Annotated in this window: 47 protein-coding genes and 1 pseudogene; 15 read left to right on the forward strand and 33 right to left on the reverse strand. The window is 46.3% G+C overall.

Annotated features, from left to right (window positions below):
- The 4 genes from QUB63_RS21490 to QUB63_RS21505 form a co-directional block, all read left to right on the forward strand.
- Nucleotides 1–660: RNA-guided endonuclease InsQ/TnpB family protein (locus tag QUB63_RS21490; RefSeq protein ID WP_332947341.1), on the forward strand; the 660-nt coding region annotated here is incomplete at its 5' end.
- 32 nt (nucleotides 661–692) lie between these two features.
- Entirely contained in the window at nucleotides 693–1,721 is a 1,029-nt protein-coding gene (purM, locus tag QUB63_RS21495; RefSeq protein ID WP_332947342.1) for a phosphoribosylformylglycinamidine cyclo-ligase, read from the forward strand.
- A 628-nt stretch (nucleotides 1,722–2,349) separates the two neighbouring features.
- The gene (locus tag QUB63_RS21500; RefSeq protein WP_332947343.1) at nucleotides 2,350–3,813 is read left to right on the forward strand and encodes an ABC transporter substrate-binding protein/permease; all 1,464 of its coding nucleotides are present in this window, start codon (nucleotides 2,350–2,352) and stop codon (nucleotides 3,811–3,813) included.
- Nucleotides 3,779–4,528, forward strand: coding sequence for an amino acid ABC transporter ATP-binding protein (locus QUB63_RS21505; RefSeq protein ID WP_332947344.1), 750 nt, complete (start codon nucleotides 3,779–3,781; stop codon nucleotides 4,526–4,528). Before QUB63_RS21500 ends, QUB63_RS21505 begins: the two co-directional genes overlap by 35 nt.
- Before the next feature lie 221 nt (nucleotides 4,529–4,749).
- On the opposite strand, the gene QUB63_RS21510 is transcribed toward QUB63_RS21505, so the two are convergent.
- A complete protein-coding gene (locus QUB63_RS21510) occupies nucleotides 4,750–9,429 on the reverse strand; it encodes a DUF4347 domain-containing protein (RefSeq protein WP_332947345.1) in 4,680 nt (1,559 codons plus the stop codon).
- A gap of 342 nt (nucleotides 9,430–9,771) precedes the next feature.
- Nucleotides 9,772–10,818, reverse strand: coding sequence for a UPF0104 family protein (locus QUB63_RS21515; protein WP_332947346.1), 1,047 nt, complete (start codon nucleotides 10,816–10,818; stop codon nucleotides 9,772–9,774).
- 103 nt (nucleotides 10,819–10,921) lie between these two features.
- Between QUB63_RS21515 and QUB63_RS21520 the strand changes: the two genes are divergently transcribed.
- Nucleotides 10,922–12,958: a S8 family serine peptidase gene (locus QUB63_RS21520; protein ID WP_332947347.1), complete on the forward strand. Its 2,037-nt coding sequence runs from the start codon at nucleotides 10,922–10,924 to the stop codon at nucleotides 12,956–12,958.
- Nucleotides 12,959–13,179: 221 nt separating this feature from the next.
- On the opposite strand, the gene QUB63_RS21525 is transcribed toward QUB63_RS21520, so the two are convergent.
- The 13 genes and pseudogenes from QUB63_RS21525 to QUB63_RS21585 all read right to left on the reverse strand — a co-directional run bounded on the left by QUB63_RS21525 (nucleotide 13,180) and on the right by QUB63_RS21585 (nucleotide 25,733).
- The gene (locus QUB63_RS21525; protein ID WP_332947348.1) at nucleotides 13,180–13,659 is read right to left on the reverse strand and encodes a hypothetical protein; all 480 of its coding nucleotides are present in this window, start codon (nucleotides 13,657–13,659) and stop codon (nucleotides 13,180–13,182) included.
- A gap of 172 nt (nucleotides 13,660–13,831) precedes the next feature.
- Nucleotides 13,832–15,505 (reverse strand): glycosyltransferase family 39 protein, encoded by a 1,674-nt coding sequence (locus QUB63_RS21530; RefSeq protein ID WP_332947349.1) that lies wholly within the window; start codon nucleotides 15,503–15,505, stop codon nucleotides 13,832–13,834.
- A 134-nt stretch (nucleotides 15,506–15,639) separates the two neighbouring features.
- Nucleotides 15,640–18,615 carry an L-glutamate gamma-semialdehyde dehydrogenase gene (pruA, locus tag QUB63_RS21535; RefSeq protein WP_332947350.1) on the reverse strand — a complete coding sequence of 992 codons (2,976 nt, stop codon included), beginning with the start codon at nucleotides 18,613–18,615 and terminating at the stop codon, nucleotides 15,640–15,642.
- An 85-nt stretch (nucleotides 18,616–18,700) separates the two neighbouring features.
- A complete protein-coding gene (locus QUB63_RS21540; RefSeq protein WP_332947351.1) occupies nucleotides 18,701–19,636 on the reverse strand; it encodes a hypothetical protein in 936 nt (311 codons plus the stop codon).
- Between the two features lie 146 nt (nucleotides 19,637–19,782).
- A pseudogene (locus QUB63_RS21545) lies at nucleotides 19,783–20,127 on the reverse strand (DUF5615 family PIN-like protein).
- A gap of 4 nt (nucleotides 20,128–20,131) precedes the next feature.
- The gene (locus QUB63_RS21550; protein ID WP_332947353.1) at nucleotides 20,132–20,458 is read right to left on the reverse strand and encodes a DUF433 domain-containing protein; all 327 of its coding nucleotides are present in this window, start codon (nucleotides 20,456–20,458) and stop codon (nucleotides 20,132–20,134) included.
- Between the two features lie 233 nt (nucleotides 20,459–20,691).
- A complete protein-coding gene (locus tag QUB63_RS21555) occupies nucleotides 20,692–21,150 on the reverse strand; it encodes a type II toxin-antitoxin system VapC family toxin (RefSeq protein WP_293259020.1) in 459 nt (152 codons plus the stop codon).
- Nucleotides 21,147–21,416, reverse strand: coding sequence for a FitA-like ribbon-helix-helix domain-containing protein (locus QUB63_RS21560; RefSeq protein WP_293259022.1), 270 nt, complete (start codon nucleotides 21,414–21,416; stop codon nucleotides 21,147–21,149). Before QUB63_RS21560 ends, QUB63_RS21555 begins: the two co-directional genes overlap by 4 nt.
- Before the next feature lie 176 nt (nucleotides 21,417–21,592).
- Nucleotides 21,593–24,136 (reverse strand): protein-arginine deiminase family protein, encoded by a 2,544-nt coding sequence (locus QUB63_RS21565; RefSeq protein ID WP_332947354.1) that lies wholly within the window; start codon nucleotides 24,134–24,136, stop codon nucleotides 21,593–21,595.
- A gap of 114 nt (nucleotides 24,137–24,250) precedes the next feature.
- Entirely contained in the window at nucleotides 24,251–24,592 is a 342-nt protein-coding gene (locus QUB63_RS21570; RefSeq protein ID WP_332947355.1) for a DUF5615 family PIN-like protein, read from the reverse strand.
- A gap of 3 nt (nucleotides 24,593–24,595) precedes the next feature.
- The gene (locus QUB63_RS21575; protein ID WP_332947356.1) at nucleotides 24,596–24,922 is read right to left on the reverse strand and encodes a DUF433 domain-containing protein; all 327 of its coding nucleotides are present in this window, start codon (nucleotides 24,920–24,922) and stop codon (nucleotides 24,596–24,598) included.
- An 83-nt stretch (nucleotides 24,923–25,005) separates the two neighbouring features.
- The gene (locus tag QUB63_RS21580; protein WP_332947357.1) at nucleotides 25,006–25,353 is read right to left on the reverse strand and encodes a DUF433 domain-containing protein; all 348 of its coding nucleotides are present in this window, start codon (nucleotides 25,351–25,353) and stop codon (nucleotides 25,006–25,008) included.
- 53 nt (nucleotides 25,354–25,406) lie between these two features.
- Nucleotides 25,407–25,733, reverse strand: coding sequence for a DUF433 domain-containing protein (locus QUB63_RS21585; protein ID WP_332947358.1), 327 nt, complete (start codon nucleotides 25,731–25,733; stop codon nucleotides 25,407–25,409).
- A gap of 511 nt (nucleotides 25,734–26,244) precedes the next feature.
- On the opposite strand from QUB63_RS21585, the gene QUB63_RS21590 reads away from it, so the two are divergent.
- Nucleotides 26,245–27,474 carry a GUN4 domain-containing protein gene (locus QUB63_RS21590; RefSeq protein WP_332947359.1) on the forward strand — a complete coding sequence of 410 codons (1,230 nt, stop codon included), beginning with the start codon at nucleotides 26,245–26,247 and terminating at the stop codon, nucleotides 27,472–27,474.
- Nucleotides 27,475–27,693: 219 nt separating this feature from the next.
- On the opposite strand, the gene QUB63_RS21595 is transcribed toward QUB63_RS21590, so the two are convergent.
- On the reverse strand, nucleotides 27,694–28,308 hold the full coding sequence (locus tag QUB63_RS21595; protein ID WP_332947360.1) for a COP23 domain-containing protein: 615 nt from the start codon (nucleotides 28,306–28,308) through the stop codon (nucleotides 27,694–27,696).
- Nucleotides 28,309–28,502: 194 nt separating this feature from the next.
- Between QUB63_RS21595 and QUB63_RS21600 the strand changes: the two genes are divergently transcribed.
- Together QUB63_RS21600 and QUB63_RS21605 are read left to right on the forward strand one after the other, a co-directional pair.
- A complete protein-coding gene (locus QUB63_RS21600; protein WP_332947361.1) occupies nucleotides 28,503–28,844 on the forward strand; it encodes a DUF433 domain-containing protein in 342 nt (113 codons plus the stop codon).
- Nucleotides 28,844–29,206, forward strand: coding sequence for a DUF5615 family PIN-like protein (locus QUB63_RS21605; RefSeq protein ID WP_332947362.1), 363 nt, complete (start codon nucleotides 28,844–28,846; stop codon nucleotides 29,204–29,206). Before QUB63_RS21600 ends, QUB63_RS21605 begins: the two co-directional genes overlap by 1 nt.
- A 214-nt stretch (nucleotides 29,207–29,420) precedes the next feature.
- Here the strand turns inward: QUB63_RS21605 and QUB63_RS21610 are convergent, their stop codons facing one another.
- From QUB63_RS21610 to QUB63_RS21620, 3 genes are all read right to left on the reverse strand, one after another.
- The gene (locus QUB63_RS21610; protein ID WP_332947363.1) at nucleotides 29,421–30,830 is read right to left on the reverse strand and encodes an NAD(P)(+) transhydrogenase (Re/Si-specific) subunit beta; all 1,410 of its coding nucleotides are present in this window, start codon (nucleotides 30,828–30,830) and stop codon (nucleotides 29,421–29,423) included.
- A complete protein-coding gene (locus QUB63_RS21615; protein ID WP_006633295.1) occupies nucleotides 30,827–31,120 on the reverse strand; it encodes an NAD(P) transhydrogenase subunit alpha in 294 nt (97 codons plus the stop codon). Before QUB63_RS21615 ends, QUB63_RS21610 begins: the two co-directional genes overlap by 4 nt.
- Before the next feature lie 263 nt (nucleotides 31,121–31,383).
- Entirely contained in the window at nucleotides 31,384–32,532 is a 1,149-nt protein-coding gene (locus tag QUB63_RS21620) for a Re/Si-specific NAD(P)(+) transhydrogenase subunit alpha (protein WP_332947364.1), read from the reverse strand.
- Between the two features lie 540 nt (nucleotides 32,533–33,072).
- On the opposite strand from QUB63_RS21620, the gene QUB63_RS21625 reads away from it, so the two are divergent.
- The 3 genes from QUB63_RS21625 to QUB63_RS21635 all read left to right on the forward strand — a co-directional run bounded on the left by QUB63_RS21625 (nucleotide 33,073) and on the right by QUB63_RS21635 (nucleotide 37,012).
- Nucleotides 33,073–33,585: a DUF2808 domain-containing protein gene (locus tag QUB63_RS21625; protein ID WP_332947365.1), complete on the forward strand. Its 513-nt coding sequence runs from the start codon at nucleotides 33,073–33,075 to the stop codon at nucleotides 33,583–33,585.
- A 396-nt stretch (nucleotides 33,586–33,981) separates the two neighbouring features.
- Complete coding sequence (locus QUB63_RS21630; protein WP_332947366.1) at nucleotides 33,982–35,253, forward strand: MFS transporter; 1,272 nt, start codon at nucleotides 33,982–33,984, stop codon at nucleotides 35,251–35,253.
- A gap of 181 nt (nucleotides 35,254–35,434) precedes the next feature.
- On the forward strand, nucleotides 35,435–37,012 hold the full coding sequence (locus QUB63_RS21635; protein ID WP_332947367.1) for a DHA2 family efflux MFS transporter permease subunit: 1,578 nt from the start codon (nucleotides 35,435–35,437) through the stop codon (nucleotides 37,010–37,012).
- A gap of 158 nt (nucleotides 37,013–37,170) precedes the next feature.
- Here QUB63_RS21635 and QUB63_RS21640 read toward each other — a convergent pair whose 3' ends face one another.
- The 10 genes from QUB63_RS21640 to QUB63_RS21685 all read right to left on the reverse strand — a co-directional run bounded on the left by QUB63_RS21640 (nucleotide 37,171) and on the right by QUB63_RS21685 (nucleotide 45,097).
- The gene (locus QUB63_RS21640) at nucleotides 37,171–37,938 is read right to left on the reverse strand and encodes an ABC transporter ATP-binding protein (protein ID WP_332947368.1); all 768 of its coding nucleotides are present in this window, start codon (nucleotides 37,936–37,938) and stop codon (nucleotides 37,171–37,173) included.
- Nucleotides 37,939–38,174: 236 nt separating this feature from the next.
- Nucleotides 38,175–39,053: a glycine--tRNA ligase subunit alpha gene (gene glyQ / locus QUB63_RS21645; protein WP_332947369.1), complete on the reverse strand. Its 879-nt coding sequence runs from the start codon at nucleotides 39,051–39,053 to the stop codon at nucleotides 38,175–38,177.
- Between the two features lie 126 nt (nucleotides 39,054–39,179).
- Nucleotides 39,180–39,467 carry an NfeD family protein gene (locus QUB63_RS21650; RefSeq protein WP_332947370.1) on the reverse strand — a complete coding sequence of 96 codons (288 nt, stop codon included), beginning with the start codon at nucleotides 39,465–39,467 and terminating at the stop codon, nucleotides 39,180–39,182.
- A gap of 94 nt (nucleotides 39,468–39,561) precedes the next feature.
- On the reverse strand, nucleotides 39,562–39,849 hold the full coding sequence (locus tag QUB63_RS21655) for an NfeD family protein (RefSeq protein WP_332947371.1): 288 nt from the start codon (nucleotides 39,847–39,849) through the stop codon (nucleotides 39,562–39,564).
- A 331-nt stretch (nucleotides 39,850–40,180) separates the two neighbouring features.
- Nucleotides 40,181–40,474, reverse strand: a complete 294-nt coding sequence (locus QUB63_RS21660; protein ID WP_332947372.1) for a hypothetical protein — start codon at nucleotides 40,472–40,474, stop codon at nucleotides 40,181–40,183.
- Nucleotides 40,475–40,701: 227 nt separating this feature from the next.
- Complete coding sequence (locus QUB63_RS21665; RefSeq protein WP_332947373.1) at nucleotides 40,702–41,172, reverse strand: GNAT family N-acetyltransferase; 471 nt, start codon at nucleotides 41,170–41,172, stop codon at nucleotides 40,702–40,704.
- Entirely contained in the window at nucleotides 41,169–41,804 is a 636-nt protein-coding gene (locus QUB63_RS21670; RefSeq protein ID WP_332947374.1) for a type I restriction enzyme HsdR N-terminal domain-containing protein, read from the reverse strand. The genes QUB63_RS21665 and QUB63_RS21670 overlap by 4 nt, the downstream gene beginning before the upstream one ends.
- Before the next feature lie 43 nt (nucleotides 41,805–41,847).
- A complete protein-coding gene (locus tag QUB63_RS21675; protein WP_332947375.1) occupies nucleotides 41,848–42,897 on the reverse strand; it encodes a DUF1611 domain-containing protein in 1,050 nt (349 codons plus the stop codon).
- 237 nt (nucleotides 42,898–43,134) lie between these two features.
- On the reverse strand, nucleotides 43,135–43,986 hold the full coding sequence (locus QUB63_RS21680; protein ID WP_442921826.1) for a Uma2 family endonuclease: 852 nt from the start codon (nucleotides 43,984–43,986) through the stop codon (nucleotides 43,135–43,137).
- Between the two features lie 31 nt (nucleotides 43,987–44,017).
- Nucleotides 44,018–45,097 carry a mandelate racemase/muconate lactonizing enzyme family protein gene (locus QUB63_RS21685; RefSeq protein WP_332947376.1) on the reverse strand — a complete coding sequence of 360 codons (1,080 nt, stop codon included), beginning with the start codon at nucleotides 45,095–45,097 and terminating at the stop codon, nucleotides 44,018–44,020.
- A gap of 195 nt (nucleotides 45,098–45,292) precedes the next feature.
- Here QUB63_RS21685 and QUB63_RS21690 point away from each other — a divergent pair, with 195 nt between their 5' ends.
- On the forward strand, nucleotides 45,293–45,739 hold the full coding sequence (locus QUB63_RS21690; protein ID WP_332947377.1) for an NADAR family protein: 447 nt from the start codon (nucleotides 45,293–45,295) through the stop codon (nucleotides 45,737–45,739).
- 664 nt (nucleotides 45,740–46,403) lie between these two features.
- Here QUB63_RS21690 and QUB63_RS21695 read toward each other — a convergent pair.
- Together QUB63_RS21695 and QUB63_RS21700 are read right to left on the reverse strand one after the other, a co-directional pair.
- Complete coding sequence (locus QUB63_RS21695; protein ID WP_332947378.1) at nucleotides 46,404–47,108, reverse strand: hypothetical protein; 705 nt, start codon at nucleotides 47,106–47,108, stop codon at nucleotides 46,404–46,406.
- A 193-nt stretch (nucleotides 47,109–47,301) separates the two neighbouring features.
- Nucleotides 47,302–47,571 (reverse strand): hypothetical protein, encoded by a 270-nt coding sequence (locus QUB63_RS21700; RefSeq protein WP_332947379.1) that lies wholly within the window; start codon nucleotides 47,569–47,571, stop codon nucleotides 47,302–47,304.
- 315 nt (nucleotides 47,572–47,886) lie between these two features.
- Between QUB63_RS21700 and QUB63_RS21705 the strand changes: the two genes are divergently transcribed.
- From QUB63_RS21705 to QUB63_RS21715, 3 genes are all read left to right on the forward strand, one after another.
- Nucleotides 47,887–50,571 carry a tetratricopeptide repeat protein gene (locus QUB63_RS21705; protein WP_332947380.1) on the forward strand — a complete coding sequence of 895 codons (2,685 nt, stop codon included), beginning with the start codon at nucleotides 47,887–47,889 and terminating at the stop codon, nucleotides 50,569–50,571.
- 239 nt (nucleotides 50,572–50,810) lie between these two features.
- Nucleotides 50,811–51,464 (forward strand): Uma2 family endonuclease, encoded by a 654-nt coding sequence (locus QUB63_RS21710; RefSeq protein WP_332947381.1) that lies wholly within the window; start codon nucleotides 50,811–50,813, stop codon nucleotides 51,462–51,464.
- Nucleotides 51,465–51,854: 390 nt separating this feature from the next.
- On the forward strand, nucleotides 51,855–53,303 hold the full coding sequence (locus QUB63_RS21715; RefSeq protein ID WP_332947490.1) for a 16S rRNA (cytosine(967)-C(5))-methyltransferase: 1,449 nt from the start codon (nucleotides 51,855–51,857) through the stop codon (nucleotides 53,301–53,303).
- A 100-nt stretch (nucleotides 53,304–53,403) separates the two neighbouring features.
- Here the strand turns inward: QUB63_RS21715 and QUB63_RS21720 are convergent, their stop codons facing one another.
- Complete coding sequence (locus QUB63_RS21720; protein ID WP_332947382.1) at nucleotides 53,404–56,025, reverse strand: transglycosylase domain-containing protein; 2,622 nt, start codon at nucleotides 56,023–56,025, stop codon at nucleotides 53,404–53,406.
- 155 nt (nucleotides 56,026–56,180) lie between these two features.
- Complete coding sequence (gene chlG, locus QUB63_RS21725; RefSeq protein WP_332947383.1) at nucleotides 56,181–57,191, reverse strand: chlorophyll synthase ChlG; 1,011 nt, start codon at nucleotides 57,189–57,191, stop codon at nucleotides 56,181–56,183.
- Nucleotides 57,192–57,671 lie beyond the last annotated feature (480 nt).

Here is a 57,671-nt window from a genome sequence, read left to right on the forward strand (position 1 = left end):
TATACAGACTCTAATGGTGTTGCAGTTGAGAATCCGCGATTTCTGGGCAAGGGGGAGCGCAGATTGAAAAAAGCCCACAGACAAGTTTCAAAGCGTGTCAAGGGTTCTAAAAACAGGGATAAAGCCAGAGCGATTCTTGGAAAACGCCACCTCAAAATAAGTAGGCAACGTAAAGATTTTGCTGTGAAATTGGCAAGATGCGTCATCCAGTCCAACGACTGTGTAGTCTACGAAGATTTGAGGATAAAAAATATGGTGAAGAATCACTGTCTAGCTAAATCAATTAACGACGCATCTTGGTATATGTTCCGAGTGTGGCTGGAGTATTTCGGCAAAGTATTCGGAAGAATCACAGTTGCCGTGCCAGCCAATGGAACAAGTCAAGAATGCTGCTTCTGCTCCACTATTGTTAAGAAAAGTCTATCAACGCGAACCCACGCTTGTCAGTGTGGATGCGTGTTAGATCGTGACCATAATGCCGCTAGAAACATCCTAAGTCGGGGATTGAGTACGACGGGGCACGTCGGAACTTGGATCTTAGATCCGAACGCTTGTGGAGAATTGACCGCTACTGATGTTGAAGTAATTCTGTATCGGCAAGTCGATTCTGCGAATCAAGAATCCCCTCGGCTGTCTTCCAGGGGAGTGTCAACGGCATAAACTTAAAATTTAGAAATCGATTTGGCGGACTTATGGATTATCGAGCAGCAGGTGTGGATGTTGAGGCGGGCAGAGCTTTTGTCGAGCGCATCAAGAATACAGTCAAAAGCACCCACCGATCGGGTGTTTTGGGCGGATTCGGCGGATTTAGCGGGTTTTTTAGCGTCCCGGAAGGTTTAAAAGAGCCGGTGATGGTTTCGGGCACTGACGGCGTGGGGACTAAGTTGAAATTGGCCCGCGATCTCGATCGCCACGACACGGTAGGTATCGACTTGGTGGCGATGTGCGTCAACGACGTGCTGACATCCGGCGCCGAGCCCCTCTTTTTTCTCGATTATTTAGCCACGGGAAAGTTAAATTCCGAACAATTAGCTGCGGTGGTGACAGGAATTGCTGACGGTTGCAAACAAGCTGGCTGTGCTTTGCTCGGAGGGGAAACGGCAGAAATGCCCGGTTTTTACTCTTCGGGTGAGTACGATTTGGCGGGGTTTTGCGTGGGAATTGTCGAAAAGAGCAAATTGCTTGACGGTTCGCAGGTACGGGTGGGAGATGTGGCTGTGGGGCTGGCTAGTTCGGGAGTTCACAGCAACGGTTTTAGTTTGGTGAGAAAAATTGCGGGCGAGATCGGTTTTGATTGGCATTCCCAACCGGAAAAGTTGGGCGGTCAAACTTTAGGAGAAGTGCTGCTGACTCCGACTACAATTTATGTTAAACCCGTCCTCGAAGCAATTAAGAGCGGTTTAGAAATTCACGGCATGGCTCACATTACAGGCGGCGGTTTGCCGGAAAATTTGCCCCGCTGTTTGGGAGCAAATCAATCTGTGAAAATTAACACCAGTAGCTGGCCGAGTTTACCGATTTTTGACTGGATTGCTGAAGCTGGCTCTGTGGCGGCTGCCGATATGTTCAATACTTTTAATATGGGGATTGGGTTTGTGCTGTTGGTCGATCGCACATCAGTCGAACAGGCTGTTAAATTGTTTGAATCTCAGGGAATTGCTGCGTTCGCGATCGGCGAAGTTATTGACGGTAACGGGGAATTGGTAATGGGCGTCGATTAATTTTAGTTGAATGAATTAAAAAAAAACGCCTTTTTTTTTCTGGTCAATTGCTTGACTTTGACCGTTCAATAAAGTATTATTAGATAATGGAAGTGGTGGCAATTTTCAAATTCAAGTCACCACTCCCATTATCTAAAATATACCACAATAATTCGGGCCGAGTCAATAGGTAATACTTCTTTTTTAGGCCGGATTTTTTTAACAAGATTTTCATAAACCTATTTTTTTAATAATAGAGAACACCTTGGCAAAATTAGGTTGGTATTCGTGACTTTTTAGAATAAGAATGGTATAACATCTGTCTTGACAATGGTGACTTACAGCAGATTCCAGGTCGATCGAGTACACCTCAGAAACCCGGAGGGGGCAAGGCCCAACACCAGCCCCTAGACAAACCTGTTTTTTGTACTTGGTTTACCTGGAAAAAGCTTTCAGTTGACAGTTGACAGTTGACAGTTGACAGTTGACAGTTGAGAGCGACCTCTACCGGGCAGGAAGAGGATTGGAGTAATGAATAGTCGGATTTTAATTTCTCCCAAAAAAGGTTTTGGCTTTAAACCAATTCTTTCTGGTAATAATTGCGAATTTTGGCGTATTTGGTTTTCTAGGGATTTTTTTAATGCTGAATATGAAACGTTTAAAATGGCGATCGGTGCTGGCGGCGGCCCTGGCGATCGCCTTTTGCTTAATTGCGATCGCCAGCTACGCCCAAGCCAACAAAACTTTAACGCTGGCGACTTCCCCAGACTACCCGCCCTATGAATTTAAAGATACGGCTGTTAGCGGCAACGAAATCATCGGTTTTGACATCGATATTGCCAAATATATTACTAAAGAATTGGGCTACGAGCTGAAAGTAATTGGGATGGATTTTAACGGCTTAATTCCCGCTTTGCAGGCCAAAAGAGCCGATTTTGTGATGGCGGGAATGACTCCCACAGCAGAAAGGAAAAAAAATGTTGCTTTTTCTGACCTTTACTACGAAGCTCAAAATACAATTGTCGCCAATAAAGGCAGCAATTTGACCAAAGCTGAAGACTTAGCCGGGAAAAAAGTAGGCGTTCAACTCGGAAGCATTCAGCAGGAAGCTGTGAAAAAAATGGCAGGGGTGCAACTCGCTCCTCTGAATAGAATTCCTGATATCATTCAAGAAGTAAAAGCGAAGCGGATCGCGGCGGGAGTAATTGAGGATACGGTCGCTAAAGGTTATGCAGCAGCTAACCCGGACTTGGAATTTAACACAATTCCCAATACTGAAGAAAGCGGTTCGGCGATCGCCTTTCCAAAAAATTCTAGATTAGTTCCAGAATTCAACCGAGTTCTCCAGCAAATGAAAGCCAGCGGTCAAATTCAGGAACTAGCTACGAAGTGGTTTTCTCGACCGATCGCCACTGAACCGGCTCAAGCAAATGCGCCTGCGGTATCGCCAAAATTCGGGCTGGATTTTGGCAAAATAGTGCCGAATTTACCTTATATTTTGTCCGGGATTTGGGTAACGCTCACCTTTACCTTGCTGTCGGCATTTCTGGGATTTCTCTGGGGAATAGTGCTGTCTCTGTTTAAAATTTCTAGCATTAAACCGCTGTTCTGGTTCGGTACTGCTTACACCTCAATTTTTCGAGGAACGCCGCTAATTTTGCAGTTGACTTTAGTTTATTTTGCAACGCCGCAGCTTACGGGCTATAATATATCTGCGCTGCAAGCTGGCGTGATTACTTTTTTCCTGAATTCTGGGGCTTATATTTCCGAAACAATCCGCGCCGGAATTCAAGCCGTAGATAAAGGTCAAAAAGAAGCCGCAGAATCCCTTGGCGTTCCCTACAAGCTGATGATGGGCGATATTATCTTGCCGCAAGCGTTGAAAAATATTTGGCCTGCATTGGTGAATGAAAGTATTGCTTTGTTGAAGGATTCAGCTTTAGTTTCGGTAATCGGCGTAGAAGATTTGCTGCGCCGCGCTACAATTGTGGGAGCAGAAAAGTATATTTACTTTGAACCTTTGATATTTGTGGGCGCAATTTATTATTTGATGGTGCTTAGTTTAACTTGGGGGGCCAATGTACTCGAACGCAGACTCCAAAGTAGCAGTTAAGGTCGATCGCCTTTATAAGTCTTTTGGCAATCTTAAGGTTTTGCGGGAGATTACCACGGAGATTCACAAAGGAGAAGTGATTGCGATTATCGGCCCTTCGGGGTGCGGCAAGTCTACTTTTTTACGCTGTTTGAATTTACTGGAAGTTCCGACTTCGGGACAGATATACATTGACGGCGTGGATATTACTTTGCCGAAGGCGGATATTATGAAAATGCGGCAAAAAGTGGGCATGGTATTTCAGCATTTCCACTTGTTCCCGCACATGACGGTGCTGCAAAATGTGACCTATGCGCCTCTCAAGGTGAAGCATATTGAATCGGATGAGGCGCGTCAGAAGGGCTTAGAATTGCTGGAAAAAGTGGGTTTGTCTGATAAGGCGGATGTTTATCCTTCTAAGCTTTCGGGGGGACAAAAACAGCGGGTGGCGATCGCCCGCTGCTTGGCTATGGAACCGGAAATTTTGCTGATGGATGAACCGACTTCTGCACTCGATCCTGAAATGGTTAAAGAAGTGTTAGATGTGATGAAAGCTTTGACGCAGACGGGCATTACAATGGCAATTGTGACTCACGAAATGGGTTTTGCGCGGGAAGTCGCCCACCGCATCTTGTTTCTGGATGGCGGAAAGGTGGCGGAAGATGTGCCGCCGCAGGAGTTTTTTAGCAACCCCAAGTGCGATCGGGCAAAGCAATTTCTGGAAAAAATGCTTTAATCCAAATTAACCTATTTTTACTTTATTTTCCCGCAGTTCGATCGACTCGCGAGTCCCGCAATCCGGCAGGGGTTTAAACCCCTGCCTCACAGAAGACAGTCGGTTAAAACCGACTGAAAGAATTGGCCCAAAGCAGCGTCAATCCCAGTCCTCTTTGAGAGGACTTTCGCTCTCTCGACAGGGGTTTTTAACCCCTGTCGGACTCTCCCACCCGATCCTGTTTAAATTAAACTGAAATCGACGGCACTTATTCTGCTAGCAGAAACCCCATTTAAAACAGCTATAATTTCCCCAGTCGGCACAAACTGGATCGACGTTTTACCGCTGACTTGATTAACATTTAATTGCTCGAAAGTCAAGCCATTACCTAACATCAGCAAATCTTTTCCTGCTTCAAAATCCGCAATAATATCGCTCCCGGAATTGGTAGAGAGTAAAAAGCGATCGCTGCCAGCACCTCCAATCAGACAGTCATCCCCCAAACCGCCAATCAAAGTATCATTTCCCTCGCACCCGTCTAGCAAATCATTGCCAGCACCTCCACTCAGACAATCATTGCCAACACCTCCGCAGAGAGTATCATCACCATAATTGCCGTCGAGAGAATCCTCGCCATCACTGCCGAAGATGATATCATTTCCTTTGCCTCCAAAGGCGCGATCGCTGCCCTTGCCGCCGTCGATAAAATCAGCACCTTCACCGCCAAAAATTAAGTCGCTGTCTTCTTTACCATTTATTGAATCGTTGCCGCGATTTCCGAAGATGATATCTTCGCCTTCACCGCCACAAATTAAGTCATTTCCCTTGCCCCCAAAAAGGATATCGTCTCCCTTGTTTCCGTCAATTAAATCATTGCCTCGGTTGCCGTAAAGGATATCGTTGTCTTCACCGCCGTAGAGGTTGTCATCGCCTAAATCCGCATCGAAAATATTCGAGTTTGGACTGCCGTAAAAAGCATCGTTTTCCGGTGTGCCAAACTGAATTTCACCGCTACCATTGCCGTTGATGGTGTTGTTAGCTTCGTTTGGGCGATCGATCTTTGGATACTCAATAGTATTGCAAATGCAATCCGGGGAAGAAGGGGAAGGGGAAGGGGAAGGGGAAGGAATTAGAGTCGGCGTTGGCGTTGGAGTTTCCGCAGGCGTGGGAGTTGGCGCAGGTGTTGGTGTTGGAGTTGGAGTTGGCGCAGTCGTCGGAGTTGGCGCAGGCGTCGGCGTCGGCGTTGGAGTTGGCGCAGGCGTCGGCGTCGGAGTTGGTGTACCCGTTGGTGTTGTTGTCGGAGTCGGAGTTGTCGGAGTTGTCGGAGTCGGAGTCGGAGTTGTCGGAGTCGGAGTTGTCGGAGTCGGAGTTGTCGGAGTCGGAGTGGTTGGCGTCGGAGTTGTCGGAGTCGGAGTTGTCGGAGTCGGAGTGGTTGGCGTCGGAGTGGTTGGCGTCGGAGTTGTCGGAGTCGGAGTGGTTGGCGTCGGAGTGGTGGGAGTCGGAGTTGTCGGAGTCGGAGTTGTGGGAGTCGGAGTTGTCGGAGTCGGAGTTGTCGGAGTCGGAGTTGTCGGAGTCGGAGTTGTGGGCGTCGGAGTTGTCGGAGTCGGAGTTGTCGGAGTCGGAGTTGTCGGCGTCGGAGTTGTCGGCGTCGGAGTTGTTGGAGTAGGCGTTGTTGGAGTCGGAGTTGTCGGAGTAGGCGTTGTTGGCGTCGGAGTTGTGGGAGTCGGAGTTGTTGGCGTCGGAGTTGTCGGAGTCGGAGTTGTGGGAGTCGGAGTTGTTGGGTTGACGGTAATATTCACACGATCGACATCTGTTTGAGCACCGCCTAATTCTGCTGATGCGCGATCGTTTGTCGTCAAAGTCAGCGTATCGGTGCCGCTAAAGTTCAGATTCGGCGTATAAGTTAAACCATCTAAAGCAGCATTAATATCAGCCTGTTTTCCCGTATAAATCAGGATGTTGCTACCATTCCCCGATCCGGTAACTCCCGTCAGCGACTTCAGTGTAAGAGTGCCGCTGGTAACGCTGAGATTAACTTCCACCGACTCGCTATCTGCATCCGATACAGAGATACTATTGCCGTTGCTAGCAGAGAAGATGCGAGGAGTATTTTGAGTCGTCGTTTCTTTGCCGATATCAGTAGTAATGTTGACACTCCAACTGGCAATATTTCCAGGAGTAGTAGCATTGGAAGCTTTAGCATTCTCTGGTACAGCATCAACTGCATACAATTTCCAAGTGCCGTTGGGGTTAGTTTTGTTAAAAACAGAAAGAGTCGAACCGTAAGGCCCTTCTGGTGCCCCTGTCGGTGTCGGTCCCGGTAGAGTGAAGGGATAAACATCGCGAGCATTGTTTAACGAATAGTTTGTCGGTTTGTAAGTTCCTGAAGCGATCGTTGGTACTGTAGAACTAGAAAGAGTGGAAATAAAAGAGGCTGCATTATCATCCAACTTCAGCGTGACGCTGTTGAGTGGTGCAGATGGAACCTGAGACATTAACACCACATTTTGTCCCTCTGGGCCGACTAGCAAGAGGTTAATGACCTGGGATACACCGGAACCGCTACCAAAACCCTCAGAAGTTTTAACATTGTTGAGAGCGATCGTAACGCTGTCTACTTTTCCTGTTACACCTGAAACGTCAATAGCAGACGGATACGGTGTCGCTAAAACGTTATATACCAAGTCTCCGCTGTTGATGGTAATGTTATTCGGGTTAGTTGTCGTGGTGGTGGTTCTTCCCGGTATTGAATTAATAGGAGATTGATTGCGACGGGAAAATTCCGAGGTATCGCCTGTGGTTTTGTTAGTAGCAGTAGCAGCGAGAACCGGTTTGCCTGCTACTGGAGTGTAGGGGAAGTTGATGTTAGCATTGCCAGCACTATCTGTAGTAACGTCTTGGAAACCCAGGAAAGTTTGACCTTGACCTGCACCTGCGGGGTCATAACTGGTATTTGCAAAGAATTCGACGCGGAAATTGGCGTTAGAAGTGCTGTTGAGAATGCCCTTGACTGTGTTGCCGCTAACTGAGGTCAGAACCGGGTAATTTTGCAGGTTGTTGCTGCCTGTATCCGCATCGCCCAAATCGTTGGGAGTGATGCCAGTATTACCGATTAAGTCAATACCTAAGCGTTTGTTATTAAAGATGCTATTCCCTTGTATGGTGTTACTGTTGGCATTTTTACTAGCAACCTCAATCCCGCTGCCGCTATTGTTGGCAATGATATTACCTTCCCCAGGTGCAGTGCCGCCGATAGTATTATTCGAGTTTTTGCCTAAGATAAAAATGCCATCACCCTTGTTACCTAAATCTATTGTACCGGTGGCATCAGTCCCGATGTAATTGCCAGTAATTTTGGTGTTTGTGACTCCTTCCTTCACAACAAATATGCCACTAAAGCCGTTGCCCGAGATGACGTTGCGGGAGATAATATTACCTGTTACGGGGGTGACATTAGGAGGATTGTTTTGAGTGTAACTTTCGATTCTGAGCCCACTGACAGTGTTGCCTACAGCAGTCGTACCGCTAATATCAGTGCCAATGTAGTTATCTTGGATGGTATTGTTATCACTTTTCACTTTAATACCTAAGCCAAGATTGATGGTTCCTCCCTTGCCAAATCCGTTGATGACTAATCCTTGAATTGTACTGCCGCTAGAATCTAGCTGACCCGGAACTTTATCTAAGTCTAAACCAACGACGTACTGGTCAGAAAAGCTTCCTGGTGAGGAGGCTGGTTGTTGTACTAAACTGCCATTGAGTTCAATTATTGGCTTTCCAGCATATCCTGGTTGAGATTTGCCATTGATAATAACTGGGCTGGTGATGACAGGTAAGGCTTGATTGAAAAGGGTAATGGTATGAGGTCCAGTGCCGGGAATGTTAAAGTTAATTGTGTCTAATCCCGGATTGGAATTAGCTTTTTGGATCGCATCTCGCAGAGAATCTGTACCGCTATCGGAATTATTGGTAACGGTATAGGTAGTCAAAACAGACGCATAATTTTGCATCGCGTTTGACTCGAATGCTAAGGGCGATTTAATGTTGCCGATTTTTTCTTCTAGTTCCCAATTGCCACCTAATTTTGCACTCCCCGTGAGATGCTTGGATGCGGCGATATTTGCACCGGTGAGAGTGGCAATGCGGTGGAGGAAGTGGACACCATCTACGGCTTGTTCGTCGAGTACGCCGGGGGTTTCAATTCTCGTTTCACCAAAGTATTCTAAAGCTGGTTCGCCGTCGAGTACGCCGGGGGTTGAAACCCCCGTCTCATAGCAAAAGTCCTCTTCATAGGACTGTTTAATGAAATTGTTTTCAGTCGGTTTCAACCGACTTGAGCTTTGAGACAGGGAATTTATTCCCTGGCGGACTTTCTGGCTAGCATAGAAAAAGTCCTCTTCATAGGGCTGTTTAATGAAATTATTTTCAGTCGGTTGAAACCGACTTGAGCTTTGAGACAGGGAATTTATTCCCTGGCGGACTTTCTGGCAAGCGCGGGATGCTGCTGCTACATTACACCCGTAAATCAGGATGTCTGCATCAATTGTTAAAGCGCGCCGCCATTGCTGCAATTGCTTGCCATAAGCTTCTAGGTTATCAACAGACAGTCTGGTTTTACCGAGTTGCAAGCTTCCCGGTGCGCCGTGGGAAACTAGATGAATGCTGTCAATATTAGTGCGGTTTGCTAAGACTTCGCAAATCTGTTCGACTCCATCTCTGTGGGCGTCGATAATTATTGCTTCTACTCCCAATTTCACTCCATTTAGGAGATTTTGATAGTCTGTTACTGCCGCATCGATAAATACTATTGTACTGGGGTTATTGCTGCGATCGCCCTTTTCGCCCTTTTCGCCAAAACTCCCTTTGCCCGCCTTGATTTGATTCGCAAGTTCGCTCGATCGTCCTGATAAAACTGATATCATGGCTGTGTACCCCCGATCCTAAAGTGAACAATTTTTCATAAATCCAGGACGATCGCACCCGAACTCAAAAAAATTAGTGTCTTTGACAGTACAAATACCTAACTTTGTGATTTTTATGAGAGCAACTCGCTTTGTTTGCCAGTCTTAAATTTATTGATTCAGACTAGATTGTTTGTGGCTTTGTTTCTTAACGGCCCAAACAGATGAGTTGACAAAATTTTTGTCTGAAGTCAACTATAGCCAGTATACTTACGTAAGCCCAAAGTCTTAATAAAAATACATATTTTTGACTCCGGCTAATCGGGGTAAATCCGCTGGCATGATATATTATTTTCCACTTACTTAACTGTGCCGATCGCGCTGCCGATCGATATGAGCCAAAACAGCACCGGAAACATCCGCCAGAATACTGATAATCCGATACAAAGCCACCGCACTCAAAATTATACCCACAGAAAAGCGATCGGACAGCAGGGCGATCGCCGTTGCTTCAAATACTCCCATCCCTCCGGGCGCACCCGGTACAACCAAACCCACAACAAACGCAAAACCAAAAGCACCGAACAAGTTGGGAATATCGATAAAACTCGCCGGATTTAAAGCCATTACCGTTAGCAAAAAACCGCTGCCCCGCAATCCGATAAAACACATTTGTCCGATTAACGGCACTAAAGGATAGCGTTTAATTGGCAAATTATTTTTGCGCTGGGACTTGACATTAGATATTTTTTTAGCTAGATTGGAGCTAGACTCTAAAGGCGAAATTAGTCGCTCGCCCGCAGCCTCCCCAACCTCTGAATTTTCCCCCTTGTTCTTGGATAACTTCAACCGCTCTACAAACAGGACGATCGGATTTAAAATTCGGGGATGAATCGCCGTCAAAATAGCAGCACCACCGACAATCCGCAACCACCCATTGATGCGCTCAAAACAAATCAAGCCAATCAGCACGCCAGCAGAAGCCATCAGCAGCGGTTCTAGCAGCACGCTGAGAGTAGCAGCTTTGGGGAAAATCCCGGCTTTTTTTGCTTCCAAAATTCGACCCCAAAAATGCCAAATATTCCCAGGTAAATACTTGGCAATATTGGTTTTGAGAAAAACTTGAATCGCCCACGCCGCATTTACAGGTTGGCGGAATTCCCGCAAAATCAACATCCACACCCAGCCGACAAAAATTAGAGACAGTAAAGTGACGCCAAGCGCGATCGCCAGTAACGGAAAACTTTCGGATCGAATGCGGATATTAGCGACTTCTCGCCAGTGAGTTACAAAAGCTTTGGCAATAAATAAAAACGTGCCGCCCAAAATCACATAGCGCAAATAAGGCTTTAAACGTGATTTGGCGACGTTGAAAAAATTCTGAATTCGATGCAAGTGTTGTTTTCCCATTTTCCGCTCCTGATTAGTGAATTTGGGATGGTAGATTTATTAAGGACAATTTCATGTTTGAAATCTAAAATTTAGATTGATTTTATCTAAGGAGTAAATTTCTATGCCCGGCCCGAGCCTTGACGGATTTTCCTATCTTTTAGATGATAGCCCCAATAGTTTCGCATTAACTCCGGGCTTTTTGACTCCTTATCCTAACGGACTTTTTGCCCTGGGAGGTAATGATTTTATTGTCGGTGCCTCGGATGCCGAGATCCTCAGCGGTGATAATGGTAACGACAGACTCCTCGGCGGCGGCAATTCCGATACACTCTTCGGTGGTGTCGGGAATGACTTGCTTAACGGCGGTGCCGGCAATGACTTGCTGTTTGGCGGCAAGGGCAGCGATACCTTGCAAGGAGGTAGGGGAGATGACGCCCTCAACGGCGGTAACGGTAGCGACGTTTTAGTGGGCGATGGAGGCAAAGATATCCTGACAGGGGGTTTGGGCCCCGATACCTTTGTCCTGGGCAGCAACTCCGCAGTCTCCGATCCGGCTGTTGCAGACATGATTGCTGACTTTAACAGTTTTGAGGATGCGATCGGACTAACTGACAATCTTACCGAAGCAGACCTCACTTTAGAAACAGTTTCAGGCACTCCCAATACAGTAATTAAAATTCGTGGGTCCAATGCTATTTTAGGCGAAGTTGCCAACACATCACCACAAAACCTCAGCGGTAAGTTCATCTCTGCAAGTACCGTATTGGGCAACCAACTCAGCCAAGCCCGCGATTTAGGCGTTTTGAGCAGCACTCAAACCATCGCCGACTCGGTTAGCAATGCCCGCCCCGACGGCATTTACCGCTTTACTTTGCCTGCAACTAGCGACTTTAAATTAACTGTCAGCGGTTTGAGTGCCGATGTTGACGTGGCGGTGATTAAAGATATTAACGGCGACAATTCTATTGACTTTACCGATATTATTGCTTCTTCTCAAGAATCGAATTTATCGCCGGAGTCGATCGACCTTAACGGTTTGGCAGCCGGAACTTACTTTGTCCGAGTTTATCAAAACCAAGGCAATACAAATTTTACCCTAAATTTATCTGCAACTCCTGCAAATATTGTTCCTAACAATCCCAGCAACTCACCGGGTTTTGACTCTCGTTTTGGGTTCGGTTTAGTGAATGCGGCGGCGGCAGTTGCTTCTTCTCAAGGTGTGCCAACTTTTCCTGATGTTCCCGACTTGGGCGGCGACGAGTGGGGCAGAGATTTAATTAAAGCTCCAGAAGTTTGGGCCCGGGGCTTGACTGGAGACGGCATTGTGGTGGCAGTTATCGACAGCGGAGTTGACTACAATCACCCGGATTTGACCGGGAATATTTGGAGCAATGGGGGGGAAACGGGCGTTGATGCCGCAGGTAGAAATAAAGCTAGCAACGGCGTAGATGATGATGGCAATGGCTTTGTTGACGATTTACGGGGATGGGATTTTGCCAACAACGATAATGACCCGATGGATGATAACAATCACGGCACTCATATCTCGGGTTTAGTTGCTGCGAAAAAAGATGGGGTGGGAATTACTGGAACGGCTCCGACTGCGAAAATTATGCCTTTGAAAATACTCGATCGCGCGGGAGTTGGGAAAATTAGTGATGAAATTAATGCAATTAATTATGCGGTGGCAAATGGATCGAAGGTGATTAATGTCAGTTTTGGCGGTCTACAGTTCAACGAGCAAGAATTGAGTGCGGTTCGAGCCGCTGAAGCTAAAGGTGTGCTGGTGGTTTCGGCGGCAGGAAATGATGCTCGCCCGGAGGTTGATTATCCGGGTAAGTTTGCAACTGAGGTAGGAATTGCTGTCGGTGCTGTTACCCGAAACGGCTTGTTTGCGGCTTATTCTAACCGCGCGGGATCTGACACAATTAGTTATTTTGTTGCTCCGGGCGGCGATGGCGGTAGAGCTGATGCTGGGGATGTTTATTCAACGGTGCCGCTGTCTCAACCGGGGGTTCCCTATCGATATTTTGCGGGTACTTCCATGGGAGTGCCGCACGTATCCGGGGTGATAGCTTTGATGTTGCAGGCCAATCCCAGTCTGACTCCCGCTCAAATTAAGCAGATTCTAGCGGAAACGGCGAATCGAACAGTTTAAACTCGATCCGGTTCGTAGTGAGGACTTCAGTCCTTCCTCATAACAATCTGAAGAAGGACTAAAGTCCTCACTACAAACTTTATTATAGGTTCGTAGTGAGGACTTTAGTCCTAATTTGGAAGAAGGACTAAAGTCCTCACTACAAACTTTATTATAGGTTCGTAGTGAGGACTTTAGTCCTCATCTTCTGTAGTTGCGGCGTCAACCACCCCAGGACGATCTTAAAAATTGGCCGCGTAAGTCAAGTCAAATTGACGGCACAGGGTGATGCAGCAGTAGTTTGGGCGATCGAATACTAACTCGTAATTCATCTCGCCCTCAATTTTTGTAATCGGCTGCTTCAAGGGGATGCCGTGAATGTCGTATTGGCGGCGTTCTAAGGCACTCCAGTCGATAATTTTGATGTCGATTTGGTTCTGCAACTCAGTTGCGATCAGATATAAGTGCATCTTGTCTTGAACTTTCCCAGTCAGGGGAATTTTCATCAACACTGACTGAGTGACAAGGGGTTTTTGGTCGTTGGGATGCTTCTGAGTGTGGCAGCTTTTGAGTTCGATCTCGTAAGGTTCTACCTTAAATTTCTCTCCGTTGGCGATCGCAGACGTGTGCAAGTCTTTCAGGCAGTTTTCTAGATGAGGGATCAGCCCTAAATCTGGATCGCACAGCAGTTTGCGAATATTGGAAGTTTCAGTTACTGTCATTTTAGATTTTTGATGTTATGTTTGTGATTCTTAAATTATAGCTTACCGCGAAAAGCACTGCTATTGAACTCTACTCGCGACATACTTCCAAAAACCGGGTTTCTGGGCTGTATGTCGCGGCGAACCCGAGATTTTTTGCAGAAACCGGGTTTTTTTCCTCAATCCTTGCAGATTATTTTTTGGTAATTTTCCAGAGATTGAGCTCGACATTACCAACTGCCGGATCTATTTGATAATTTTGCTGTTCAATTGCCGATCGCAAAGCTGAGGACGGTCTGTATAAAAACAACTCGCCGAAACCGCCGGGAATTTTCGGGGGTTGTGGTTTTTTCCGTGCCAATTCTCGATTTTTGTAGCAAGAAGTGTAACAGCGGGGTTCGATTAGCAGTTTGACTTTTGGTTGCAGGCGATAACTTAAAGGCATGATGTATGCGATATTTGCATCGCTGATTATCAGGGGATTGCTGGCAGAATTGACAGTCGCAGCTACTTCTAATTCGGCGCGCAACCAACCGCTGCCTTTATTCCACCAACTGTCTGCTTGAGAACTAACTCCACCGGATATGATGCCCGCGCAAAACAGTGCAACTATAACTATTTTCCACAATCTTAGCTGTTTTAAGTTATCAAAATTGTTGCTAATTTTCGCAGACAGCAGGTAAGCAACTGCTAGCTGAATTCCCACATAACAAGGAACTAAATATCGCGGATTTGCCGATCGCCTTCCGCCTTTAACTATATCTGGCACTGCCAAAAATAAGGCTGTTGTGGCAATTAATAACAATACCATCAACCACACCCGTTTTGGTGTTTGCCGGCACAGAAAATAAAGGGAATAGCCGACTAAAGCTAGAATCGTGATGCCAACGGGAATTACCAAGGCTAGTTCTGTGGCGCTGGCAGTTCCATCAATGCCAATATCAAAAAATGCTATGCTGACGGCGCCCGCCCACCTGCTGACTAATCTTAGGAGATTTGTCTGTTCTGCCCATACTGTGGTACTTCTAACTTGATTGAAGTTTTCGACAGTATTTACGAGGGAAGGCATGAAGCCAATTAAGGCGACCATTGCTGCTGCATAATAGGCAATAAATGTTTTAACATCGCGCCAGTTGGCAATGACTGCGACGTAGATTGCGTGGGCTGCGGCTACCCAGATATATAACAAGTGGGTGTACAATCCCATTGCTGCTGTGACTGCGTATAGTGTCCAGTGAGAAATCAGCAACATGGGATTTTGATTGACATCCGGGCGCATTGCTCGCAATAAGGCTGCACTGGATAAAATAGTAGTTAATGTCCACAAACTGTACTGTCTGGCTTCTTGGGCAAATAAGATGTTGTAGGGAGAAATGGCGAAAATTGCGATCGCCATCCACGCTACTGCTGATGATTCAAACAACTCCCAAGCCAGCCAATAAATGGCGGGAAATACTAGCAAGCTAATGACGGCGGCCAAACTTCTCATTGCTGCAACGGAACTGCCGAACCACTGCGCCCAAAATCTGGCTAGTACGTAATACAGCGGCGGGTGTTGGGGGTCTTCGGTTGCTAAGGAATTCAGGGTATCGCTTAAAGTTTTTTGGGAATTTATCTGCTGGTATTTTTGTAAATCCGAGGGCGAAGTTATTTTCTGGTATGAAATTTGTTTGATAATTTCCGCTTCGGTGTAGCCGGAAACTCTTAAGGAAGTATAGTTTTCGTCGATCCAGTAAAATTTGCGATCGAGATTGACAAAGCGAAATAAAATGCCGATCGCTAATACAGCTATAATTAAAAATCGCAACCACTTCTCAAGTGGAGGGTTGTGAGAATTTAGTCGAGCGCGATTTTTAGTAAATTCCATTTTATCACTAGCTAATCTCGCATAATTTTTTTTCTGTCACCCCACAGACCACACGGTTCGTAGTGAGGACTTTAGTCCTTCTTTCTCAAAAGCCAGAGAGAGGACTGAAGTCCTCACTACGAACCAGAGAATGATTAATCGTCTACTCCTTCAATCGGCGCAAAACCTTGCCGCTGAATATTTTCAGTTATAGTACGAGGTTCGAGGAATTGCAGCAAATAATCCGGGCCGCCGGCTTTAGAACCAACTCCGGAAAGTTTGAATCCTCCGAAGGGTTGGCGCGATACCACAGCGCCGGTAGTTCCGCGATTGATGTATAGATTTCCGACTTCAAAATCAGCTTGGGCGCGATCGATATGCGAAGGCGTGCGAGAATACAATCCGCCAGTTAAAGCGAAATTCGTACCGTTAGCAATGTTAATCGCTTCGCTGAAATTTTTTGCCCGAATCACCGACAAAACCGGGCCGAAAATTTCTTCTTGGGCGAGAGTTGCTGTCGGCGATACTTCCGTAACAATTACTGGGCCGACAAAATAGCCTGTTTCCGGTGCGGGCATTTCTAAGGCTATCTTAGCTTCGGCGCGACCTTTTTCGATGTATTCGCGGATGCGCGACTGGGCGGTGGCATCGATTACAGGCCCGACTTGAGTGCCGGGATTTTCTGCTGCGCCGACATTGAGCGATCGCGTCGCTTCTACCAATCTTTCCACAAAATTATCGTACACCGATTCTACTACAATTACTCGCGAACAAGCGGAACATTTTTGGCCGCTGTATCCAAAGGCCGAATAAACTACGCCAGCAACTGCTTGGTCTAAATCCGCACTTTCATCGACAATAATTGCATTCTTGCCGCCCATTTCCGCAATTACTCGCTTCAGGTGTTTTTGTCCGGGCTGCAAAATCGCGGCCTCGGCATAAATCCGACAGCCAACTTCCTGAGAACCGGTGAAGGTAATCATGTGAACGTCTGGGTGTTTCACCATGTAAGCGCCGACAGTTGAACCTTTGCACGGCACGTATTGAAATACGCCTTTGGGAATTCCAGCTTCTAGCAAAATCTCAGCTATCTTTGCAGCAATTACTGTGGAAAATTCCGCAGGTTTGAGCAAAGTACAGTTACCTGCAACCAGCGATGCAACGGTCATACCGACGGGAATTGCCAGGGGAAAATTCCACGGGGAAATAATCAGAGAAATCCCGCGCGGTTGATAGGTGTAGCGGTTAGTTTCTCCGGGGATGTCGTAATTTTTCCCTTGTTCCAACCGTTCCATTTCGTCGGCGTAGTAGCGACAAAAATCTATGGCTTCGGAAACTTCGGCATCGCATTCTCTGACGGGTTTGCCGACTTCAAACACCATCCAAGCTGACAGTTCGTGGCGCCGCTGTTCCATCAATTCTGCTGCTTTTCGCAAAACTCCGGCGCGCTGGCGGACGGGGGTTTTCCGCCAGCCGGTAAAGGCTGCTTTGGCTGCTTCCAGGGCTTGTTTGGCTTGTTCTTCAGACAGTAATCCGATTTTTCCGACTACTTCTGCGGGATTGGAAGGGTTGAGTGAGTTAACTGTTGTTTCGGTATTTTGGTACTCGCCGTCGATTAGCGGCAAGTAGGTTTTACCTAGGTTGGCGCGCACTGATTTGATGGCTGTTTCTGCTTGTTGCCGCAGTTTGGTATTGGCGTAGTCGGTATCGGCGACGTTGGGGAATACTTTGCTGTAAACTAGCTGGTCGTTACCATTGGCTACTGGCGCGGCTAATAGTTGTTCGATCGGCATTTCTTCGGAACTTTGCCGAATAAACGAACTGTTGGCGGTATTTTCCAGCAAGCGGCGGATCAAATAAGCCATTCCCGGCAGCAAATCGCCGTAGGGACAGTATACTCGCACGCGATAACCCCGATCGACCAAAAGCTTGGCCAGTTTGTCGCCCATGCCGTACAGCACTTGCATTTCAAAGCGGCGGCGCGGTATGTTGAGAGTTTCGGCAATCGCGATCGCCCTAGCTTGCGATCGCACGTTGTGGCTGGCGATTGCAGCATACAAATATTCGTGATTTTCCAGCAACAACTGAGTCATTGCTTCAAAATTTGCATCCGTAGCAACTTTGTCATTGTAGACAGGCTGCGGCCAATCCTTCTGCATCGCCTTGATAGTTTCCTGATCCCAGTAAGCGCCTTTCACCAGCCGTACAGTTATGGGATTGCCGCGTTTTTTCGCCCAAGCAATAATGCCTTGCAAATCTTGTTTGCTGTCGCGCAAATATGCCTGCATTGTAATTCCGACATCCGTGCGGCTGCGGAACTCTTCCTCTAACAATAAGTCTTTGAGAATGCTGAGAGTTAAACTCTTGTAGGCGTACTGTTCCATGTCGAAATGAACAGCCGCCCCCAATTCCTGCGCGCGGCGCAATAACAGGCGAATTCTCTCGCTAACTTTCTCCTCGCTGCCTTTAGCATCCAGCGGGTCAAACTGAGAATAAAAAGCCGTTAACTTGACAGATACTTGCACTCGCGGCAGAGTTTCGCCGTCAGCTTTGTCAATGGCATCTACCTGCGACCAATTCTTTGCTGCATTCGCGAGTTCCGCCATCAATTCCAAATAGCGGTTAAGATAAATTTGCGCCTCAGTTTCTGTAATTACAGCTTCCCCCAAAAGGTCAACTGTAAAACCCATTTTATCTTTGCGGAGCCGTTCTAAGGTTTTAATTACCTGCTTGATATTTTCCCCAGAAATATACTTGTGCGCCAAAGTTTCCACAGCAGGTGCAACGGTTGTCGCCGCCAATTGGCCGGGAACCGAATCAGCGTTAGCAAAGCTGAGCAATTTTTTCAATGCTTCGGGCAATTCTACTTCTTCCACAGTCAGGTATTCTTGCAAGTGGCGGGCAATTTCCGGCTTGCTGCGGAGGGCGGGCAAACAGTCAATAAATCGAAACAATTGCACCCGCAGTCCGGGGCTGGCCATTGCCCAATCCATCAGTTTGTCGTCCCAGCGCATTTGGTCTTGCAGTTGACCGAAAAACGATCGCTTTTTGTCTTGAGTTGCCTTCAGGATTTCTTTAGCTATTTCCTGAGTTTTTGCTTCGTAGATGCTTGGAGATACTTGTGCGACCATTGGTAATTAGTAATTGGTAATGGGTAATTGGCAACCAGGGCGGGTTGATGTATTTTGCAACTACTCCCCGATCCAATTATACTTGCTATTTGACTTCAATTTTAACTCCGTAGTTTGCTTGGCGATCGCCGGAAATTTCAATAGTATAATCGCCGCTGCTGGCTAGTTGACCTTGCCACTGACCTGTGCTATCAACAGTACCTACTTTTTCACCGTTAGGAGCAATAATGTCAGCGCTAACATCACCTTCTTGCACCTTTACTGTCATGCTTTGGCCGCTATTGCACTCTAGCAAGTAGCGCTTGGATTTGTTGGCTCGCAAACTATTGCTGAGAGTAGTTCCCGTAGCACCGGCTTGAAAGTTAACTCGCTCAGTTACAGGGGTTTCCACCGCAGCGGGAGCGGGAGCGGGAGCTGGAGCTGGAGCGGGAGCTGGAGCGGGAGCTGGAGCTGGCGCAGCAAGTTGCGGAACGCCAGACAGGGAGGGTATTTGAGTCTGGCCGGGCGACGGAGGGATTGTGGCGGGCAGTGTCTGCCCTGGTGCTGGACCCACTCCGGGCCGGCGGTTGGCGCGCGCTGCTGCGACAGGGGGAGGGCTTTCGGGGAGGGGTACGTCTGAATGCAGTTTGATTTGAATGTTCGCTCTTTCTTGATACATTTTCCACCCTAGGAAAGCGCCGAGACTGAGGACGGAACCGACTAACATTCCGCTGAGAAAAACTGCCAAAATTTGCCAAATTCGAGCTGGTTTCGGCTCGGGATTTGCTGTGTAAGTTGTGGGTTGCGAATAACCGACAAGTTGACTGGTTTCCGGCGCATTGTCGGCGGGAATTGGAATTGTTTCTGTTTTGTCCATTGCCGTTGAAATATCTTCGGGCGCGGCAATTTCAGCGGGAGTTTCAGCAGGCGCGGAAGTTGAATCGGCACTGGTAATTGCAGTGTTCGCCAGCTCGTCGCTGGCCGTTGAAATTGTTTCCGGTTGCTGAGTCAAAATTTGATTTTTTTCCTGTTCGTCGCTCATGGGGCTAAATTTTTTGTACAAATGCTGCTTTTAGACATTTTACGTTATTGGCGCGATCGCCCGCACTGCACCGCTACACCCAGGCCATTCGCGGAATCTGTCGGCTGGGGCGATCGCAATTTACCAACTTTTAAAACCTATGATATTTATCGAGATGGACGATTGACTCTAAGGAGCGCCCCTCTCAATGTTTCCAAATTAGAAATAGCCTCCGAAATTCGTGCAGCCATCCTCTGTCTGTCCTGTTGGTCGTCTTTACAGACAATGATACCAGCATGGTTAGGTTGTGAAGCGTGCAGTCGGATAAAATCGATTATATTGAGTGTTTAAACTGCCCGTTCATTTGTAACAGCAAAAGCCAGGACATCTTCATCAGGAATGCCCAGATTTGCGTTCCTCGCTTCTTGTACAGTAAGCACATCGTGACCTAAAGCGCGAAGTAGTTCAACTACTATCTTAGGAAATTGTTCATCTGCATACAAACGTGCCATTCTGTTAATCTATGTCGTTCAACTTAATTGCTGCTTCAATCTCGTCAGGAAATGCTTCAGCATAAGCCCAAGCATTTTTCAAATCGCTAGCACTAATATGCGGATAATCTGCTAAAAGTTGAGCGTCTGTCGCGCCTAATCGACGAGACTCTACCAGTCCCCAAACAGAAATTCGAGTCCCTGCAATCCTGGCATTACCGCCGACTACACCGGGAGTTTTTTCAATTAAGTGCCAAGCGTTAGCTAAACTTTGAGCTAATATCTGTATGGCTCGAGCTTTTTGGGCCGGAGTCAGGGAAAGCAGTTGCGGTTCTAATTCTTTTAGTGTCATAGTAGATCGGGTTTTGCTGCTGGGAATTTCATATATATATTATAGCGATCGAGCGGTTTAAACCGCTTTTTTTGACCTCTAACTCGACAAACGAAGTCCAGGCCAAGCAAACTAAAAAATCGCGTCCGGGTGCGTCGCTCATATATTGTCGTAAATTACCGAGATTATCGCAGTGACGCACCCTACTTTCAATCGCTGGTAACAATAAAAAATCGAATTAATTACCGATAAAGCTAAGAATAAGACAGTGGGGGTACATCGAAATCGTTAAACGATCGAACATCATAAGATGTGCCGACTAAAGCTCTGACTAGCTTTTGATCTAGAGTTAGCAAAGGCGCGCCAACTTGTTCTGAAAGAGCAACGTAACTGCCATCATAAGCAGAGATTCCATGATTTAAGGCGATATCTGTTGCATCTAAAATCAGTTCATTAGTAGATACTGCACGCAAGGATAAACCTCTAAGATTAGCTAAATCTGTTGAAACATCAGCAGCAGCATAAAGTCCAGCACGGACATACTTCCAGATAATATTTGCACACTCAATATAAAACAGATCCGGTACAAATATTTCAGTCTGTGGGATTTCAAGATGGGTAAATAATTGAACGACTTTAGATGACAGCGGATCGGGGATAAATTGCTTAATCCCCACGCTAGCATCGACTACGCACCTCATAGGATTGGTCATCTATCGCGATCCTCTCTAATTAAAGCGGTACTATCTAATATCATCCCCATATTTGCGGGACGAGACTCGCGACGACGGCTGATTTCTGCCAATAGTTCTCTTACAGACTTTTTACGTTGTCCTGAGAGGGGTTTTATCTTTGTTGACAACTCAGATTCTAAAATGGCGATCGCAAATGCACTAATCGAGCGGTTTTGAGCATCGGCTAACTCTTGGAGCCTCGTATACAAATCCTCTGGTATATTTTCTATTTGCAGGGTAGCCATCTCTTAAACTCCTAGCATAGTTCTCCTAAATATTAGCATATGGAGGCGAGTTTAGGAGGTATCTTGGGATTTACGGTTGGGTGGGGGCGGGTTTATGAGATTGTTCGTTACAGGCGAGTATTATTAGTGAAGCCGCCCCTACAAATTCCCGCTACCCGATGCCAGATTCCTAATTACTAATTATTAGGCAAAGACTGCCAAAAAGGCCGCGGTTCAGGCTTCCTCACAGTATTCGTTGCCGACTGCACGTTTCCTTTCAATTCTTGATAATACCTGTCATCCAGAAAACTTACGCTAACGCCCGCGGGAAGCAGCAATTGGCGCAATCTTTCTTGAGTGTAATCTAGACCATCAATCATCGGGCCGCGCGGATTTGAAACTAACAACTTGCCGTTAACCGGCACCGAATTGACCATATTCGGCCACCAAGCATAACCGCTGTAACCAAACATAGCTGGAACTTGGATAATTTGGTCGTCAGCGAGGGAAAACTCTCTTTTCAACTTCTCTAAAATCGGATAGATTTTCTGATTTTGCAAATTGAGATTGTGTTGAATTAAAGCTGGATTTTTCAAAGCAGCGCTGACTGTAGTTTCCGTGCTCAAACCGCGATTGATAGTAACATCGCCGTAACCTTTTCCCGCCAATTCTTCCAACAGCCTAACTCCGGCTTCTGGACTGGCGATCGCCATTATATATTTTCCGGGAGTTTGACTGGGAATAAAATTGATAATTTCATCGACTTGACGAGTCAAAAGCCAAGAAGTATCAATATCCACCGCCGGCCCTTGAATTCTCTGAGCTTGAATAAAATCCAGTACCTCTGGATTGAAAGTAGCATTCCCCGAATTCCCGTAATAAACTCGACCCATTGGATATCCGGGAATCGGCGGCGTCACCTGCAAATTTCCGTAGCCATTTGACCACTGACTTACAGGGTTTTCATCGCGACGGTTGCCAATTTTAAATACTCTCAAATCCCGCTCTTGAGTTGATTGAGCAGGCTGGTTTTTCTCTGAGTCGCGATTGCTTTTTAGGGCGACATTAACTTGACGCAGATCGGATTTTTCGGGAACTTGAACGTAGCCGTTTTTCTGAATGTCTTGCATCCAAGCATTATCGCCCTGGATGATTTTTACTTGAGCGCCCGTGGGTTCTACAGCTTGTTTGAGTTCTGAGATAAATTCGCTATTTGCCGAGCCTCTGTCGCTGACCACAATTTCTGTTACTGGTGCGGTATTGGCAGGCATTATCCAAGGACTGACGCCCATTTGGATTGTGGTGGCGGCGATTTGTTGACCGTTGTTTTCGGCAGTTGCTTTGAGATTAACTTGGCCGTTCCAGTTGCGATCGGCAAATTGTTTTGCTTCCACGCCTAAAACAATATTCGTGCTGAAAACTAGGGGTTGAGCACCGGATATATCTACAGGTTGCCAGCCGTCGCCCGTTTTCTGAAAAACGCTGATGTGAGGGCTAGCAATGCTGTCAGCCGTGATAAATAATTGAGATGTTTTGAAGTTTTCAGACAGTGTTAAGTTAACTTGAGAAAGCATTGCTGCGCGGCGGGGTACGCTAACTTTGGTTTGTTGCCAAGTCGGTATTTTTGTGCGATCGCTCTTTTGCTCGTTAAACAGAATGAGCGCGCCGCTGGACAATGACCATTGTTCTTTTCCGGCTTCGTCTAGCTGATTAATTTCGCCGTCTCTGTTGGTATCTCCCGCAAAGAAAAAGTTCGACGGCGACGCGGCGGGCGCAACTGGGGCTGGAGTTGCGGTTGCGGTTGATTCGGGAGTTGCTGTTGCGGTTGACTCAGGAGTTGGTTGGGGAGTTGCTGGTTGATTGAGTTCTAATAGTTGTCTTTGTTGTTCTTTTAGGGCGAGTTCTTGCTTTTCTAATTCTTGCCTTTCTAGTTCTTTTAGTGCTAATTCTTGCCTTTCTTTTTCTTGGCGGGCGAGTTCTTGTTTTTCTTGTTCTTGTCGGACTAATTCTTGCCTTGCAAATTCTTGTCTTTCTAGTTCTCTGCGGGCGAGTTCTTTTTTCTCTTGTTCTTGTCTCTCTATTTCTCGGCGAGCAAATTCTTTTTGTTCTTGCTCTTTTCGGGCGATTTCTCTTACCTGTTCTTCCTCGGCTCTAATTTTCTGTGTAGAACGTGCTACTTGCCATTCGTAGGTAGCGAGAGTGAGATTTCCTTGATATTCGATGGTTTTGTCGATCGCCCGTTGGGCCAAAAAAGAACCGTGGGGAATGAGCCGAAGGTTATTGATAGCCAATTGCCAAAAGCGTTGCGACTGTTCCCAAGTAGCGGGATCGGCTTTAGAAGTGCGTCCAATGACGACGGCTTGGGAGGCTAATCTAGCAGCTTCGTCCCAATTATTTTTGGCTTGTTTTTCTATTTGAATCTGATTTTGAACGTTTTGCAGTTGCTGCGTCAGAATTTGGGATTGGTGGCGGGGGCTTTCTGGTTGCCAATATTCGGGGGAAAACAGGCTGCTGTCGGGAGTTTGGGCAAGTTTATCTAATTGTACTTTGAGGCGATCGCGCAATTTGTAGAGTTCCGGGAGGGATTGCGGAGTGTCGCCGTCTGGCTGTCGCGGGGAGAGTGCGAGTTGGTAGTTTAGGGAAGGTTGAGCGAGTGTTGCGGGGATTGCAACCCAAATTATACCGATGACGACACCGAAAGAATTGACGATCGCGATCGCAATATATCGAACCCAGCGCATATAGTTAATCCTCAGACACCCAGATGATTCTACCTAATATTGGTGCATTTAGTAAGATTTTAGGATAGGTTTGGGCGATTCCCTACGGGATAGCTACGCTTCACGGCTTTTTTTTCAGTTTTGGGGACGTACCACCCGAATCAATTTACCACTCAATGTTTCTTCAGCAGAAATAGCATCATCGATACGTGATGCCAACCTTTCCCAATTGCGATCGTTAGTGCAAGTAATAATACCAGAATGATTGGGTTGCAGGCGATGAAGTCGGATGAAATCTTGCCGATTCAATGTTAACACCGATCGCTCGTCACTCGTTGCAAATGTTAACACTCGATCGTCAGGAATTTTCAGTCCAGCATTTCCTGCTTCTTGAACAGTTAAAACATCGTGACCGAGAGTTCGGATAATTTTTACAACAGCTATTGGGTATTGCTCATCTGAATATAAACGCGCCATATTTTAGGCTTCCTCATTTTCTCGGATTGCCAGTTCAATTTCATCAGGATATGCCTCAGCATAAGCCCAGGTATTTGCCAGATCTGCTGCACCAATAGTGGGATAATTTTCTAGCAAATCGGCTTCACTGTATCCGAGACGACGAGCTTCAATCATTACCCAAACAGGGATGCGAGTCCCAGCGATGCAAGCCCTACCGCCACACACGCCGGGAGTTTTTTCTATTCCTTGCCAAGTATTGCTTAAGCTTTGGACTAATAGCTGTATTGCCTGAGTTTTTTCACCTGGAGTTAAGGCAAGGAGTTGTTTTTCTAATTCTTTCAGTGTCATTGTTTACTATTCCATTTTTATCGAAACAATATGGGTGCGCTCTATTATAGCAAACTCACCCCTGTGTAAAAATATTCTAACTTTTAATAAACATCGCTTTCTTCCATAACTTCATCATTTTCTTTGATTGCTTGTTCAATTTCTTCTGGGTAAGCATCGGCATAAGCCCAGGCATTTACCAAGTCAGCGGCGGTTATATCGGGAAATGATTCTAAGATGATACCATCGGAAGCACCTAAACGGCGATCGCACACCAGTGACCAAACTGGTATGCGAGTATTGCCGATACAAGCATCACCACCACACACACCTGGAGTCTTTTTAATGCCTATAGAACCGTTGGTTAAAGTTTGAGTTAGGATGCTGATGAGTTTAGCTTTATCAACCGGATTTAAGGTTAAGACTTGAGTTTCTAATTCTTGTATAGTCATAATTGCGCTCGTAGGAATATCTTAGTTAGATTATAGCAAATTCGCGCCATGTTTTAGGCTTCCTCATTTTCTTTGATTGCTTGTTCAATTTCTTCTGGGTAAGCATCAGCATAAGCCCAAGCATTGACTAAATCAGCCGCAGTCAAATGGGGATAGCACTTAAAGAGTTCCGCATCGCTGCATCCGAGACGGCGATAACCCACAAGTACCCAAACTTGTATGCGAGTATTACCGACACAGGCATCGCCTCCACAGACACCGGGAGTCTTTTTAATGCCTAAAGAACCGTTGGTTAAATTTTGAGTTAGGATGCTGATTAGTTTAGCTTTATCAGCGAGATTTAAGGTTAAAATTTGAGTTTCTAATTCTTGTATAGTCATAAGTGCGAGGGCAGGAATATATTATCTAGATTATAGCAAATTCGCGCCCTGTTTTAGGCTTCCTCATTTCTAGCGATCGCAGCTTCAAATTATTCGTTGATTCGCGATCGAATAATTTGCAATCTCGTAGGGGCGGGTTTTACCAACCATAATTGTTTCAAACTAATTATCTCGTAAACCCGCCCCGCCCGATGCTTTTCTGTGAGTCCACCAAATCTCGCTCCCCCCTAGCCCCCCTTCTTAAGGGGGGGACAAGAGTGCAGTCAAAGTCAACCCCTACTCCCCTTCTTAAGGGGGATGCGAGGGGGATCTAGACTTGGCTACCAGCGAGATATCAAGAGGCTTTTAATCTTAACTTGTCACCTGCGATCGCTCCCATTTCCTTACCCGTAGCTACGATCGCAAAAAAATGGTATACTTTCATATTAATCTCCTACCTGGAAAACAACAGATCACTGTTGTAGAAATTATTCATTTACTCCCTTATTCCCTAAAATTATCAGCAAAATTCATGAAATTTCGCTCTTTCTGGCTAATCTTCACCCTTATCGGAGTTTCCTTAACAAGTTGCTCGCAGCAGAAATCATCTCAAGAAATTGCCGAAACAGTTAAAAATAGCATCGTGCTGATTTCCTACCAAAATGAAGCCGGACACGGTACGGGTTTTATTGTGCCGGGGCCAACGGGAGTTTGCACGGTACTCACGGCACGTCATGTGGTGGAAGGGCGCAGTTTGAACCTGCAAACTAACGACCAAAAACTTCATAAAACTGACAGCATCCAAGCAAGTCCTAATCTGGATTTAGCACTGGTAACGTTTCAGTCAGCCGGGGAAAAATGTCCTTATCCGAGTCTCAATCTTGGCGATTCTGATAGGGTGAAAGAAACAGACCAAATCTACATTTCTGGGTTTCCAGACAGGGTTGGTGGCGGCAAATTAGTGAGACAGTTTGTGCGAGGTTTGGTATCTGGGTTGGATGTGTTGGAACAGGGTTATGGGATTTCCTATGATGCTTCTACTTTTGGTGGGATGAGTGGCGGGCCTGTTTTAGATACTAGCGGGAAAGTGGTTGCAGTTCACGGCAAGACTGACGCTCAAATTGTTGCGGATTTGCAGAATCAGCAAGCAAGTTTGTCTCCGCAGCAGCAAGCGGCGTTGCAACAAGCAGCGACAAGAGTTGCTGGAGGAGTACAAATTAATACTTATAAGTGGGGAATTCCCATTAAAACTTATCAGGCAAATCAGTCTTGGGAAAATCAACCCCTTGCTAAAGCAGACTATACTAAACTGCGCGATTTATTGGCGGCTAGACAGTGGGAGGAAGCAGATCGAGAAACTGATAACAAAATGTTAGAAGTGGCGGGGATACAACAAGAAAATTGGCTAAGCAAGGAAGATGTCGCAAATTTTTCCTGTCCGGATTTGCGGGCGATGGATCGACTTTGGGTAAAATACAGTGATGGACGCTTCGGCTTTTCTGTACAGAAGAGCATTTATCAACGTCTTGGCGGTGGCGCGAAAAATTATGATGGAAGAGTCAAGGAAGCTTTTAGTGAGACGCTCGGCTGGAAAAAGAAAGGAGATTCGGTTTCTGCTTTCTTTGAGTATTCATCACGTAGACTTACTTTTAATATCAATGCACCCGAAGCTCACCTCCCAGGTGGGTGGTGGGGTTCCGTGGGTTGTATGGGGGTTTGTGGTCCTTCTTTCCTGGATAGATTCGTAGATTGTAACTTATAAAGACTTCAAGTTTTTATTAAGAATAGTGAACGCATCAAAATCCACGCAGTCATGCGGTGTCTTGGTTTTCGATACATGGCACTGGGGGTTTATCTGATGTCCATCGACCTCATTCTTGTATGTCATTGCGAGCAAAACGTAGTGAAGCGAAGCAATCGCAAGCCTCTGGGATTGCTTCACGACCTTCGCAATGACATTCGCTGGCGAGCAAGTATGATATCACTTAGCAGACTTAGATCCAACAAGGCGATCCTCTTCAGCCAAAAAAGGAGTTAAATCAATCTCTGGCGAAGCCTGAGAAAACTTAGGAGTTGCCAACTTACCATCGCTATTTTGATCAACCCCAGTACCAGTCAGCAAATTTTCAGTCATATCTCGCATTGCGTTATAAGCCTCCGTTTCGCTACCGGGCTTCAATGTCACCAACAGCGGACAACCCTCGCCACTCAACTTAGTTTTAGCACAAATCACATATTGATTCGGCGTATTAGAATCGCCTCTATAAGCTAACCGAATTAAACCATCTTTGCGATAACCGTTCAATCGTTCAGAAATTTCTTCGCAACGTTTGAGGGGGTCATAGCCACCGCCTAAAGTTGTCTTTATTTTCAACCAAGGTTTTTGACCTTGATCGTGACGGTACATGACAGTCCAAACGTCACCTCCCCCCTGAGTATCTGGCTGATTTTGGCAGGAAAAACGAGTATCTTTTCCAAATAACAGGGGCTGCCAACCTTGAGTATAAGCAATTCCGGCACCGACAACAGCCGCTAACAAACTTAGTACACCGACAGTCAGGTTTGCGGCGTTAAAAAACTTTCCACCATTATTCACGGTACAGAATCCTCGATAAAATTTTGATAGACTACAAGAGCGATAATTAAGTTGAAAAGTTCTACATCAGCCAAGTAACGCATTCCCGAAAGCCGGCAGGTGTTGAAACCCTTGCAGGACTGGGGCGAGTTGAAGTAGCCAATGTGCTACACTCAGTATACGCTCAAAACTCACAGTGAAAATGAACCACAATCATGCAATTAGAAGATTACTTTGAATTTTTAACACCAGAAGATATCCGCATCAAAGGAACCCGCGTCGGTATCGAACACGTTCTCTACGAATACATCCACTGCGGCCAAACTCCAGAAGCCATAGCTCAAAAATTTCGGACATTAACTATGGCTCAAGTGTATGCTACGATTTTGTACTATCTGGAAAGTCCCAAAACTGTAGGTAAATATGTAGGAGATTGGTTAGAATATTGCCTCAAAGCTGAAGCTGAATACGATCGCAATCCATCACCTTTTGTCTTGAAAATGCGTAAAATTAAGGAACAAAAGAACATATCTACACAACGCGATAGAGTTCATTAATGACTGTTAAATACCTGTTAGACGAAAACATAGACCCTGAATATCGGGTGCAGCTTTTGTATCATCAATCCGATATCGTCGTTTTGATGGTTGGCGATGAAGGTGTTCCGCCTAAAGGAACGAAAGATCCAGAAATCTTGTGTTGGTGCGAGGAGAATAACTTTATCCTCGTTACTAATAACCGACGTTCAATGCCTGTTCATTTGTCTGATCATACAGCCCAAGGTCGCCACGTTTTAGGAATTCTCACAATCCGCTTGAATGCAGATATGGGCCAAGTGATTGACGAGTTAATTGAAATTGCCGGAGCATCTTTTGAAAATGAATATCAAGATAGGATTGAATTTATCCCGCTGAGATAATTCGCAGGGCGGACAATATAGCAGTATCTTTTTATAAGATTCGCCGATTAAAATCGCTGCTTGTCACACGAAGTCCCTCTCTAAGAGACTGAAAGAAAGAGAAGTATTAGCATCTATACAAACCCCAAACAAAAACCCGGTTTATCCAAAAAACCGGGTTTAATTATCTGCGTTAATCCGCGTTAATCCGCCTTCATCAGCGATCGCAAAAATCCTACAACTGCTTCACCTCAGCAACCAATTTGGCAACCACATCCTTAGCGCTACCAAACAACATCATCGTCTTATCCTTATAAAACAACTCGTTGTCAACACCAGAAAAACCAGCACTCATCCCGCGCTTAATCACGATCGTATGCTTGGCCTTATCAACCTCCAAAATCGGCATCCCGTAAATCGGACTCGCCGTATCGTGGCGCGCCGCCGGATTCACCACATCATTCGCCCCGATTACCAAAGCAACATCGGTTTCGTCAAATTGCGGGTTGATATCGTCCATATCGTACAACTGCGGATAAGGCACGTTTGCTTCCGCCAGCAGTACATTCATGTGCCCCGGCATCCGCCCAGCTACCGGGTGAATCGCGTATTTCACGTCAACACCCATTTTTTCCAAACCGTCGGCTAACTCGCGTACCGAGTGCTGGGCTTGCGCTACAGCCATTCCGTAACCGGGAATAATTACCACCGATCGCGCATAGCCTAACATCATCGCACTTTCTTCGAGATTGATGCTGCGAACAGTTTTGTCGATCGCCCCACCAGCAGCAGCCCCAGCAGCCGCACCACCGCCACCGCTACCAAACGCGCCAAACAGCACGTTAGAGATCGATCGATTCATCGCCTTACACATGATCTGCGTCAAAATGATTCCAGACGCGCCAACAAGTGCACCAGCAATGATTAGCATATTGTTCATCAAAATGAACCCAGCCACACTCGCCGCAATCCCCGAATAAGAGTTAAGCAGCGACACCACCACGGGCATATCGCCACCGCCAATCGGCAGCACAAACATGATACCGAGGATATTGGAAATCGCCACCAAACCGAGGAATACCGGCACATCCTCCGGGTTAAATACCATATAACCGCTGCCGGCTAAAAGTGCGATCGCCAGCATGGCATTAAACGGCTGTTGCAGCGGAAACGAAATCGGCGCCCCCGGCAGCAATTCCTGCAGCTTCGCAAACGCCACAACGCTACCAGTAAAAGTAATTCCGCCGATTAACACGCCCAAAAGGATCGTAATCGTCGCGTCGGGCGCAGGCGATTGGGGGATGCTGAGATAGCGCCAGAATTCGCCCACAGCAACGAGTGCAGAAGCCGCACCCCCGAAACCGTTAAGCAAACCCACCATCTGCGGCATATCCGTCATCGCGACGGTTTTCGCCATAATTGTTCCCAAAATGGAACCGACGATAATTCCGACAGCAATCAATTCGTAGCTGACTACTTGCTTTTCGAGTAAAGTACCGACGATCGCAATTAACATCCCGATCGCAGCTAACACGTTTCCTTGACGCGCAGTAGCTGGGGAACCCAATTGTTTCAAACCGACGATAAATAAAGATGCGGCCACTAGATAGCCTAGCTGAATGCCGCTGGGCAGAAAATCGTTCACGCTTTAACCTCTTTTTTCTTGAACATTTGCAGCATTCGATCGGTTACTAAGAAACCGCCGACAACGTTGATTGTGGCTAGGGCGATCGCGATCGTCCCCAAAATCGAAGTAACAGTCACATTGCCTTGGCCGGAAATCAAAATTGCACCTAAAACTGCAATTCCTGAAATCGCATTGGAACCCGACATCAAAGGCGTGTGCAGCGTCGGCGGGACTTTATTGATTACTTCAAATCCCACAAACGACGCTAGCGTAAACACCACTAAACCTGCAATCAATCCTTCTGCCATAACAATTGGTAATTGGTAATTGGAAATAACTCGTTCCCGGTTGCGTCCGCCAGTTCCCGGTTGCGTTCGCCAGTCCGCCAGGGAATGAATTCCACGGGGCTTTTAGCCAAAGTCCTCTGAAGAGGACTAATGAGTTCTTCAGTCCTCTTCAGAGGACTTGAGCTTTGAGGCAGGGGTTTCAACCCTTGCCGGACTATCGGACTGCCGGACTATCGGACTGCCGGACTATCGGACTGCCGGACTTTGCCTCATAACGACAAAATCTAACTGACGGCTGAAGCCTCAGCCTTCAAAGCATCCCGCACCCGCTGGTTGCTAATTTCCCCATCGCGAGCAACACAAGCACCAGCGATGATATCGTCTTCAAAATTCAAATTGAGTTCCTTATCTTTCACCATCAACTGAACTAAAGCCGAGATATTCTTCGAGTAAGTTTCGCTAGCGTGGACAGGCATCGACGAGGGCACATTAATCGGGCCGATGACATTAACGCCGTTCCATTCAACTTCTTTCCCCGCTTCTGAACATTCGCAATTGCCGCCTTGTTCGGCCGCGAGGTCAACAATTACCGATCCCGGCTTCATTTGAGAAACCATTTCTCGGGTAACTAAAATAGGTGCTTTTCTGCCGGGAACTTGAGCAGTTGTAATCACTGCATCGGAGGCGCTGACGTGTTGGGTGAGCACTTGGCGGGTGTATTCTTTGGCGGCTTCTGATAATTCTTTAGCGTAGCCACCGGCGGCGACTGTTTCTTCTTTTAGTTCGACATCGAGGAATTTAGCGCCCAAGCTTTGCACTTGTTCTTTGGTTTCCGGGCGGATGTCGAAGGCTTCAACTACTGCGCCCAAACGGCGCGCTGTGGCGATCGCCTGCAAGCCAGCAACGCCCACACCCATTACCAATACTTTCGCGGGGCGAATTGTACCCGCCGCCGTTGTCAGCATCGGAAAATACTTTGGCAAAGCTGCGGCTGCGATCAGTACCGCTTTGTAACCGGCAACGTTACCCTGAGATGACAGCGCATCCATACTTTGAGCGCGGCTGGTGCGCGGGATCATTTCCATGCTGAATGCCGTTACTTTGCGATCGGCCAAACGCTGTACCAAAGCCGGATTTCCCAAAGGATTCAAAAATCCGATGAAAACGCCTCCTTCCCGGAGTTGATGAACTTCTGATTCTTGCAAGGCCCCGATTTTCACGACGACATCGGCTTCGCCCCACAGCCTAGCGGTATCGGCGACAACCTGAGCTCCCGCTTCTTCGTAAGCAAGATCCGAGAAAAAGGATTTTGCGCCGGCACCGGCCTCAACCCAAACTTCGACGCCCTGTTTGACTAATCGGGCTACAGCGTCGGGTACTAAAGCCACCCGGCGTTCCCCTGCTGCTATTTCTTTTGCGATCGCTAATTTCATGGACTCTCCTTTACTCTAATAGACAGGGCGGTTGAAACCGCGTCTTGTCAGACATGCACCTGCCGACGCCGGTTGAAATTCAAATTTCCCAGTCCGCCCAGAGGCCGACATCGTTTGTTTGGCGTGCGATTTCAATCGCTGGCTGGCTTGGACAGTCCGCCCAGAGGCGGACATCGTTTGTTTGGCGTGCGATTTCAATCGCTGGCTGTTGGGCTTTACATTTAAGCACCCGTTGCCCTAAACTTCTCACGTTGATACTAAAGCCGATCCCCAAAAATACACTCGCTTCTTTAACTTGTCTTATAGATTCAAATTCGCTAAACTGTTAAATTTGCAGCAGAGCATGATACAATAAAACGCTGCCTAATTCTGTAGTTTTAATGTCTGTTGTGAGTATTACGCAAAAAATAATTAAGCTGAGCCGGAGCGAGCTCGCACTCATTAAATTGCTGAGACATTCGGTATATTAAAGGCATTCATCGCAAATTGCCCGCAGTAAATATTTAAGGTTCCATCGTAATTTTGGTGAGAGGAGCGATTATGAAACGATTATTTTCAGCATTAGCGGTGACAGGTTGCTTGCTAACGAGCTTGCCCGCCATCAGTTTAGCCCAGTCCATGCCAGGATTCACGATTTTCGGCGGCCCCGATCGCGCCAACCAGTTAAACTATCGCTTGGATTACGGCAAAGCCGGGATGAGCGGCGATAGATATCGGCTGCGAATTCCTTCCAAAAAAGTAAGTCTGGCGATCGCCCAACTCAACATCTCCTATCCAGACTACTACAAAGGCGAATTCGACCAAAAAGACATTAAAGTGCGCGTCAAAGACAAAACAATCCAATTGCAAGAAGTCATCTGGGACAAAGAAAATCGATTCATAGAAATTTATCCCGCAGAGCCAATTCCTGCCGGCAACAACGTTGAGGTTGTGCTCTCCAACGTCAGAAACCCAAGTCCCGGCGGAATGTACCATTTCAACGTCCGCATCCGCACCCCAGGGGACGTTCCCTTGATGCGTTACCTGGGGACTTGGCTGTTGAGCATTGATTGAGGTTCGGCACAAAAATTTGTATTCAGTCAAGCGATCGCGACAGAAAGATATCACTGTGGCGATCGTTTTGCTGTAGGGAAGAAATTAACAAGAGAGGATTTACGAACAGATGGCCAGAAACCGGGTTTTTTCTCAAAAATACTCGGTTTCTGTCCGCAGATACGCAAAAAACCCGGTTTCTTTGAGGAGAGTGCATAAACCCTGAATACTCAAATCCTGATTTTCCGAAGTCCTAAAATCGAACCAGAGGCCCATACCGCAATTCTATTTGATTCCTAAAATAAGTCTAGGTGTAATTCCCGATGGTTGCCCCTCGCTAATTAGGCATAGGCCCAAGGGCGCTACCCCGACAAAATGTTTACCAATCCCATAGGATTGCTCGAGCCGTACTGATACATGAATCTTCTAGAAAAAATCAAAAAAATCAAACTTCCTCCAGCCCTGCGATCGCAAAATTACCGCCTGTTTTTTGCAGGACAAGGCATCTCGCTGATTGGCAGTTGGATGACGCAAGTCGCTACTGTTTGGCTTGTCTACAATTTGAGCGATTCACCTTGGATGCTCGGCGTAGTAGGATTTACCAGTCAAATCCCAACATTAATTTTACTGCCTTTTGCAGGAGTTTTAATCGATCGCTGGAACCGCCACCGAGTCATAGTTGCCACTCAAATATTAGCGATGGTTCAATCCTTAGCCCTAGCATTTTTAGCGCTAACAGGAGTCGTCAACATTTGGCAGCTTTTGGTACTGAGTTTCTTTCAAGGAGCAATTAACGCCTTTGACGCGCCCGCACGACAAGCTTTTGTGCCCGAGCTCGTGGAAAAGAAAGAAGACTTAGCAAATGCGATCGCCCTGAATGCTTCCATGTTCAACGGAGCCCGACTAATCGGCCCAGCAATTGCCGGATTGGTAATAGGTACAGTCGGCGCCAGTTATTGTTTTCTGATTGACGGACTCAGTTACATCGCTGTAATTGCAGGCTTATTAGCCATGCACCTCAAACCCCGTAAAATTGCAGCAACTAATAGCAAACCATTACAAAGATTAAAAGAAGGATTCGATTATGCCTTCGGGTTTCCCCCGATTCGAGCAATCTTACTGCTACTAGCATTAGTCAGCTTCGCCGGAATGTCCCACACAGTATTAGTCCCAATTTTTGCCACAAAAATTCTGCAGGGCGGCCCGCAAACCCTCGGATTTTTGATGGCAGCTTCCGGAGTCGGAGCATTTGCAGGCGCGATTTATTTAATCGGACGCACAAGTATAGTTGGCCTCGGCAAATGGATTGCGATTTCACCAGCAATTATGGGATTCGGACTGATAGGTTTGGGTTTGTCTCGCGTCTTATGGCTGTCATTAATCATGATGTTGTTCGTTGGGTTTGGTTTCATTTTGCAATTTGCAGGAGGAAACACATTTTTGCAAACAATTGTGGAAGACGACAAACGCGGCAGAGTGATGAGCATATACACGATGGCATTTTTTGGAGTGACACCGTTTGGGAATTTACTTGCCGGCGGATTGGCAAATTATATCGGCGCTCCCAATACAGTCATCATTGGAGGTATAATTTGTATTTTAGGCTCGATAATTTTTACCAAACAGTTGCCAGCTTTAAAAAACTTAGTCCGACCACTTTATCAAAAAATGGGTTTAATTCCGCAGTAGCGATTTAGCCTAAAATCACAAATGCCAACATTAAACAACATTCCCAAAGCTAATATCTGACTGTATCTCCAGCAATCCTCAAGAATTTGTAAACTTCTCTCTTCTCTTCTCTTTCTCTGCGCCCTCTGCGCCCTCTGCGGTTAAAACATCCAAATTAATTACGCAACCAGAGGTTAAACCCATGGCAAATACAAGTGCAATACCACAGCAGAGCGATCGCGTTCCCTTAAAAACCTGGATCGGCGTCATGGGAACAATTCTCGGCGCTTTCATGGCAGTTTTGGACATCCAAATCACCAACGCATCTCTCAGAGATATTCAAGCAGCTTTAGGCGCAACCTTAGAAGAAGGTTCTTGGATTTCCACCGCCTATCTAGTCGCAGAAATTGTCGTAATTCCGCTGACGGGTTGGCTGTCGCAGGTGTTTTCAGTCCGTCGCTACATCTTGGTAAATGCCGCTTTTTTTGTATTCTTTTCCATGTGCTGCGCTTGGGCGTGGAATTTGAATTCAATGATTGTATTTCGGGCTTTGCAGGGATTGACGGGCGGCATTTTAATTCCGATGTCTTTTACATTTTTGCTGACGAATTTGCCCCCGAAAAAACAGCCCGTTGGCATGGCGATGTTTGCACTGACAGCTACTTTTGCACCATCCATCGGGCCGACATTGGGAGGTTGGCTGACGGAGAATTACGGCTGGCAATATGTCTTTTATCTCAATTTGGTTCCAGGGCTGCTGCTGCTAGCTGCTGTGTGGTACGCAGTTGACCCTAAGCCGATGCAATTGTCACTGCTAAAAGGGGGTGACTGGTGGGGAATTGTCTCGATGGCGATCGGCTTGGGTTCCCTGCAAGTCGTGTTAGAAGAAGGCAGCCGCAAGGACTGGTTTAGTTCTGATTTTATTGTGCGTTTAAGCATAATTGCTGCAATATTTATCAGCGCTTTTTTCTGGATAGAACTAACTCGCAAACGACCGTTTATTAACTTGCGCTTGCTGACTCGCCGCAATTTCGGCTTAGCTACTATTGTCAATGTATCCTTGGGGGTGGGATTGTACGGTTCAGTGTTTATTTTGCCGCTGTATTTAGGTCAAATTCAGCAGTACAATGCCATGCAAATTGGCGAGGTGATTATGTGGGGCGGCGTGCCGCAGTTATTCCTCGTGCCGATGGTGCCGAAGTTGATGCAGCGAATCGATATGCGGCTGATGATTGGCATAGGTGTGAGTTTGTTTGCGGTGAGTTGTTTTATGAATGCCAGTATGACTCATGATACGGGTATCGATCAGTTACGTTGGTCGCAATTAGTCCGGGCAATGGGGCAGCCTTTAATTATGGTGCCGCTGTCAACTATTGCCACTGCTGGTATGGAGAAACACGAGGCTGGTTCGGCTTCGGGTTTGTTTAATATGATGCGAAATATGGGAGGTTCGATGGGGATTGCGGCGTTAGGAACTTTGGTCACGCAACGCGAGCAATTTCACTCGAATCGATTGGGGGAATCTGTTTCTTTGTACAATCCGGCAACGCAGGAGCGAATTAATCAAATGACTCAGTATTTTGTGAGTCGCGGTGCGGATTTAAGCGTGGCAAAAGACCAGGCAATTAAGGCAATTGATAATATTGTCCGCCGCGAAGCTTATGTAATGGCTTTTAATGATTGTTTTTATTTTGTGGGAATTGCTTTGCTGTTAAGTGGGATTGCTATTTTGGGTTTTAAAAAGGTGAAAGCGGGTGCGGGTGCTGGGGGAGCACATTAAATCAGGGAAGGGGAAGTAGGGTGGCAATATTCCTCTCGATCCCCCCTAACCCCCCTTAATAAGGGGGGAACAAGAGCTTTCAAAGTCGACCCCTACTCCCCAAAACATCGGGGGATGCGAGGGGGATCTAGACTCGACTACAAGTGCAAGTTCTATACTCACCATTCTTGTTCTGCTTCTGCTTCTGCTTGGATTAAGTTTTGCCGCAGTTGCACCCAATCTATGTGATGGGATGGCGAGTCTTCGATGAGTTTTCCGCGCTGTAAATGCAGAATTCGCGTGCTAAATTGCTCGGATAATTCTAATTGGTGGTTGACCATTAAAATTGTGGTTTGATTGTTAGTTATTTGTGTCAATACTTGCAAAAGGTGGGCGGCTTTTCCTGCGTCTAGGGCGGATGTTGGCTCGTCTAAAAGCAAGATTTTTGGTTGCAGGATGATGCCGCGGGCGATCGCCACTAACTGTTTTTGGCCCGTAGAAAGCTGCAATTCCGTGCGATCGAGCCATTCTTGGGGTATGTGCAGTTGTGCGATCGCCCCGCTAATTCTCTCTGCAATGTTTGATGAAGTCACGCCCCGCAGCTTCAAAGGATAAGCCAACGCTTCTCGCACCGACATTCCCAAAAGCTTGGATTCTTGCAGGATGAGGGTGATTTGTTTGCGGAGTTCGATCGCAGGTATTTGTCGGTATTCTGTATTTTCCAGATAAATCGAGCCTGTCGTGGGGCTGCTGAGTCTGTTTAGCAACCGCAACAGCGTAGTTTTCCCAGCCCCCGAAGGGCCCACAATTGCCACGCGAGATCCCTTATTTACCTGAAACGAGATATTGTCCAATAAGTAGCTTGAGGCGATCGGTGTTTTCAAACTCACCCCATCAACTCGCAATTGAGGAGTTATTTCTGTATTATTTTCTGAATAATTAGGCATTAATATTAAGTCCGCTAGATTGGTTTGTAGGGAGCGCACAGCGCACCTTACCCATGGGTTCGCAGCATCGGACTTCAGTCCTCATAAAACTAAGCTAATCAGCATTTAAATTGTATGTCAACAAACAATCAAAACATGAGCGAGCCGTTGCTGCGACGCATCCCTATGCAATTTAAATGCGAAATAGCTGAGGACTGAAGTCCTCACTACAAACTTATAACAGTTATTTTTATAACTCAAACTTTCACAGCTTTATCCAAAGGAAAACCCAGATGTTCGCGCTGTTCCAAATAAAGCTGAGCAACACGCCGCGCCAAGTTGCGAATCTTGGTAATGTAGCGAGTTCTTTCCGTTACAGAAATCACGCCTCTAGCGTCGAGCAAATTAAAAGTGTGAGAACATTTGAGTACATAATCTAGACTCGGCAAAACCAAGCCTTTTTTGGTCAATTGTTCAGCTTCTTGCTCGTACAATCCAAATAAAGTAAACAACAATTCAGGATTGGAAGCTTCAAAGTTATAAGTACACTGTTCTATTTCCCCTTGCAGGTGAACGTCGCCGTAAGTTATGCCATCTTTCCACTGAATTTTCGTCATCGCATCAACTTCTTGGAGATACATTGCGAGGCGTTCTAGTCCGTAGGTAATCTCAATGGAGACGGGGCGGCAATCAATGCTGCCGCACTGTTGAAAGTAGGTAAATTGGGTGATTTCCATGCCGTCGAGCCACACTTCCCAGCCGACGCCCCAAGCTCCCAGAGTGGGCGATTCCCAGTTGTCTTCTACGAAGCGAATGTCGTGGTCTTCTGGGCGAATTCCTAATGCTCGGAGTGAGTCTAAATAGATTTCTTGGATGTTGGGAGGAGAGGGTTTAATTAAAACTTGATATTGATAGTAATGTTGGAAGCGGTTGGGGTTTTCGCCGTAGCGTCCGTCGGTGGGGCGGCGACAGGGTTCGACGTAGGCTACAGACCAAGGTTCGGGCCCAATTGCTCTGAGAAAGGTGTGGGGATTCATGGTTCCTGCACCTTTTTCTGTGTCGTAGGATTGGGCGATCAGGCAGCCTCGATCGCTCCAGAATTGATTCAAAGTTGCAATGACTGATTGAAAGTTCACTGGTTTCAATATCGCTAGTATGTGTCTCAACTTATTTAAGCATAAAAAAGGCATGGTTTATGCAAATAAACCATGCCGAAATGATATGTGGTGTGAAAAGTTAGGTTGTTTGGATCGAGTTCTCGTTTAGTCGGCGGGAGTGAGAGAAACTAACAGAGTGATGCTGTCAACGCCGATGACATAAACGGTGTCTCCGGGTGTGAGGGTGATTTGGCGATCGCACCGTGCGGGCCACCAGCTACCTTGGAAGCGGACGCGACCTGTTTGATTCGGGTAAATCGATTCATCGACGACTGCTTCTTCGTTGAAATAGTTAAAATTGGTGTTGATGTAGTTGTCCACTAACATATTATCTGCTGTGCTGTAGGTGTGAACAGAAAAAATAGAACCGAAAGCTTTTACTAAGTTGAACATTTCCCTGACTCCTTTTGTGTTAATATATATGGAACTTTAATCGCCTGTGGATGCTATTTGAAAGGTTGCATTTCCTGGTTGTTCATCCTCTGATTTAGTCTGCCGGAGCGAGGGAAACTAACAGGGTGATGCTGTCAACGCCGATGACATAAACGGTGTCTCCGGGTGTGAGGGTGATTTGGCGATCGCACCGTGCGGGCCACCAGCTACCTTGGAAGCGGACGCGACCTGTTTGATTCGGGTAAATCGATTCATCGACGACGGCTTCTTCGTTGAAATAGTTAAAATTGGTGTTGACGTAATTTTTGATTAACATATTGTTGGCTGTGCTGTATCCTTGAGTGGAGAAGATCGAGCCGAAAGCTTTTACTACGTTGAACATGATATTTACTCCTGTTGTGTTACAATAAATGGATGTGTAATTGTCTGTTTGTGCTATTTGAGAGGCTGCATTTCCTCGGTTGAGATTGATTGATTGCCCTGATATTTCATTGTTCTTGTCTTTCGTGGTTCCATCAGGATAAAAGGCTAAGAAATTTTGAAATGTTCGAGGGATTTCAGAAGCGGTTGCGGGGAGTCTAAATCGGGTAATTCCGAGGTATTGAATTAAGGATTTAGTGGTTGAGCCGTTGGTGGGATTTGCAAAGAGGGTAGATGTTGTTAGCTACATTAGAGATTGGTTGATTCCGCATTACTGCTGCTGTGAAGATGTTTTATTTTTGGGGTTGCTTTTTTTGATTGGGCTGTGACTCGTTTGCTTTACACTTACTAATTTGCCAGGAGTCGAATGTGTTTGGGGCGATCGCCAGTCCACTTTTATCGTCTGGTACTGGCACAGGACACTCGCAAGCCAGCAAACAACGATTTTTCAAAGGTTTTAGCTTACTCATCTGACTGGTAGCTGTGCCAATTTCGGCAACTGGACTACCGCAGGCTGTGAATCCTGAGTTTACGCAAAGTCGATCGCGCAATCCGGAACATCCATACATATCCCGTCCGTGACTCATAGGTTCTCCGCATCGGACGAAGAGTCCTCTCTCATCTGATGAGGACTCTTCGTCCGATGCGGAGAACCGATCTTAGGTTTGTAGTGAGGACGAAGAGTCCTCTCTCATCTGATGAGGACTCTTCGTCCGATGCGGAGAACAGACCCTGCAATCGCCATTCATTATTGAACAAATCGAACTTAAAATCAATTCATAAATTCAGAATCTTAAATTCATAAAAATCATAATTATAGAAAACTTTTTTGATACTGCATAATTGTCACCGGAATTCTGAATAAAGTTTTACCTAATTGAGACAAACCGAACTTGAATTTAAGCGACTGCGGCAAATCTTGCACGGAAACTTCCACGAAGCCAAAGCGAGTATAAAATGATGCCAGCCGCTTTCCCAAACATTCTAAATATAGCGGTTCTGTAGCCTGTTGAATTAAATATTTTGTCAGGTAAATGCCCAAACCGCGATCGCGCCAATCCTTCGCCACCACCAAACTACCCAACTCTTGCGCGCCCGTAAACTTCCGCAACTGTCCGCAAGCCGCCAATTGTCCAGCGCATTCAATGACCCAGAATTGCTCCCAGCGCAACTGAGTCGGATCGAGTTTGGCGCTCCAAACTAACATTCTAATTGATTTGATATCTTGAGCCGACGCTTGGCGTAGAACGCATTCTGACGGCAAGGAAAAAGAACTTTTAGTCATGAGTTATAGTTGGAAACTACAGCAGCGATTCGTTTGAAAATGCGAAAAACTTCGTAAAGTTCGTTTTCGGGGCTCCAAATATCAAAAAGCTTAGACAAAGCATACTGGGGTGTACCTTGTTTAGTCACTTTGATGAATCGGAAACTACTGCCATTACTCAGAAGTCCAAATGATGGTCTTTCTGAATTCGGGTCATTCAGCATATAAAATAGCAATTGGGGAAGTCCCGCATCAAGAGAGTATTGCGCTCGCTTGGCTTCGATTGCCACAACCCAAAAAGATTCAATTAAAAGCAGAATATCAATGCTTCCTCTGACAAGTATATCTTCATCAACTGTAACCAGTTCCACCGATTTTTCTGACTCTATGTGAAAGGGAGTCAAGAAGAAACCTGCTAAAAATAGCAAGGGAGCCAGTACCACCATTTTTACGGTATCTTCTATCATGGGGTACTCGGCACTGTTAGTATAGCCAGCTTTTACTTTGTCTAGATATCGCTTTTCTTCATCAGTAATTTCTGGTAAATCGTCAATCCACTCCCGGAAGAATTGCTCGTCTTCAGCAAGTTGGAAATTAAATTTTGTTTTGACATCGCGCAGTGTCAGTGTTTTGGCTTGAATGCTTTGTGTCATAGTTTTCTGTAGCTCTTAGCTAGTTGTAACTGATTGTAGCATATCAATTGGCGATCGCCCCCAGCAAAACCTCCGCGCCAAACCGCACCGGATCGGTACAAGGCAATCGCATTTCTGCTTTAATTCCTGCTATTGCTAACAGCGCTTCTGCGTCAGTTAAGTGATGAGTATTGAGAGCGATCGCGCTGACTTTTGCCCCAACAAAAGCACCCGCAGCAGCGGCAACAATTTCGTACAGTTCAACCACTTTCGCCAAACTAGGAATCGATACGTGCGGGTGATTGCGAATGTGAGTTTGTCCGGCTCGGTGCGCTAAAATTAAGTGAGTTGGCTGTGTCCCCCGGAGCAGCGGTAGAGTCGCCGTCGAACCCGGATGCAATAGCGAACCTTGCCCTTCTACGTGCAGAATATCGCATTCCGAACCCAATTTTATCACCGCTTGTTCGACAGCACCGGCGGCAAAATCAACTCGAACTGCATCCAATGCAAGGCCTTCATTTCCGATCATTAAACCCGTTTGTCCGGTTGCTAAAAATTTGGAACGCAAACCCCGCTGCAAGCACGTGCGATTGAGTTCCAAACTGGTTGACATTTTGCCGACGCTCATATCTGTGCCGACTGTTAACACGCGGCGGCAGCTTAATTTAGCCGCTGCAGCAGAGGCGATCGCACCGACAGATTGCGGTTCCTGACGCACGTCCCAAATCCATTGATTTTCGGTTAACGGAACCGTTATCAAAGGTGCAAGTTTCGCGTGCAAACCGTTGACAACCGACAAACCTGCTGCTACCGCTTGATTAATTTCTGGCAGCCATTCCGGCGGCAAAATACCGCCGGAAGGAGCGATACCAATTAGCAGAATATCCGGCGCAAATTGCAGTGCTTCTGCAACGGAAGCAACTATCGGTACTTGTTGGGGAATGCCCGTTAATTCAGGCAAAGATTGTCCTGTACATTGGCGGTCAATTACTGCTACAATTTGTGCTTCGCTGTAGCGCAAAAAAGCTAAGCCTGTTTTGCCGGAAGTCCCGAGAATTCCCTCGTGCAGCAAGATAGCAACTTTGCCATTTTTGATGGGATAGTTTTCAGTCATTGGTTCAGTGTAGTCGCCTGGTGAGGGCGGGTTTATAGATATTGTGGATGTGAATCAAAGATTGTTGGTGAAACCCGCCCCTACAAGTATTGTGGTTAATTTACCGGACATTATATCAACACTTCGGACAGTTTCACGGATTACATATCGGGGCGAGGGGGGCTAGAAACCCGGTTTCTGATAATTTTGCGTTTAGTAACGAGAAATCTAGGAAGAAACCGGGTTTCTGATTGGCGATTACTGGTTCAAAGCATTCGGATCTTCTCCCAATTCTCGCAATCTGGCTTCTAGTCGCGAGGCTCGCTGTTGAGCAGCTTCGGCTTGCTGTTGAGCAGCTTCGGCTTGCTGTTGAGCAGCTTCAGCTTGCTGTTGAGCAGCTTCAGCTTGCTGTTGAGCGGTTTCAGCTTGCTGTTGAGCGGCTTCGGCTTGCTGTTGAGCAGCTTCTTCTGGTAACAAAATTAGATTGCCCGACTCATCATAAAAACGCACCCAGACTGCTGTTTCTCGATCGACAATTCCTTCCCAAGCCCCCAACCAAAAACCTAGGGTTTCGCACCACAGCCAACCCCGCTCGTCGGGCACTAACGGCTGATAACGCAGGTTGGCATCTAAACGCCATCCTTGCAAAGAATTCGGCTCGAAAGGATCGAAAACAAAGTAATCGGGTGTTCTAAAAACCTGTTCGTAAATGTCCTTTTTTTTGCCTGTATCCTGATTTGCTGTTGACGGCGACAGCAGTTCCACAATGACATCCGGATAACGTCCGTTTTCTTCCCAAACTACCCAGCCTTGTCGGGAAGTATTGCTGTCAACACCCAACACAGCGAAAAAATCCGGGCCTCGGAAATCCTGATTGCGAATCTGTTTAGCGCTGTAATAAATAAACATATTGCCACCGACAAAAAAATCGTTCCGGTTAGCTAAACCTTGTTCTGCGGAACGGATTAAAACAGTCATGGCTATCCGGTGGCGGTTGCTTTCCATTTCTGCACCATCATCAAAAATTAAATCAGTGGGCGGCTTGTGTGCTTCATAGAAAAGCTCTGCTTCTCTATCAAGTTGCTCTCCAATTGATTGCACTGGCATCATAGCATCTCCAGATTTGTTTCGAGCGATACTTCTATTCTACAATGTCAATTCGCTGCACTCCCAATCCCGATCGCCCGTTTGGCACCAAACACCCATTTTCTATCGTTGCACCCGTGAAAGGATCGTCGATTAAATTTAAGTTACTGTCCAAATCCAAGTAATCGGCTAGCGGCGAAAGTTGTGCGGCTGCGGTATTTGCGATCGCACTATCGGAATAGCAGCCGAACATCACTTGCAAATTGCAGGCTTTTGCTGCGTGAATCATCCGCATGGCTTCGCTCAATCCGCCGGATTTCATCATTTTGATATTGATGCCGCGGACGCAGTGCGCTAACTTGGGTATATCCGAACTGTTGAAGCAACTTTCATCAGCAAAAATTGGCAGGGGCGATTGACGGTAAAGTTCCGAGAATTCTGCCAGATCCGCGACTGGTGAAAGCGGTTGTTCGACATAATTTATGTGGTATTTTTCCAGCCAGCGACACATTTCGATCGCGCTGTTCAAACTCCAGCCGCCGTTAGCATCAACACTGATTTGAATATTAGCTGGTGCTTCTTCTAAGACTGCGATTAACATAGCTTTGTCGGCTTCAATTCCTTCGGGATTTCCCAACTTGATTTTGACGGCGCGGTATTTGATGCTTGCGGGCTCTGTCGCATCTTGGCCAAACCAATCGCGCACTCTGTCTCTGGCACCAGATGGCGAATTTATGCCGATGGTGACGGATGTGGGGACAATGCGCGATCGATCTAATCCCCACATTTTCCACAGCGGCAAGCCTGCTTTTTTGCCCAGCCAGTCGTGCATTGCCATGTCGATGCCGGCGCGGGCGGCCGAGGGTAACTCGACCTCTGTTAAGATTTGTTCGATTTTTTGGCGATCGCACGGAGTAAACTTTTCTAGCAGCGGTGCAACTTCCTGCAATGCTGCTAGCAGAATTTCGGTAGTTTGGGGCTTAGAACCTGTGGAAAAGGGCGATGCTTCTCCCCAACCTTCGATGCCTTCGTGGGCTAATTTTACCCACAAATTCGTACTTTGGGCTGTTGTACCGCGGCTGATAGTAAGGGCAAACCGCTTGCGGACAGTGAAGGTTTCTATTTGAAGCTGCATGATTAGTTATAAGTAGTGGATGGAAGGGTGAAAAAGCATAATCTTAGTTTTGATATTTTACTAAACATCTGTAATAAAGCCAAGTGCTAATTGTAAATTATGGCATAATTATGGGTTGGTAATGTGCGCTCTTATAGCACCCTACATGAGAATCTAACTTGCACATTATGCACCCGTAATTAGCAATAAAATATTATGCCAATTTACTTTTACAGCACTCGCGGCGAATACGGCAGTTTATCTAATTTTTCCCGCCACGGATTCGAGTTAGATGGAGAATACTGGCCCACTACCGAACATTATTTTCAAGCACAAAAGTTTCCCCAAACAGAGCACTGCGACCAAATTCGCCAAGCAAAAACGCCGAAAGATGCAGCAAAAATGGGGCGATCTCGTTCTCGTCCCCTGCGCAAAGATTGGGAACAAGTCAAAGATGATATCATGCGAAAAGCCGTACTGTGCAAATTTGAAACTCATGCGGATATTCGCGAAATTTTACTCGCTACCGGCGATGAGGAAATAGTCGAAAATGCACCGGGAGATTACTATTGGGGTTGCGGGAAAGATGGCAGCGGCAAAAATATGTTGGGACAGATTTTAATGGAAGTGCGAGAGATTTTGCGAAAATCCACGCCCGAGTAAAACAGAACTTACAAGTTTGTAGTCAGGACTTCAGTTTTTTCTTTCTAAATTCAAGGGGGAGGACTTTAGTCCTTACTACGAACCTATTTCCCACGATAAAGCAGGACTTATTTAATCTTAAGTCCTGCTAGGCTGCTAAGCGAGCATTTCCTCAATTTTATTAAACACGGTGACTCAAACATCCGCCTGACCAACTGTCAAATTTTGTGCCAATCTCCTCAGGCTGTTCTAGTAGAGGGTTTAGCCTCTCCTCGGAGACTGCGAAGCAGGGGAAACGGTAAAAACCCTGCACCACTTTTTGGTTTTGACAACTACTGTCAACCAGAATTAACTTTTATCCTCGCAAGTACAGCATTGTTCGCCAGTCGCCTCCCGGACACCGTTCTCCTTAGGTTGGCGATTCACAGGTAAAACAACAAAACACCTGTTCTGGTTAAGGTTTGTTTTTTATTTATGCTGTATGTTTCTATTCTCTGCGATTTCTCTAAAGTGTGACCTGTTGTACAGAATTCTTTACACTTTTTCGATCGAAAAGATGCTCTGTCGGCTTTGAGTAAGGGATCGATCGCACTTTTGGAATCCTCTCTCAGACTTAAGTTCGGGGATCGCAGCTTAAGTGAGTTTCCACCGAATCGTAAGATTGCGGACTGTTAAGATTTTTGAGTTATTTGGCTGCATTCGCGCCGAACTGCCGCCGTTGCTGTTGAATTCGGTTGAATTCTTTCTGTTCTTCGCACAGCAAGGTATTGTCGATCGGCGATCGCATATCCCACTGCAACTCTGAGAGTAACAGCAAACATCCGGCCATAATTATGCCTGTGGTTAGATATTGCCAAGGGGCAACAAAGGTTAATAGAGGTATGCTAAATAAATGAGTTAGCCCGATCAGGATAAAAGTGCGCGATCGCAAACCGAGTCCAGTACAAAAATAGCCGATCGCGCTCAACCCCAACCACAAATCGCACAGATGCAGCAACCAAAATCCCCAACCGGCAAAAATACTGCAATCCGTCAGCACCAAACCAGAAATCATCAAAATCGCCCAAGAGTAAAGAATCCAGCTAACCCGCTCGACTTTTACCCAAAACAAAGTCAAAACCGCCATTACCGCAGTACCAATTAGAGTCACTGTTGACCACAAAATCGCCTGAAAGCTCCAACTAAGCGGGACAAACTGAGCCGTGAAAAAAATCCCCGCCGTCACCAAACCCCAAAGCAGAAAACTTTGGTCAATGCGCGTATAAAATCCTGAGAAAAGAGTTATATTTCCGACTTTCCAGCGGAGTCGCAAGAGGCCTGCGAGGTCTTGTACGTCGAGATGTTCTTGTTTGGAGCGGATTAGAGGTTCACAGGGGTTGAAGAAGGTCATTCAGTATGGTTTAAAATATCAAGTTTTGCGTATTGTAACAAAACTTCACGAATTTTTTGCTGATTTTTATATCCTTTTTTCTCATTCTCCGGCTCTGCCTGGGGACGTAGATCCCTCGGCTCTGCCTCGATTCCAAATAAGCGAGGCAGAAGGCTGCGTTAAGCTTGGACTAACGCAGCCTTGAGGTTTGGGTTTAAGTAAGTCTCCAATACTCATCTTTTGGAGAAAAAATGAAGGCAACATTCACAAGAATTGAGCCATCTTTTTTGCCTGTAGGGGAAATTTGCCACGTACCTGTGGCAACCTTCCGCAGATACGGTTTATTTTTCCTTAGCTGGTCGTAGATTGAGCTTTTTGAGCGTTGTACTAATTCGGCGGCACGTTCAACAGTGCAGCCAATTTCCACCAAAACTGCGATCGGCTGGGTGAACAGATTGAGCTGTTCGCTGTTATAATTAGTCATGAGAATTCCTCGGTCTAAATAGACCAAAAACTACATGAGAGTGCTACTGGTTGCAGCCAGTGCCTCGTCAAAACAAGCGATCGAAAGCGTCTCTAGTACCACCTAGGGGCGCTTGTTTGCTTGTTAAAGGCAGTTTAACACTGCTTTGCGAAATATACAATAGAAATAACGTATATATTAAAAATGTATAGTACACTTAGACGTATAACCTATCAAAGCCTTGTATAACAAGCATTTCATGGAAAACGTATCAACAAAAATTTCTCCTTCCCAGGCTCTTCTTGGGAACCACTTACTATCCAGGGGGTTGACAGTATGAAAGGTACACTTCTCTCTCGCTTCACGCCGAGTCTGATGAAGCACGAAGATTTAGAGGAGATGTTGGTGCAGCGTCATGATTTGGCTTCCGAGCTAGTCGAGTCAATCCGCGAAAGCATCCTCAAGCCTCAGCAGCAGCATCACCTATCGATCGGGATGCGAGGTATTGGGAAGACGCACTTAGTCTCGCTAATGTATCACCGCGTCAGGAAAATGGAGGATTTGCGGGAAAAAGTGCTGATTGCTTGGTTGCGCGAGGAGGAGTGGGGCGTCACGTCGTTTCTCGATTTGCTGCTGCGAATTTTGCGATCGCTCCAAAAAGAATATGCGGCGGAATATAATGCTAAATTGTGCGATCGGGTTGAATCGCTTTACAGTCAATCGCCAGATACCGCTCAACAGACAGCAGCAGAATTGCTGAGGGATTTTGCGGGCGATCGCACTCTGCTTTTACTTGTAGAAAACCTGGATGACTTGTTTGAAGGATTGGGCGAGAGCGGGCAGCAGCAATTCCGAGACTATTTAGAAAAATATCATTTCTGCACGATTTTCGCGACATCTCAGCATTCATTTAAAGGAATCGATAATAAAAAAGCGCCCTTCTACAATTTTTTCAAGCGCCACGATTTAGAAAAGCTAAATTTAGATGAAGTTGTCCGCTTGTTGAAAAATATCGCAAAATTAGAGGGCAACAAAGAACTAGAGTTATTCATAGAAACGCCAAAGGGACGTTCTCGAATAGAGGCAATCCATCACTTGGCGGGCGGCAACCACCGCGTTTACATGATTTTTGCGGAATTTTTGACTCGCGACTCGCTCGATCGACTGGTAAAACCATTTTTGCAAACCCTGGATGAATTGACGCCATACTATCAGGCGCGGATGGCGTGGCTTTCGCCGCAGCAACGAAAGATAGTTGAATTTTTGTGCGATCGGCGCGGGGCTGTCATGGTTAAAGAGATTGCCCAACGCTGTTTTATGACGCATCAGACAGCATCCAGCCAACTTAAACAACTGTCGGGAATGGGTTATGTGACGAGCGAATCGATCGGGCGCGAGTCGTATTATGAACTTCAAGAAGTGCTGATGCGTTTTTGCATGGATGTGAAGAAGCATCGGGGCGAGCCGATTAGTTTAATTGTGGATTTTTTGCGGTTGTGGTACACGCAAGAAGAGTTGGAACAGCGCTTGGAGCGTTTGGGAGTAGGATTTAGTGCGATCGGGAAAGAGCTAGTTGATAATAGATTGGAAAAAAGTCATTTTAAGTATCAGCTAAATTTGGAAACACTACCGCCTAATGCTATAGTTGAGCGAGAATATCTGCTGCGTGCGCTTGGGCCACGGGAAGTTGATAATTATGAAGACCCTCGCGTAGCAGCTTACGTGCGGGAAATTGAAAATTGCCAACAGAAGGAAGACTATGTTTCTGCTTTGAATCTAGTAAATAAACTGGTGGCAATTCGCGGTAAGGCAGAGGACTGGTTAGAAAAAGCACGTTGCTTGTACAATATCGAACGCTATGATGAAGCTTTAGAATCATTGGATAGGGTGATCGAACTGGACGCCAATTTTCAGCGGGCTTGGGCCTTACGAGGCTATGTACTTAACAACCTCAAACGCTACGAAGAAGCATTAGAATCATTTGATAGGGCGATCGAACTTGATGCCAATTATAAGTGGGCTTGGGCTAATCGAGGCAATGTACTCGACAACCTCAAACGCTATGATGAAGCCTTAGCATCTTTCGATCGGGCGATCGAAATTGGTGCCAATTATCGGTGGGCTTGGGCTAATCGAGGCGATGTACTCGACAACCTCAAACGCTACGATGAAGCTTTAGAATCTTTCGATCGGGCGATCGAACTTGATGCCAACGCTGAGCATATTTGGCTTTCACGAGGCGCTGTACTCCACAATCTCAAACGCTACGATGAAGCATTAGCATCTTACGATATGGCGACCGAACTTGATGGCAATTATCACTTGGCCTGGGCTATTCGAGGCCATGTACTCTACAACCTCAAACGCTATGAAGAAGCTTTAGCCTCTTTCGAGCTGGCGATAGAAATTGATGCCAAAGATGAGTTGGAATGGGCTATTCGAGGCTATGTATTTTTCAATATCAAACGCTATTATGATGAAGCTTTAATAGCTTACGATAAATCGATAGCACTTGGCAATCGAGCTTCATATGTCTTCTTCTATCGCGCTCTTGCCATTATCGGAGTGAATCGTTGGGATGAAGGTATCGCCGCCTTAGACTCCGCATTCCAGGGCATGGAATCCGACTATGAAGCTAGTGTAGAAGATGCTGAGTTAATTATCAACAACCTCTTCGCCAACAAGGATGTAGCGATATGGAGACCTCGGAGCGCCAGCCTAATTGCAGTTTACGAAAAACACGAATATCTCTCAGTGTTAGGACCAGGAATTGTGCGAAACATTCCCGCGCTCATGTCAGAAATGGTCAGCGACAAAGCCGCACGCACTTGGTTAGAATTGTGGCAAGAACAAACCAGCAACTACAAACAATTCCAAATTTCCATGCGCCTGCTGAATGCCGCTGTCCGCTATAAAGAAACCAAGGGCGACAGACGAGTTTTGCTAGAACTTCCCATAGAAGAACGCAATTTATTAGAACCGTTGGTGTCAACTTCACCCGAAAAACCGCCAGGGGTTTAAACCCCTGGCTAATAGCAAAAGTCCTCGCGATGAGGACTAAAGAATTCCTCAGTCCTCATCGCGAGGACTTTCACTTTGAGGCAGGGGTTTAAACCCCTGCCGGACTTATACACTCCGACAAAGAAACCGGGTTTTTCACCTAATCTGTGAGTTATAACGAAGTATTTTCCGAAAAAACCCGGTTTCTCGGCCTTTAGCGTAAAATAGAAATTGATGATACTAGCAAAGGACTCATCCCCATGACGGCAACAATTCCCACTAAAACCTCCTCAGCAATCATCTACCCCGACAGCGATGGCAAACCCATGTCAGACAACACCAAACAGTTTGAACTAATTGTCACCATTCAAGGTGGAATAGATGCTTTATACAAAGACAACGAAAATGTCTTTGTAGCAGGTGACTTGCTGTGGTATCCAGTCGAAGGCGATAACAAAACTCGCCAAGCACCTGATACGATGGTAGTCTTTGGTAGACCGAAAGGTTATAGAGATTGTTATAAACAGTGGGTTGAAGATAATATCGCTCCGCAAGTTGTCTTTGAAATCCTCTCGCGGAGAAACCGGATAAAGGCAATGTTTAAGCTCTTTCATTTCTCCGATAATTATGGAGTTGAAGAATATTATGCCTACTGTCCAGAGGGTAATGAATTAATTGGTTGGCTGCGTTCTGATGGCAAACTCAACTATATTGAGTTAATGGAGGGTTGGGTGAGTCCGCGTTTGCAGATCCGTTTTGAAACTGCATCGGGAGATTTAGAAATTTATCGGCCTGATGGACAGAAGTTTTTGTCTTATGTGGAGTTGTCAAGACAAAAGGAGTTAGCACAACAAAAAGCCGATCGCCTTTCCGACAAATTGCGAGAAATGGGCATCAATCCCGACGAAATTTGAACAAAAAAGACCCGGCGGTTGAAACCTCTGTCTTATGGCAATCGTCCATCTTAGGACACGTTGTTATATTATAAACCAAATTTGTAGGGGCGGGTTCGCCAACAATTTACGGTAAAAATCCATAATTTCCTAAACCCGCCCCCACCCACCAACAATACAAATGTACCATGAATTTATGGGTAAAATGTTCATGTAAATAAGGGTGGGGATGGGGCGGGTTTATAATATTTTTTGTCTGTTTCATAGATGGTTGGTGAACCCGCCCCTACAAGATTTTGGAATTGGTTGGGAAGCTATATCTTCGTGTGTGTAGACGCGATTTCAATCGCCGTAATTTCTATTTTCAATCCTCAGACAATCTATAATAACTTGACATATAACCAACCCGCCATGCAAAATCCCCGCCAAATAGCCTTTCTCGCACTCCGCGAAGTCCACCGCCGAGGTGCATTCGCAGATGCAGCCCTCGATCGCACTTTACGCAACTCTCAACTCAACGACCTCGATCGGCGTTTAGTCACAGAATTAGTGTACGGTAGCGTTAGGAGAATGCGATCGATCGACTTCATCATCGACAAACTAGCCACCAAAAAATCCTCCCAACAACCGCCAGATCTCCGCACCATCCTACATTTAGGCTTATATCAACTCCAATATCTCAACCACATCCCCCCCTCCGCCGCCGTCAACACCACCGTTCAACTAGCAAAAGAAAACAAATTGTCAGGACTCAGCAGTTTTGTCAACGGCTTGCTGCGGCAATATATTCGTTTAACCCCCCCAACCCCCCCTTACCAAGGGGGGGCTAAGAGTGTTCCTAATTCCCCTCAGCAACCAGAGACTGAAACTACATCCAATCCCCCCCCTTACCAAGGGGGGGCTAGGGGGGGTTTGAATTTCCTAACATTACCCGAAAATCGAATCCAACGCCTAGGAATTTTGCACAGCTTCCCCGACTGGCTAGTAGAATTGTGGCTCGAACAAATAGGCGAAACCGAAACCGAACAACTCTGCGAATGGTTCAACCAATCCCCCACAATCGACCTGAGAATCAATCCCTTAAAAAGCTCGATCGCCCAAATCGAGACCGCCTTCCAAGCCCAGAACATCTCAACCAGCAGAATCCCCAATTTACCCCAAGCATTAAGACTAAATGGCAGTACCGGCGCAATTCAAAACCTCCCCGGATACAGCGAAGGTTGGTGGACAATCCAAGACAGCAGCGCTCAATTAGTCACTCATTTACTCGATCCGCAGCCCGGGGAAACCATCATCGATGCCTGCGCCGCACCGGGAGGGAAAACCACCCACAGCGCCGAATTAATGCAGGATACAGGCACTATTTACGCCTGCGACAAAACAGCTAGCAGACTCAAAAAACTTGCTGAAAATGCCGCTCGACTCCAGATGAAATCTATTAAAATTCATACCGGAGACAGCCGCCACTTCCCAGAGTTTATCAACCTAGCAGACAGAGTATTATTAGACGCACCTTGTTCGGGCCTCGGAACCCTCCACCGCCGCGCTGACGCCCGCTGGCGACACACGCCCGAAAATATTCAACAACAATCCCAACTGCAATCGGAATTGCTAGCAAATGCCGCGACATTTGTCAAGTCCGGCGGCGTCTTAGTTTATGCAACTTGCACGATTCATCCTTTGGAAAATGAACAGGTTGTGCGATCGTTCTTAGATAGCAATCCTGACTGGCAAATCGAACCGCCAACCATTGATTTACCAGTCCAGCCATCACCGGAAGGATGGGTGAAAGTTTGGCCGCACAAACATCAAATGGATGGCTTTTTTATGGTGCGCCTAAAGCGATTTAAGAAGGACTGAAGTCCTCACTACAAGCCTGAGTTCGATCGTTCGGACTTTAGTCCTCATTTGTGCAGATTTTAGTCAATTAGGACTAAAGTCCTTACTACAAACCGATAGTTTAATATCTCTGATCTTGATGGGCTGGTTCTTGATAAGCAGGTTCTTGATAAGCAGGTTCTTGATAAGCAGGTTCTTGATAAGCAGGCTCTTGCCACTCGCGATGTCGGGGTTCGGGATTGGGATTGTAAGGTACGATCGCACCATCCTCATTGACAATCATCCCTCGAATAATCTCCTTCGGCTCCACCGGTTTGGCCTTAATACTGCCTTTGCGGCCCTCCAACTCAGGTAACTTGGGAAACTCCTGTACCGGCATTCCCTTCACAGCTTGACTCATAAAATCGCGCCAATTGTAAGCAGCAGTACCGCTAGTTCCCCCCGTCGGATAATTGTCGTCATTCCCCAGCCAAACGCCAGTTACTACCTGCGGAATGTAACCGATAAACCACAAATCCCGCACTTTTTCCGAAGTACCAGTTTTACCAGCCACAGCGCGATCGGCTAAAGAAGCGGGCCCGCCCGTACCCCCAGTCACCACACCCTCCAACATCCAAGTAGTAATCGCAGCACTATCCTTATCCAAAACCCGCTTTGGTTTAAAATCAGCTTTATAAATCACATTTCCCCGCTGATCGATCACCTTAGTAATGCCGTGGGCTTCAATAAAATTACCTTCCGACGCTAAAGTACCGTAAGCATTAGTTAATTCCAGTAAATTCACCTCAGACGAGCCCAAAGCCAGGGAATAAATCGGACTTAATTTAGACTTAATTCCCATATCGTGGGCTAATTTGATCGCCGGTTCAAACCCGACATCCATCAACACCCTGACAGCCACCACATTCACCGAACTCCTCAAAGCATCAGAGATCGATCGCCAACCGCTAAACTTTTTACCGTAATTATTCGGTTGATAGCCGTCGATAATAATTGGCGCATCTTCATAGCTGTCGTAGGGCGAAAAACCCGCCCCCATAGCCGCCGCATAAACCAACCCTTTAAACGTCGATCCTGGCTGCCGCAAAGCCTGCGTAGCCCGATTAAACTGACTTTCCTTAAAATTTCCGCCACCGACGAGCGCCTTAACTTCCCCAGTTTTGGTTTCGATAGAAACTAAAGCCGCCTGTTCAAAACCCTGACGGCGGCCATCAACCTCGATCGCATCTTTAACCACCTGTTCCGCTATTTTCTGCCACTTCAAATCCACCGTCGTCTCGACAGTCAAACCGCCCGATTCCAAAGCATCCTTAGAAACATAGCGCGGCAATTCCTTGCGAATGTAACTAGCAAAATAAGGCGCGACTACTTTAAATCGCTTCGGCGAACTTTGTTTCACAGTCAGAGGTTCCGCCTGGGCCTCCTTCGCCTGGGCCTCTGTAATCACCTTCGCTTCCTGCATTTGTTTTAGCACAATATTGCGGCGTTGCTTAGCAATATTCGGATTAACCAAAGGCGAATATTCGCTCGGTGCCGGCGGCAAACCTGCCAAAGTTGCCATCTCTGCCAAAGTTAATTTATCGACTGGTTTGCTAAAGAAAACCCAAGCCGCATCCGCCACCCCGTAAGCATCCGAACCCAAGTAGACTAAATTTAAATACCGTTCTAAAACTTGTTCTTTAGTCAACTCCCGCTCTATTTTCTGAGCTAACAGAGCCTCCCGAACCTTCCGCTTAATACTTCTTTCTTGATTGAGAAAAACAACGCGAGCCAATTGTTGCGTAATTGTACTGCCGCCCTGCACCAAATCTCTCGCTATCAAATTAGAAGCGATCGATCGCACAATACCTTGATAATCCACCCCGCGATGTTCGTAAAAACGGCGGTCTTCTATCGCAATAAAAGCTTTAGTCAACAGTTCGGGAATTTCCTTAAGTTTCAGCTTATCTCTAGTTGCCGGCCCCGACTGCAACAAAATCGTATTGTCTGCCGCCTTAATTGTCAGCGTTCCATCGCGGTTAAAAGCCGACAAATCGTTAACATCCGGCAAACCTTTGTCTAAGGTGTATAAAATCCACAAACCGTAGATTAAAGCGCCACTTCCTATACTGAGAACACCTAAAGCTATCCAAAATCTAGGGCGACGGCGGAAGATCCATTTTTTAGTCTTTTTCTGCGGCGCGCTATCTTCCTGCGGCGCGCTAATTTCCTGTATTTCGGTATTTATTTGCAGTTCGGTGTTCTGCGCCGCGCTAATTTCCTGTATTTCGGTATTTATTTGCAGTTCGGTATTTTGCGGTGCGCTATTTTTCGGCACTACACTCTTATCCGATTTTTCGGGTAATTTAGTTCCCAGCAAACTCAATCCCGGTCGCAACAACTCCTTTCCTTTTGCTTGCAAGCTGGTAACTTGAGGTTCAATTTCCAACCAAGCGATTAAGCGCTTCAACCCTTCCCAATCGCGCTTGACTATTGGATATTCATCGTATTCTGAGTCTAAATATTCGGATGCTAATTCTGACTCTTCTGGAGTTTCAGCATCTTCTGATATCACATACTCCGATCGCGCATCCGTTGTCCGTGCAGACAATTGAGCCGGAGATTGCGGCTCCTTTAGCCCGTTGCTATTGGCAGCATTTGGCGATTCTCGATCGGAATTACCGCCTACTGCCTTAGTGACTTTGCTCAATTTATCCTTGATATTTGATAAAAATTCTGCCACGTTCTGACCTTCAAACCTCATCAAGTCAGATTAAAAATTAAAAATTAAAAAAGCTAGCCTTCTTCAATTTTTAATTTTTAACTTGACATTTTTTTCAAGTAAACTGTGCATTATCTTGAGTTATTTATTTTGAGTTAAAAACTTTTTAACTCAAAATTGAAAACTCAAAATTCTTCTCAACCAGCATGGCCCAGTGCCAAACCCGCTACCAGCATACCCAACACCAGGAAAGGCTGAGCACTTGCCTGATATTTAACATCATTTTCCAGGGGATTACGCAAAAAGTACATATCCTGAAAAGTGATTTGGGGAACGATCAGCAGCAGGAGAATGACAGCGTAAAGGTTTTGGTGGATGCCGATCAGGTAGACTGCAATCGCTGCTTGAAAGATGTCGATCGCCAACACGCAAATCCAGGCTGCGGTTTCGACGCCAAACATCACTGGCAAAGATTTTAACCCTAATTGGCGATCGCCCTCGACACTTTTAAAATCATTAACGATCGCAATTCCCAGCCCTGCCAAACTGTAAAACAAAGTCAAAACCATAATGGTGGGATCTAGTGTACCAAACAAAGCTTGACCTGCCCACCAAGGCAGTGCAATGTAGCTAGCACCCAGGGCATAATTTCCCAACCAACCATTCTGCTTGAGTTTCAGCGGAGGCGCGGAGTAGATGTAAGCTAAGAATGCGCCGCCGAGAGTCAAAACAGTCATTGTGGGGAATTCGTGACCCGCCCACAAGTCTAGAGCATAGGCCACCGCAATGCCTGCGGCTAATAATACCAAAATTTGCGTTACTACTTGAGGAATCGAGATGATGCCGGAGGGAATTGGACGGTAGGGCTCGTTAATAGCGTCGATGTCGCGATCGTAAAAATCGTTCAAAGTTTGAGTGTACCCAGCCAGCAAAGGCCCTGACATCAACATACAAGCAGCGGCGATCGCAAAATTCTCTAAATTCCAAACATAGTTTCCCGAAGAAGCCGCCCCGCACACCACGCCCCACATCAGGGGAATCCAGGTAATCGGTTTCATCAGTTGCAAGCGAATCTTCCAGATGGAAGTTTCCCCGCTAGCAGCCCCTTTCATGCCCAACATTTGCCGAGTTTTGGCACTGCGGTTGGAGGTAGCAGCGCTTGGAGGTGTGGGTTCTGGGGTGATTTGGGATGGAGGAGAGTCAGACATAATTTGATGTGAGCGGTACTGCTACTATTGTGTAGTTTTCGGTTTCAATAATAATTCTGATAGGATACCACTGATATTTAAGGCATCGTCTGGAAAACTTACCCGGGATTGGAGTTGATGCCAGAGAAAAATATGGGTTTTACCAAAATATTTTAATATCATTGTTTTGTGTAAATGTCAAGAGGATAAATAGTCAGTTGACAGTTGACAATTGACAGTTGACAGTTGACAGTACGGGAATCAAGCTGTTTATGCGTCATGGGTCTAGTCTTCGTAGGGTGTGTCGCCATTGTTAATCTCTCAGATTCAATCGCAAATCTCATGGCGACGCACCTTACACAGGGGGCGGAGGAAACAAACCTCACAATTATTGTGTACCACGACTTTTGCTCTCATGGTATTAGAATCTAGTTAATACCATTTATAAAAAAGCTTGTCACAATAAAAATCTTGGGCTTGCTTATAGGTTCATTGAATATC

This window comes from Microcoleus sp. ARI1-B5, from assembly GCF_036705795.1.
In the GTDB taxonomy this organism is placed as follows: domain Bacteria; phylum Cyanobacteriota; class Cyanobacteriia; order Cyanobacteriales; family Microcoleaceae; genus Microcoleus.

Bases quoted from the DNA above. Each gene is read 5' to 3' on its own strand.
- purM (WP_332947342.1), top strand. From the start codon at position 693: ATGGATTATCGAGCAGCAGGTGTGGATGTTGAGGCGGGCAGAGCTTTT.
- QUB63_RS21500 (WP_332947343.1), top strand. From the start codon at position 2,350: ATGAAACGTTTAAAATGGCGATCGGTGCTGGCGGCGGCCCTGGCGATC.
- QUB63_RS21505 (WP_332947344.1), top strand. From the start codon at position 3,779: ATGTACTCGAACGCAGACTCCAAAGTAGCAGTTAAGGTCGATCGCCTT.
- QUB63_RS21510 (WP_332947345.1), bottom strand. From the start codon at position 9,429: ATGATATCAGTTTTATCAGGACGATCGAGCGAACTTGCGAATCAAATC.
- QUB63_RS21515 (WP_332947346.1), bottom strand. From the start codon at position 10,818: ATGGGAAAACAACACTTGCATCGAATTCAGAATTTTTTCAACGTCGCC.
- QUB63_RS21520 (WP_332947347.1), top strand. From the start codon at position 10,922: ATGCCCGGCCCGAGCCTTGACGGATTTTCCTATCTTTTAGATGATAGC.
- QUB63_RS21525 (WP_332947348.1), bottom strand. From the start codon at position 13,659: ATGACAGTAACTGAAACTTCCAATATTCGCAAACTGCTGTGCGATCCA.
- QUB63_RS21530 (WP_332947349.1), bottom strand. From the start codon at position 15,505: ATGGAATTTACTAAAAATCGCGCTCGACTAAATTCTCACAACCCTCCA.
- pruA (WP_332947350.1), bottom strand. From the start codon at position 18,615: ATGGTCGCACAAGTATCTCCAAGCATCTACGAAGCAAAAACTCAGGAA.
- QUB63_RS21540 (WP_332947351.1), bottom strand. From the start codon at position 19,636: ATGAGCGACGAACAGGAAAAAAATCAAATTTTGACTCAGCAACCGGAA.
- QUB63_RS21550 (WP_332947353.1), bottom strand. From the start codon at position 20,458: ATGACACTAAAAGAATTAGAACCGCAACTGCTTTCCCTGACTCCGGCC.
- QUB63_RS21555 (WP_293259020.1), bottom strand. From the start codon at position 21,150: ATGACCAATCCTATGAGGTGCGTAGTCGATGCTAGCGTGGGGATTAAG.
- QUB63_RS21560 (WP_293259022.1), bottom strand. From the start codon at position 21,416: ATGGCTACCCTGCAAATAGAAAATATACCAGAGGATTTGTATACGAGG.
- QUB63_RS21565 (WP_332947354.1), bottom strand. From the start codon at position 24,136: ATGCGCTGGGTTCGATATATTGCGATCGCGATCGTCAATTCTTTCGGT.
- QUB63_RS21570 (WP_332947355.1), bottom strand. From the start codon at position 24,592: ATGGCGCGTTTATATTCAGATGAGCAATACCCAATAGCTGTTGTAAAA.
- QUB63_RS21575 (WP_332947356.1), bottom strand. From the start codon at position 24,922: ATGACACTGAAAGAATTAGAAAAACAACTCCTTGCCTTAACTCCAGGT.
- QUB63_RS21580 (WP_332947357.1), bottom strand. From the start codon at position 25,353: ATGACTATACAAGAATTAGAAACTCAAGTCTTAACCTTAAATCCGGTT.
- QUB63_RS21585 (WP_332947358.1), bottom strand. From the start codon at position 25,733: ATGACTATACAAGAATTAGAAACTCAAATTTTAACCTTAAATCTCGCT.
- QUB63_RS21590 (WP_332947359.1), top strand. From the start codon at position 26,245: ATGAAATTTCGCTCTTTCTGGCTAATCTTCACCCTTATCGGAGTTTCC.
- QUB63_RS21600 (WP_332947361.1), top strand. From the start codon at position 28,503: ATGCAATTAGAAGATTACTTTGAATTTTTAACACCAGAAGATATCCGC.
- QUB63_RS21605 (WP_332947362.1), top strand. From the start codon at position 28,844: ATGACTGTTAAATACCTGTTAGACGAAAACATAGACCCTGAATATCGG.
- QUB63_RS21615 (WP_006633295.1), bottom strand. From the start codon at position 31,120: ATGGCAGAAGGATTGATTGCAGGTTTAGTGGTGTTTACGCTAGCGTCG.
- QUB63_RS21620 (WP_332947364.1), bottom strand. From the start codon at position 32,532: ATGAAATTAGCGATCGCAAAAGAAATAGCAGCAGGGGAACGCCGGGTG.
- QUB63_RS21625 (WP_332947365.1), top strand. From the start codon at position 33,073: ATGAAACGATTATTTTCAGCATTAGCGGTGACAGGTTGCTTGCTAACG.
- QUB63_RS21630 (WP_332947366.1), top strand. From the start codon at position 33,982: ATGAATCTTCTAGAAAAAATCAAAAAAATCAAACTTCCTCCAGCCCTG.
- QUB63_RS21635 (WP_332947367.1), top strand. From the start codon at position 35,435: ATGGCAAATACAAGTGCAATACCACAGCAGAGCGATCGCGTTCCCTTA.
- QUB63_RS21640 (WP_332947368.1), bottom strand. From the start codon at position 37,938: ATGCCTAATTATTCAGAAAATAATACAGAAATAACTCCTCAATTGCGA.
- QUB63_RS21650 (WP_332947370.1), bottom strand. From the start codon at position 39,467: ATGTTCAACTTAGTAAAAGCTTTCGGTTCTATTTTTTCTGTTCACACC.
- QUB63_RS21655 (WP_332947371.1), bottom strand. From the start codon at position 39,849: ATGTTCAACGTAGTAAAAGCTTTCGGCTCGATCTTCTCCACTCAAGGA.
- QUB63_RS21660 (WP_332947372.1), bottom strand. From the start codon at position 40,474: ATGAGTCACGGACGGGATATGTATGGATGTTCCGGATTGCGCGATCGA.
- QUB63_RS21665 (WP_332947373.1), bottom strand. From the start codon at position 41,172: ATGACTAAAAGTTCTTTTTCCTTGCCGTCAGAATGCGTTCTACGCCAA.
- QUB63_RS21670 (WP_332947374.1), bottom strand. From the start codon at position 41,804: ATGACACAAAGCATTCAAGCCAAAACACTGACACTGCGCGATGTCAAA.
- QUB63_RS21675 (WP_332947375.1), bottom strand. From the start codon at position 42,897: ATGACTGAAAACTATCCCATCAAAAATGGCAAAGTTGCTATCTTGCTG.
- QUB63_RS21680 (WP_442921826.1), bottom strand. From the start codon at position 43,986: ATGATGCCAGTGCAATCAATTGGAGAGCAACTTGATAGAGAAGCAGAG.
- QUB63_RS21685 (WP_332947376.1), bottom strand. From the start codon at position 45,097: ATGCAGCTTCAAATAGAAACCTTCACTGTCCGCAAGCGGTTTGCCCTT.
- QUB63_RS21690 (WP_332947377.1), top strand. From the start codon at position 45,293: ATGCCAATTTACTTTTACAGCACTCGCGGCGAATACGGCAGTTTATCT.
- QUB63_RS21695 (WP_332947378.1), bottom strand. From the start codon at position 47,108: ATGACCTTCTTCAACCCCTGTGAACCTCTAATCCGCTCCAAACAAGAA.
- QUB63_RS21700 (WP_332947379.1), bottom strand. From the start codon at position 47,571: ATGACTAATTATAACAGCGAACAGCTCAATCTGTTCACCCAGCCGATC.
- QUB63_RS21705 (WP_332947380.1), top strand. From the start codon at position 47,887: ATGAAAGGTACACTTCTCTCTCGCTTCACGCCGAGTCTGATGAAGCAC.
- QUB63_RS21710 (WP_332947381.1), top strand. From the start codon at position 50,811: ATGACGGCAACAATTCCCACTAAAACCTCCTCAGCAATCATCTACCCC.
- QUB63_RS21715 (WP_332947490.1), top strand. From the start codon at position 51,855: ATGCAAAATCCCCGCCAAATAGCCTTTCTCGCACTCCGCGAAGTCCAC.
- QUB63_RS21720 (WP_332947382.1), bottom strand. From the start codon at position 56,025: ATGAGGTTTGAAGGTCAGAACGTGGCAGAATTTTTATCAAATATCAAG.
- chlG (WP_332947383.1), bottom strand. From the start codon at position 57,191: ATGTCTGACTCTCCTCCATCCCAAATCACCCCAGAACCCACACCTCCA.